The organism is Pseudomonas sp. G3-39, from assembly GCF_054790485.1.
Genome location: NZ_CP186497.1, coordinates 2,813,729 through 2,870,434, shown reverse-complemented (window position 1 = coordinate 2,870,434; position 56,706 = coordinate 2,813,729). Strand labels below are relative to the sequence as shown.

Below are 56,706 nucleotides of genomic sequence, written 5' to 3'. Positions count from 1 at the left end.
TTCCAGTGCGCGGCTGTAGGCCTTTTGCGAATCCTTCACGCGGAACGCCATGCCACACACCGACGGGCCGTGTTCGGCCGCGAAGTACGAAGCGACGCTATTGGGTTCGTTGTTGAGGATCAGGTTGATCGCGCCCTGACGGTACAGGTGCACGTTCTTGGAGCGGTGGGTCGCGACTTTGGTGAAGCCCATGATCTCGAAGATCGGCTCCAGGGTGCCAGGAGTCGGCGATGCGAACTCGATGAACTCAAAGCCCATCAGGCCCATTGGGTTTTCGTATAAATCTGCCATGGTGACGCCTCATCATTCTTATCAATTAACCAGAGTTATTTGTCAGTAATGCTGAGACCGGCGGGCGGTGCGCAGGAGATGCCTCGCACACTGCGGGCGAGGAAGTCACCATAGATCAGTTGAAACCCGAATATCTTCATTGTCGACCCAAGGCTCTTGCGGGCGAGGCTTCTGCTGCCAGAAGACGTTTATTATTGTATGCGTAACCCGATTCTACACAGCGTAAATAGGGTTGTCTGCCCTCTCTATAAAATCCGCCTTTTTCGCATCGGTGCAAGGGGTTTGTTGCACAGGTAAATCCCCACCAGCACCAACCCGCCGCCCAGGCACATGCTCAACGTCAGTTGCTCGCCGAGCAGCAACGCGCCGAGCACCACCGCGGTCAGCGGATTCAGGGCAATGAACACGCCGGATCGGGTCGCGCCGATTTTGCGGATGCCATCGTAGTAGCCGATGTAAGCCAGCGCCGAGCCGAACACGCCGAGGTAAATCAGGCTCAGCCATTGTGCTGTGCCGAGGTTGATCAAGGCTGCTCCGCTGACCTCGCCACGCAACATTGCCAGCGCCCACAGCATCGCGCTGCCGATCAACACGGAAAAGGTCACGGTCTGCAGCGGGCCGATGGATTGGTTCAGCCCCCGGGAAAACAGCGAGTAAACACCCCAGCTCAACACGCAGCCAAAAATCAACAGATCACCGATCCACGCATCGGGTGTCACGGCAAGTAATTGCGGGTCACGGCTGACAATCACCAGGCCGGCGCCCGTGATGCAGATCGCGATACCGGCGACTTTCGCCCGACCCAGGCGCTCCTTGAACAACAACCACGAGGCCAGACCGATCACGGCCGGGTTCAACGCGACAATCAACGAAGCCCGTGAAGCGTTGATGTACTGCAGGCCATAAAAGAAGCACAGGTTGTAGAAGAAAATGCCGAAGAGCCCCAGCAAACTCAGTTGCAGCCATTGCCGGGGCGTCGGTCGCGCCAGCGGGATACGCGCTATCCACAGAAATCCGAGCAACGCGACGCTGGCGAGCAGGATGCGCAGGCTGGCGGTGAACAACGGGCTGAGGCTGCCCGACAGAAAACGCCCGGCGACAAAGGTCCCGCCCCAAATCATGGTTACCGCTGCCAGCGTCAGGTATACCGGCCGGTCGGAGGCCGTTAGGTGGGTTTGCTCAAGGTTGCGCATGATGCTCCAAACGAAAGAAGTTGAAGGATGGCGTATCATTCCCCTCATGCCCTCTCATCGTAAAATGAGCAAAAACTCATGACCCTCACGCAACTGGAGATCTTCTCGCTGGTCGCCGAACTGCGCGGATTTACCCTCGCCGCCCATCGTCTGGGGATTTCGCAGTCGGCGATATCCCACGCGATGAAATCGCTGGAACAGGAGTTGGGCGTGGAGTTGTTGCGGCGGCACCAGTCGCAGGTGGAGCTCACCGATATCGGCGAGCAACTGCTGCAGCGCGCACGGGCCATGCTCGGTCTGGCCAACACCCTGCGCCAGGAAGCGGCCGATGCGCGGGGCATGAAAACCGGCACGTTGCGTATTGGCTCATTCGGCCCGACGTCATCGATCAAGTTGCTGCCGAAGATTCTGCAGCGCTATCGCGAAGTGCATCCGGGCATTGAAGTGCACATTGATGAGGGACCGGACCGGCAGGTGCTGCAGTGGCTGGAGGAGCGGCGAATTGACGTCGGTTTTGTGGTGCTGCCCGAGGAGCGCTTCGACACTTTTGCTCTGGTCGAAGACCAGATGGTTGCCCTGCTCCCGCTCGATCACCCATTGGCGGCACGTGCGGCGCTGAGCCTCCAGGATCTGTGTGCCGACCCATTTGTGCTGACCGAGGCCGGCTCATCGGAACTGGTTTCGCGTCTGTTCAGCGCCGCGCGCCTGCAACCGAACATTCGCTATCGTTGCTCGCAATTGCTCAGTACGCTGGACGTCGTCAGCCGGGGCGATGCCATCACCGTTGTCGCCGAAGGCTCATTGCCGGACGATCCAGCGCCGCGTTACCTGAAGAAGCCGCTGTTGCCGGCGGTACAACGCTTGATCGGCCTCGCTGTCCTCGATCAGCGTCAGGCTTCGCCCGCCACTCGGGCATTTATCGAACTCGCCACGCAGATCAACCAGCCGTGAGCGGCACAAGCGCCAACGGCCATCTATCATCCCTTCTGACTTCGCTGTTTTTCACCGGTGCGCCGTTGCCAGGCCTGCATTCGAGAGTTCCACCCCATCGCGACAGGATGCGCCAATGCCCTTGACCGTCAGACCCCGCCGCAAACGCAGCGTACGCATTTTTGTGAGCCTGCTTTGTGGTGTTTTGCCCGTCCTGCTAGGCGGCGGGATTCTGTATCTGCAAGCCGAACGCACCTTGCAACAGAGCACGCAAAATACCGCCGAGGAGGCGTTGCGCCAGTTTGAACTGATGCTCGACAACACCGCCCAGGCCGCCAGTGAATTGTTGCCATTGGCCGGCCAGCCCTGCGATAGCGTGAAACTGGCCTTGCGTGAGCAGGTGACCCGTCGACCTTTTGTGCGCTCGACCAATCTGGTGTGGGACAACAACCTCTATTGCAGCTCGCTGTTCGGGGAGTTCAAGGAGGCCGTGAATCCGGGCGACTATACGCAGGGCAAACTGTGGTTGATGAATGGCAACCCCGTCACGCCCAACACCGCGCTGTTGGTGTATCGCCTCAGCGAAGGTCGCGGTGGCGCGCTGACCACCCTCGATGGTTATCACCTGAGCAACATCCTGCGCCTGATCGGCCGGCAGACGCTGCTGTTGTTGCAGGTCGGCGATAACTGGCTGTCCGTCGATGGCAAGGTGCATCAAGGCGCCCTGCCGCCGTTACCGGTGGCGCAGAGTATGCTCGCGTCTTCGCGCTATGCCTTCAGTGTCAGTGCAGGCTTTCCGCAGGGGCAAACGTGGCGCTACATGGCCGGCGAATACCCGCCGCTGTTCAGTCTGCTGATATTTTTCGGGGTGATCGCGGGCGCTATCGCCCATGTCCTGCAACGGCGCGCCACTTCGCCCAGCCATGAGATGCTGCGCGCGCTGGAGGCTGGCGAATTCATTCCCTACTTCCAGCCGGTGGTGCATGGCGACAGCCGGAAGTGGTCCGGCGCTGAAGTGCTGATGCGCTGGAATCACCCCAAGGAGGGTCTGGTGCGTCCGGATCTGTTCATTCCGTTTGCCGAACATTCAGGCCTGATCGTGCCCATGACTCGTTCGCTGATGCAGCAGACAGCCGCCCTGCTCGGCCCGTTGTCGGCGGAGTTCGACAAACCGTTCCACATCGGCATCAACATCACCGCCAGCCATTGCCAGGATCTGCAACTGGTCGAAGACTGTCGCGGGTTTCTCGCTGCTTTTGCCCCCGGCAGTATCAACCTGGTGCTGGAGCTGACCGAGCGCGAGCTGATTGAGCCAACCGATGTCACGCACCTATTGTTCGAGCAGTTGCACGCGCTGGGGGTGATGATCGCCATCGACGATTTCGGTACCGGTCATTCAAGTCTGGGCTACCTGCGAACATTCAATGTCGATTTTCTCAAGATCGACCAGAGTTTCGTCGCGATGATCGGCATTGATGCGCTGTCGCGGCATATTCTGGACACGATTATCGAACTGTCGGCCAAGCTCGATTTGGGTATTGTTGCCGAAGGTGTAGAAACTCAGGCTCAGGCTGACTATCTGACCGCACACCACGTCAACTTCCTGCAGGGCTATCTGTTCGGAAAACCCATGCCTGGCGCCGACTTCATCGATGCATTAAGTCACCATTAACTAAAAATAAATTAAGCCCGGCGCTGCGACCGGGCGCACCAAATTGATACAAAACACCACTGTTGTTACATGACGACAAGATCAGGATTTACTCTTGGCGCATTAACTACTACAATTTTTTCAGCCTGTGCAAGATTGGCAGGTGAGCCATTATCACCGAGTCGCTTCAAGGCTCTTGGCTTATAGCTTTGTTTGCGGTTGGTATCAGCCAAACACACTATTGGAGTAAAGATATTGTCCAGACTCGCTGAATTTCGTGCAGCTGAAAAGGCCCTTCAGGAACAGCTCAAGCAGTTGGAATCGCTGAAGAACGATGCCGGGCTCAAGAAAGAAATCGAATTCGAAGAAAAGCTCCAGGGGCTGATGAAAACCTACGGCAAAGGCCTGAAAGACATCATCGCCATCCTCGATCCGAACCCGTCCAAGTCCGGCCTGCAAGTGTCTGCCGCACCGAAAACCCGCCGCGCTCGCGTGGTCAAGGTCTATCAGAACCCGCACACCGGTGAACTGATCGAAACCAAGGGCGGCAATCACCGCGGCCTGAAAGCCTGGAAAGAACAGTACGGTGCTGCCACCGTTGATTCCTGGTTACGCGGTTAATCTTGCGTCAACAAACAAGCCCTGCTCTATGCAGGGCTTTTTTTCGACAATATCTAACAAAAGCAACGATTTCCGCCACGCTAGTTATCAATCTGCTTTAACACCCACAAGCCGTGAGGCTAAACATTTTGCGCCGGGATGTTGCAACCGCAACGACCGCTAAACTTTGTGCTTAATTCCTTCGGGTATCTAAACCCGTAGCGGTGCAAACAGACGCTTAAAGTTTCAAGCTGTTTCTCACTGCGACTATTTCCTCGGCGCTCGCCTTATAAACCTCAGCCTGACCCGCGTAAGAAAGTACATAAGCCTTATCCGTCGCGACCGCAGCAACCAATGTTTGCGACAACACATGACGGCCGTTTTCGGTGATCGTGCAGGTGGTCTCCAGTGCATCCAGAACGGCGAGTTTTGCCGGATGTATCTTGTTGCAAACGCTTTGATAGCCACCCTGGAAGAAGTCTTTCTGAATAGATTTGCGCATTTCCAGCAGGACACCCTGCACATTGACCTGATGGCCTGCCTCAACCTGGCTCATGGTCAACTCCATCACCATCACCTGATTGCCGTCAGCATCGTTTTTCACCGCGCGCTGGCGCGAAACCTGAGGGGCTTGATCAGGCAGCGCCTCTACTTCCCAGCCTGCAGGCCAGGTGATACTGGGCTGATCCGCCAGCGCCGGACCGGCAAGCAGCGATGAGAAAAGGCAAACGAACAGCGCTTTGAACGGTCGGATCATTACCAGAGGCACTCGCAGATTGAGCTGCAAAGTCTGAGGCCCGGCCGCCCACAGAGCAAGCCGCGCATTCGGTTTGGCGATGCCGCCCCGCATGCGTATCATTGCGCCCATTCACTCGCCCCATTGTTACGGAGGGCCTATGAGCCTGCACGAACTGAACACTTTCCCCGGCGTCACCGCCACTCCAGACAGCGCAACCCGCAACTTCGTCTTCAACCACACCATGCTGCGTGTGAAGGACATCACCAAGTCGCTGGACTTCTACACCCGCGTACTGGGCTTCTCGCTGGTTGAAAAGCGTGATTTCCCGGAAGCCGAATTCAGCCTGTACTTCCTCGCGCTGGTCGACAAGGCGCAGATCCCGGCCGACGCCGCCGCCCGCACCGAATGGATGAAGTCGATCCCCGGCATTCTGGAACTGACCCACAACCACGGCACCGAAAACGACGCCGACTTCGCCTATCACAATGGCAACACCGACCCACGCGGTTTCGGCCACATCTGCATCTCGGTGCCGGACATCGTTGCCGCGTGCGCACGTTTTGAAGAGCTGGGCTGTGATTTCCAGAAGCGCCTGACTGATGGCCGTATGAAAAGCCTGGCGTTCATCAAGGACCCGGATGGCTACTGGGTTGAAATCATCCAGCCTGCGCCGCTGTAACTGACCACATAAAAGCCTTTGTGGGAGCGGGCTTGCTCGCGAAAGCGGTGAGTCATTCAGCGAAAATGTTGGCTGACAGGACGCTTTCGCGAGCAAGCCCGCTCCCACATTAATTTGTGTCAGGCATAAAAAAACCCATGATCGCTCATGGGTTTTTTCGTTTCAGCGACTGCCGTTTTACGCCGGCGCCGAAGTACGGATCAAGTGATCGAACGCGCTGAGGGAAGCCTTGGCGCCCTCGCCCACTGCAATCACGATCTGCTTGTACGGCACAGTGGTCACGTCGCCGGCCGCGAAGATCCCCGGGATCGACGTCTCGCCACGGTTGTCGACGATGATTTCACCACGCGGCGACAGCTCGATGGTGCCTTTGAGCCAGTCGGTGTTCGGCAGCAGACCGATCTGTACGAAAATCCCTTCCAGCTCGACGCTGCGCAGTTCGTCAGTATTGCGATCCTTGTAACGCAGGCCGTTGACCTTCTCGCCATTACCGGTGACTTCAGTGGTTTGCGCACTGGTGATCACGGTGACGTTTGGCAGGCTGTGCAGTTTGCGTTGCAGTACCGCGTCGGCACGCAGTTGCACGTCGAACTCCAGCAGTGTCACGTGGGCAACGATACCGGCCAGGTCGATGGCCGCTTCAACGCCGGAGTTACCGCCGCCGATCACCGCCACGCGCTTGCCTTTGAACAGCGGGCCGTCGCAGTGCGGGCAGTACGCCACGCCCTTGTTACGGTATTCCTGCTCGCCCGGCACGTTCATTTCACGCCAGCGCGCACCGGTCGCCAGGATCACGCTCTTGGCTTTCAGGGTCGCACCGCTGGCGAAATGGACTTCGTGCAACTCGCCATTCTTGCCGGGAATCAGCTTGTCGGCGCGCTGCAGGTTCATGATATCGACGTCGTACTGCTTGACGTGTTCTTCCAGCGCCGTCGCCAGTTTCGGGCCTTCGGTTTCCTGCACGGAAATGAAGTTCTCGATGGCCATGGTGTCGAGCACCTGACCGCCGAAGCGCTCAGCCGCAACACCGGTGCGGATACCTTTACGGGCGGCATAGATCGCGGCCGACGCACCGGCCGGGCCACCGCCAACTACGAGCATATCAAAGGCTTGTTTGGCGCTGATTTTCTCGGCCTGACGCTCGATGGCGCCGGTGTCGAGTTTGGCGAGGATTTCTTCCAGGCCCATGCGGCCCTGGCCAAAGTTCTCACCGTTGAGGTAGATGCTCGGCACGGCCATGATCTTGCGATCGTTGACTTCGTCCTGGAACAACGCGCCGTCGATGGCGACGTGACGGATGTTCGGGTTCAACACAGCCATCAGGTTCAGCGCCTGGACTACGTCCGGGCAGTTCTGGCACGACAGCGAAAAGTAGGTTTCGAAGTTGAACTCACCTTTGAGCGAGCGGATCTGTTCGATCACTTCGGCACTGGCTTTCGATGGGTGGCCGCCGACTTGCAACAGGGCCAGCACCAGCGAGGTGAATTCATGGCCCATCGGGATGCCGGCGAAACGCAGACTGATGTCGGCACCCGGACGGTTGATCGAGAACGACGGCTTGCGGGCATCGGTGCCGCTGTCGATCAGAGTAATTTGGCTCGAAAGACTGGCAACGTCTTTTAGCAGGTCAAGCATTTCCCGGGATTTCGCACCGTCGTCGAGGGAAGCAACGATCTCGATCGGCTGGGTAACCCGTTCCAGGTACGATTTCAACTGGGCTTTAAGATTGGCGTCCAACATACGGGCGATCTCCTGTGTCTTTATTCGAGGCGAAAAAAAGCCCGAGCGAATCTCGCCCGGGCTTTTTCAATGGGCGGTGCAGCTTACTGAAGTAGGTGCGGAGTCCCGCCCTGTGTTGCGTGTCTCACAGACTCAGATCTTGCCGACCAGGTCCAGGGACGGAGCCAGAGTGGCCTCGCCTTCTTTCCATTTGGCCGGGCAAACTTCGCCTGGGTGAGCAGCAACGTACTGAGCAGCCTTGATCTTGCGCAGCAGCTCGGAAGCGTCACGGCCAACGCCGCCATCGTTCAGTTCAACGATTTTGATCTGGCCTTCAGGGTTGATCACGAAGGTGCCACGGTCAGCCAGGCCAGCTTCTTCGATCAGCACGTCGAAGTTGCGGGAGATGACGTGGGTCGGGTCGCCGATCATGGTGTATTCGATTTTGCCGATGGCTGGCGAGGTGTTGTGCCAGGCAGCGTGAGCAAAGTGGGTGTCGGTCGAAACGCTGTAGATTTCCACGCCCAGTTTCTGGAACGCAGCGTAGTTGTCGGCCAGGTCTTCCAGCTCGGTTGGGCACACGAAGGTGAAGTCGGCTGGGTAGAAGAACACTACGGACCATTTGCCTTTCAGGTCAGCGTCCGAGACTTGTACGAAGTCGCCGTTTTTGAATGCGGTAGCTTTGAACGGTTTTACTTGGCTGTTGATGATAGGCATTGATGACTCTCCGTCAGGGTTGTGAATTCGATGGGTGAATCCTACCCACTCACTCGACGGATGGCTCATTGGCAAACCTGATGCTGCTGATTTGTTTTCGCTATTAGCAGACTGTATTAATAGAAGAAAACCATATCTACGACGAAGCCGGTTTGTCCGTAATCCGGGCCATCCCGTGAAAGGGGCTGGCTTCAACATAGCGCATGGCTGACTTCATATCCTTCCAGCCGACGTAACTCATGAGCGATTTCAGATCCCAGCCGCTTTGATGCGCCCACGTGGCAAAGCCGCGGCGCAGGGAATGGCTGGTGTAACGCTCGGCCGGGATGCCGGCGCGCTCGAGCGCCTGACGCAACAGCGGAATGATGCTGTTGGCGTGCAAGCCCTCCTCGCTCAGATGCCCCCAGCGGTCAACGCCGCGAAACACCGGGCCGCGTACCAGCGCTGCCTCGGTGATCCAGTCGATATAAGCCTGCACCGGGCACAGCTTGAGCAGCGCCGGCGCCTGATACGTCTGCCCGAGGTTGTCGCGGTCGCCCTTGCTGCGCGGCAGGTAGAGGGTGATGCCGCTGCCGGCGTGCGCCTGCACGTGCTCGATCTGCAGACGGCACAACTCGTCACTGCGGAAGCCCCGCCAGAAGCCCAGCAGAATCAGCGCCCGATCGCGATAGGCCTTGAGCAACTGCGGACGATCCTGATTCTGCCTGGCGCTACTGGCTTCCTGCTCCAGCCAGTCGACCACTTGCTGCAGATCGTGCAATTGCAACGGTTCGGCCTGTTTTTCCTGCGCCGGATGCAGTGCGCGAATGCCTTTGAACACTTTGCGCACCACCGGCGCCTTGGTCGGATCGGCAAAACCCTGACTGTTGTGCCACTGCGCCAGCGCTGACAGCCGCAGTTTCAGTGTGTTGATCGACAGCACCCCGGCATGCTCGACCAGATACCGCGCCACGCTGTCGGCGGTCGCTGGCAGGAAGCCGCCCCACTTCACTTCGAAATGCTCGATCGCCGAACGATAGCTGCGGCGGGTGTTGTCACGGGTGGCGGCTTGCAGATAGCGATCGATCTCGCTCATGGGCAGTGTTCTCGCAGGCGTACTGATTGCTGGATGAAAAAACCGATTCAGGGGTCTGACATTGGGTAATACCAGTATATCCCGCCTGTGATTAATCAAGCATTTAACTTTATTTTCAGCGTGGTACACTTCGTACTTTGGTGGCATGTACCACAGTACGTAATGGTAGGAGTTAAAATGGCCCGTGGTGGCGTTAACAAAGCAGTGGTGCAGATCGCGCGCTCAGCGATTCTGGCCCGAGGCGAACACCCCAGCATCGATGCAGTACGCATCGAACTGGGCAACACCGGTTCGAAAACCACGATCCATCGCTATCTGAAAGAGCTGGATGACGGCAGCCAACCGGTCGAAGCGTCCGCGGAACCGATCAATGACGAACTGACCGCACTGGTCTCGCGTCTCGCCCAGCGCCTGAAAGAACAGGCGCAAGAGCCGATCGAACTAGCGCGCGAGCAGTTCGAAGAGCAGCGCGAAACCCTGGAAGCGGAACTCAAGCAGGTGCGCCAGGCACTTGAGCAACTGGAACAACAGCACGACATTCAAGGCGCGGCGCTGGCCAAGGAATCCGAAGCGCTAAAAGAAACCCGCTCGATGCTGCAGACCGAGCAAACCCGCAACGCCGGACTCAATCAGGCGCTGGCTGATTTCGAATTGCGCCTGCAGGACAAGGACGAGCAGATCCGCTCGCTGGAAGAGAAACACCTGCACGCCCGCGATGCTCTCGAGCATTACCGCAACGCCACTAAAGAGCAGCGCGAGCAGGAGCAGGCCCGTCACGAAGGACAGCTGCAGCAGTTGCAGATGGAATTGCGCCAGGCGCAACAAAGTGCACTGGTGCGTCAGGACGAGATCACTCAGTTGCATCGCGATAACGAACGCCTGCTCACGGAAAACCGTGGCACCCAGCGCGAACTGAGCCTGATGCAGGATCAGCTCAAGCACAGCAACCAGCGTCAGGATCAGTTGCTGGAGCAAGCCACTCGCGTCGACAACGAACGCACCCTCCTCCAGGAACGCCTGCGCGTGGCCCTGCTGGAAAGTCAGACGCTGAAACAGGATGCCGACGAACAGCGGCAGCTCAATCAGTCACTGGAAAAGGAACTGACCAAAACTCAGGCCAGCCTCGAAGACAGCCTGCGTCTGGCGGCTACCGTTGCGGCAGCGCCAGACACAGCCAAAGCGAAGGACGCTTAAGCGCCGACCGGCGTACGCATGGTGACGAACTCTTCGGCGGCCGTCGGGTGCACCCCGATCGTGTCGTCGAAGTCACGCTTGGTCGCGCCAGCCTTCAGCGCGATCGCCAAGCCTTGGACGATCTCCCCCGCGTCCGGGCCGACCATGTGGCAACCGAGCACCTTGTCGGTCTTGCCGTCGACCACCAGTTTCATCAGGGTTTTCTCCTGACACTCGGTCAGCGTCAGCTTCATCGGGCGGAAGCGGCTCTCGTAAATCACCACTTCATGCCCCGCTTCCCGCGCCTCTTCTTCGGTCAGGCCGACAGTGCCGATGTTCGGCAGACTGAACACGGCGGTCGGGATCATCTTGTAATCCACGGGACGGTATTGCTCAGGCTTGAACAAGCGCCGCGCCACCGCCATGCCTTCGGCCAGTGCCACTGGCGTCAGTTGCACCCGACCGATCACATCACCCAGCGCCAGAATCGACGGCTCGCTGGTCTGGTATTGCTCGTCAACCTTGATGAAACCTTTGTCGGTGAGCTGCACATCGGTGTTTTCCAGCCCAAGGTTGTCCAGCATCGGACGCCGGCCCGTGGCGTAGAACACGCAATCGGCTTCGAGCACGCGGCCATCCTTGAGGGTCGCTTTCAGGCTGCCGTCAGGCTGTTTGTCGATGCGCGCGATGTCGGCGTTGAATTGCAGATCCATGCCGCGTTTGGTCAGCTCTTCCTGCAGATGCCTGCGCACCGAGCCATCGAAACCACGCAGGAACAGATCACCGCGATACAGCAGCGTAGTGTTCGCGCCCAGACCGTGGAAAATCCCGGCGAACTCGACCGCGATGTAACCACCACCGACCACCAGTACCCGCTTCGGCAGCTCTTTGAGGAAAAACGCCTGATTGGAACTGATCGCGTGTTCGTGCCCCGGGATTTCCGGAATCTGCGGCCAGCCACCCGTGGCAATCAGAATGTTTTTCGCGGTGAAGCGCTCACCGTTGACCTCGACCTCGTGCGGGCCGACGATCTTCGCGTGGGCTTCGTGCAGGGTCACGCCGCTGTTGACCAGCAGGTTGCGATAAATGCCGTTGAGGCGATTGATCTCGCGGTCCTTGTTGGCGATCAGGGTCGTCCAGTCGAAATTTGCTTCACCCAGACTCCAGCCGAAACCGGACGACTGTTCGAAGTCTTCGGCGAAATGCGCGCCGTACACCAGCAGTTTCTTCGGCACGCAGCCGACGTTGACGCAGGTGCCGCCCAGGTAACGGCTCTCGGCCACCGCCACTTTCGCGCCGAAACCGGCGGCGAAGCGCGCTGCACGTACACCGCCGGAACCGGCACCAATCACATAAAGGTCAAAATCGTAGGCCATTGCTATCTCCTCGGCAGGCCAACAGCATACCCGCCGCCGTCTATTGGGCAAGCGCCGTGAGCAGCTTTTCGCCCGTCTCGGCGAAGTCGGGAAATATCTCCAAATAATAATATTTCTTGTTTGTTACTAAATCGCCGGCCTGCACCTCGTCTTTGAACCAACGGATTTTTTCCCTCGAAGACAAGGAGTCGGCTGCGATGTTCGCGCCCATTACCCGTTCCATGACCCTGACTGTCGGCTTGTTCAGCATGGCGTTGAGTCCCGATCTGCTGGCTGAAACCGATCCTGAAACAGCGCCACAATCCGCCGCCCAGGCGCTGGAACTGGACGCCACCAGCGTCAGCGCCGAAGGCCTCGGCGTTAACACTGAAAACACTGATTCCTACACCACTGGCGCGATGAGCACCGCGACGCGAATGAACCTGTCGATCAAGGAAACCCCGCAATCGGTGTCCGTAGTCACGCGCCAGCAGATGGATGATTTCAAGCTCGGTACCTTATCCGAAGCCATGCGCCAGACCACCGGCATCGTCGTGCAACACAACGACTCGGATCGGGTCAGCTATTCGGCGCGGGGTTACCCGATCAACAATTTCCAGATCGACGGAATGCTCAACACCTTCGGGCGCATGAAGTCAGACTCGGACACCATCATCTACGACCGCATCGAAGTGGTACGCGGCGCCACCGGCCTGACCACCGGCGCGGGTGATCCTTCAGCGACGATCAACATGGTGCGCAAGCGCCCGACTGCCCAGTGGCAGGCACTGGCCGGGGTCAGTGGCGGCAGCTACGACAACTACTACAGCTATGTCGATGTCGGCGGGCCGCTGGCCTTCGATGGTCGGCTGCGCGGGCGTACGGTGCTGGCCTATCGCGACAGCCAGTCGTTCCGCAACAAATACGCGCTGCAGCGCGAGGTCGGCTACGGCATTCTCGAAGCTGATTTGACCGACTCCACGGTGCTTGCCGTCGGTTACGACTATCAGGACAAGCAGGTGCAAGGCACGTCCTGGGGGACGGTGCCGTACTGGAACGCCGACGGCAGCAAGGCCGGCCTCGGCCGTTCAACGAACATGGCGACGTCCTGGAGTTCCTGGCCGCTGAAGGACAAGACCGCGTTCGTCACCCTGGACCAGCAATTGGGTAATGGCTGGAAGCTGAAGGCTGCCTACACCCACCGCGAAAGTGATACCGACGGCAAGGTCTATTACGGCGGCTCCGGTTTTCCCGAGGCCGACCGCAGCGGCATGACGGCCTACATGGGGCACATGCTCGGCACGCAGAAAATGAGCGTGTACGACTTCAACCTGTCAGGGCCGTACCAGCTGTTCGGCCGCGAACACGAGATGATGTTCGGCTACGGCGAGGCGGAAAACCGCTCGACTTCGCCCTACGCCTTCAACAGCCCCCAAGCCGCCGACTACGGCAAGATCCGCGACTGGAAATACATGGGTGACATCGGCAAATTCGCCGACACCGTTACCGGCCTGCCGGGCGCGCGAGGCATCACTCGGCAAAAGGCCGGTTACCTCGCGACCCGCCTGAGCCTGACCGATGAGCTGCATGCCGTCATCGGCAGCCGCTATGGCAGCTGGGACGAATCCAGCACCGATTACTACTATGATGCGCAGCAAAAACTGACCAGCACCGATGCCACCCATCAACGCCAGAATGATATCTGGACACCCTACGCCGGCCTGCTTTACGACCTGACGCCGGAGTACACGGTTTACGCCAGCTACACCGACATTTTCAAACCGCAGAGTAAGCGCGACAGCAACCGCAATTACCTCGACCCGGTGATCGGCAGCAACTACGAAGTCGGGCTCAAAGGCAGCCTGCTAGACGAACGCCTGAACCTGGCGACGGCAGTGTTCTGGAGCAAACAGGACAACGTCGCCGAGCGTGACAACTCGGTACCCCCGGACCCGGTGAGCGGCGAGGAGTTTTTCAAGTCCGGCGGCAAGGGTAACAAGGTCAATGGCTTCGAGGCCGAAGTGTCCGGGGAAATTCTCAGCGGCTGGAACATGACCGCCGGCTACACCTACACCCACTCCGTCGACGGCGAAAAACAGCGCAGCAACACCGCTCAACCACTGAACATGCTGCGGCTGTCCACGGCCTATCGCCTGCCGGGCAACTGGCACGCATTGACCGTGGGTGGCGCGGTGAACTGGCAGAGCGACGTCTATGGCGCGGCTAACCGCCCGGTCGGGCGCGGCGCCAACGGCCGGATCATCACCGAACCGGCGCGGATCAACCAGGAGGCCTACACCGTGGTCAAGCTGATGTCGCGCTATGAGTTCGACAGGCATCTGTCGGCGTCGCTGAACGTCGATAACCTGTTCGACAAGAAGTATTACGACAACGTCGGCTTCTACAACGGCGTGTACTGGGGCGACCCGCGCACGGTGACCCTGAGCCTGGACTGGAAGCTCTGAGCGCACCGGTTCAAACACCCCCCTGTGGTGAGGGGATTCATCCCCGACGGGTCGCAAAGCGGCCCCACTCTTCCAAGGGCATACCGTCAGAGCCCCTCACCACAGCTGTTAACCCCGAGTTAATTCCCCGCCGGGACACTGTGCCCCGAGATCTGCTTCATGGACGAACGGCTCCCACGTTTTTCAGTAGGAGGCACCATGAAAACCACCACCGCCATTCTTGCCGGGCTACTCGCCCTCGGTTCCGCCAGCGCCTTTGCCGAGGGCGGCGCCGAACGCATGCGGCATTACTACGACAACTTCCCGGTCCACCACTCGCCAAGCGAACAGCCGACCGATAGCAAAGCAGCGGAACTGAAGGTTCCGAACGATCAGACCGCGCAAGTCACCGAGTCTTATCGCGACTGATTCACCGAGCAACCGATGGACCTCCGATGGCTCCGCTCTGGCCTCGGAGACGACAGTTGGGCGCCCTGTCCGGGGCGCCTTTTTTTATGCCTGCAGATCCTTGATCCAGAACAGCATGCGGCCATGCTCCGGGTCGAACATGCCGGGGGCGAAGCCGAATTTGCGGTAGGAGTTCTGTGCCACCTCGTTGCCTTCGAGCACTTCCAGGGTGATCTTGCAGCAACCGCGCTGACGGCAGATTTCCTCGACCTTGCGCAGCATTTTCTGACTCAAGCCGAGGCCGCGAAATTTGCTCACGACCGCCACGTCATGGACATTGACCAGCGGCTTGCAGGCGAACGTCGAGAAACCTTCAAAGCAGTTCACCAGGCCTGCCGGCTCGCCACCGACGAACGCCAGCACACTGAACGCATGAGGCCTGCGCGCAAGTTCTTCCGGCACGCGACGCAACAGTTCCGGGTCAAGCGAATGGCCGCCGCCCATGGGATCTTCTGCGTAATGATTGAGCACGATGCCGATGGCTTCGGCGTGCAGTGGATTGGTGTAACTGGCTTGCAGCACAAGAATTTCTGCGGAATCCATTTCCATCCCCGATCATGGCCCCGGCGTGCAAAGTGCGCACCTGAAAGGCTGTTCGACCTTACCGCGAGGATGTTGCGGGCCACAACCGGATCTTTTGATTTCCAGGCTTCAGCGCCCCCAGATCAGCTCTTCGGTCCAGCCCAACTCGGCAAAATCCTGAGCACGCAACCCGCTCTCGCCGACGCAGAAAAACTCGTCCAGCTGTGGCGGTTTCACCGAGGTCGCGCTGAGCATCGCATGCACCTGCCCCCGGTGATGGATCTGATGCTCGAACAGGTGCGACAGCATACGCAAGCGACTGTCATGCTGCGGCGTTTCCCGGGCGATGGTGACGATCCGCCCCAGATCGGCATCGCGCAGTTGTTCGCAATAAGCGATCAGTCGACGATCGACGTGCGCCTGCTCTTCACGCAGCGCTGCGGCCTCGGTAAACGGCTCGTCATGGTTGAAAAACACATAGCAATCAGGATGCGGTTCGTCACCGCGCAACTCGCGTTCCAGTGCATCGACGTAGAACCAGTCGCACGTCAGGATGTGATTGAGGGTGAGGCGGATACTCGGAAAGAAGCTCGTTCGCGGCGCCGCCAGCTCAGTGGCGTAGAGCTGATTCCAGGCTTTGCCGAGGCGATGATTGGCCCACGCGTTCTGGTAGGCCATGGTCAGTAAATGATGCGACAGCGGTTGGCTCATACTCGCGCCCTCTTCGCTCAGGATTCGGCAAAACGCTGCAACTGCATCTCCTGCAACCGGCTGAGGGTGCGCCGGAACGGGAATTCCAGATAACCCTCGGTGTACAGCGCCTCCATCGGTACTTGGGCCTCAATGTACAGCGGCACCTTACGGTCGTAACACTCGTCGACCAAGGCAATGAAGCGACGCACGCCGTCGTCGTGCACCGACAGTTGCGGCAACTCACGGTCACCGGCCACCACCTGCGCCGAGCCGTCCTCGGTGCCGCGAGCGATGCGCCCTTCGCGTTTCTGCGCGCTGAGGTTCGGCACGTCGCTCAACAGAATAGACCGATAGTTGTCGCACAGTGCGATGAAATCCATCGCGGCAAATGGTTGCTCGCAGAGATCGGCATAGCGGCACCAGAGCACCGTCGCACTGGCTTGCACCACGTTCAGCACACGATGGCCGACGGGCACCGGCTCGGCGCTGGCGGGCTGCCCGGCGTTGAGTGACTGGAAGACCTGCTCCAGAGCACTGCCCTGTCCCGGCGCAGCGACGAAATAACGCTGCAGGCCCGCGCCCGGATGCAGACGATGATCCTCGGCGCCGTTCACCGCCACCACCTGCATGTGCGCCTTGATCGCGGCAATCGCCGGGACAAAACGATCACGGTTGAAGCCGTCGGCGTACAGCTCATCCGGCGGCAGGTTGGAGGTGCAGACCACCACCACGCCTTCGTCGAACATCACCTGAAACAGCCGCCCGAGAATGATCGCATCGCCGATGTCGTTGACGAACAGTTCGTCGAAGCACAACACCCGTACTTCCGCCGCCAACTCTTTGGCCAACGCCCGCAACGGATCGGCGATGCCAGTGAGCTGGAACGAGCGCTGGTGCACCCAGCCCATGAAATGATGAAAGTGCTGTCGTCGCGCCGGCACCCGCAGGCTTTGATAGAACTGATCCATCAACCAGGTCTTGCCGCGCCCGACCGGGCCCCACAAGTACACGCCGGTGACCGAACGGGCACCGGCATGCAAGGCTTCATGGCATTTTTGCAAGGCCCAGACCGCATGCTCCTGGGCTTCATCCTGGATGAAACCCTTGTGCTCGATCGCGTGTTGCCAGGCGCTTAAAGGAGAGTCGAAAGTCATGCGCGGCAGTATGCCACGATGTCCCTGAAAAACAGGTGCCCTTTTGTGGGAGCGGGCTTGCTCGCGAAGGCGTCAGGCCAGCCAGCAGCATCGTTGAATGACACACCGCTTTCGTGAGCAAGCCCACTCCCGCATTGGCTTTGCGGTGTTTTAAAGGTCGACTTTGTGTCGCGCGGCGTACAGGCAGAGCATTTCCATCGCCAAGGTGGCCGCTGCCAGCGACGTCACGTCCGCATGGTCATAGGCCGGCGCCACTTCCACCACGTCCATGCCCACCAGATTGATCCCGCGCAACCCGCCGAGGATTTCCAGCGCCTGCACCGTGCTCAGCCCGCCACACACGGGAGTGCCGGTGCCCGGGGCAAAGGCCGGATCCAGGCAATCGATATCAAACGTCAGGTATACCGGGTGATCGCCGACCCGCGCGCGAATCGCCTCGACAATCGCCTCGCAGCCACGCCGATGCACCTGGCGGGCGTCGAGCACGGCAAAGCCCTGATGATCGTCATTGGTGGTGCGCAAACCGATCTGCACCGAGCGCGCCGGATCTACCAGCCCTTCCCTGGCCGCGTGCCAGAACATGGTGCCGTGATCGACGCGTTTGCCGCCCTCGTCCGGCCAGGTGTCGCTGTGCGCATCGAAGTGGATCAGCGACAGCGCGCCGTGTTTGCGCGCATGAGCCTTGAGCAGCGGATAGGTAATGAAGTGGTCGCCACCAAACGTCAGCATGGCGCTGCCGGCATGAAGAATGCGCTCGGCGTGGGCCTCGATGCTTTCCGGGATGGTCTGCGGCGAGCCGTAATCGAAGTCGCAATCGCCGTAGTCAATCACCGCCAGATGATCGAACGGATCGAACGCCCACGGCCAGTGGCGTTCCCAGGCGATCCCGGTGGAGGCGGCGCGAATCCCCCGTGGGCCGAAGCGTGCGCCCGGGCGGTTGCTGGTGGCGGTGTCGAACGGAACCCCGCTGACCGCCACGTCGACGCCGCGCAAATCACGGCTGTAGCGACGACGCATGAAACTGGTGATCCCGGCGTAGGTGCTTTCGGCACTCGTGCCGTACAGGCTGTCGCGGGTCATGGCTTGGTCATTGAGCATCGGCACGTCCATCGGTGTGCTCCTTTTGTTATTGATGGCTACGGAAAGTGGTCCACAGACGCGTGCGCTGACGCATGTCCTTGAGGCTCATGCTGCGGTCGGCGTACAGGCGTTCGCGCATTTCGGCGGGCGGATAGATGTCCGGATCGTTGCGCACCGCCTCATCCACCAGCGGCGTCGCGGCCTGGTTGGCGGTGGCGAAAAACAGCGTATTGGTCAGCTCGGCCACCGACTCGGGGCGCAGCATGAATTCGATGAACGCCCGCGCCGCTTGCGGGTTTGGCGCGTCCTTGGGAATGGCCAGATTGTCCTGCCAGATCAACGTGCCTTCGCGCGGAATCCGGTAGGCGACTTCGTAGGCTTTGTTGGCCTTGTGCGCCTGATCGGCAGCCATGCTCACGTCGCCGTTGTAGGTCAGCGCCAGACAGACACTGCCATTGGCCAGATCGTTGATCTGCCGGCCGGTGGCGACATACAGCACCGACGGCTGGAGTTTCTGCAACAAGGCTTCGGCAGCGGCCAGATCATGCTGGTCGGTGCTGTAGGGATCCTTGCCCAGGTAGTGCAGCGCCAGACCAATGACTTCCTGCGGCGAATCGAGCACGGCAATCCCGCAGTCCTTGAGCTTGCTGGCGTACTCGGGTTTGAACAGCAGATCGAGGCTGTTCAGCGGCACTTCCGGCAAGCGTTTTTTCACCGCCTCGACGTTCAGCCCCAAACCGAGTGTGCCCCAGGTATAGGGCACGGCGTAGCGATTGCCGGGATCGACGGCGGCGAGTTTTTCCAGCAGATCGGGATCAACATTGGCGTAACCCTCGAGGCCTTCATGCGGGATTTCCTTCAGCGCGCCTGCTGCCAAGCCACGGGCCAGTACGCTGGACGACGGCACTACCACGTCATAACCGCTGCCACCGGTCAGCAGTTTGGTTTCCAGCACCTCGGAAGTATCGAAGGTGTCGTAGCGCACATGAATGCCGGTTTCCTGCTCGAAACGCTGCAGCGTCTGCGCCGGCACGTAATCGGCCCAGCTGTAGAGATTGAGGGTTTTGTCCTCCGCCTGTGCATTGAGGGCCACGGACAGCAACAGCGCGGGAAAACACAGCTTGGACACGGGAACCATGACGAACACCTGACCGGAGGAAGTGGTGGCAGGATGCGCCGTCGGATACATTGCAGAAATATCAAGTTTGTTAACCTGACTTTATCCCGGAGTAATGTAATGCTCGGTCAGCTTCACGACGTCGATTTGCAGTTGCTGCGCCTGTTTGTGCGAGTCGTGGAATGTGGCGGCTTCAGCGCGGCGCAAGGTGAGCTGGGCCTGAGCCAGTCGAGCATCAGCCAGCAAATGGCCAAACTGGAAACCCGTCTCGGCTATCGCCTGTGCAGCCGGGGCAAGGGCGGTTTCGGCGTCACGCCGAAGGGTGAGCAACTGCTTATCGCGATTCGTGCACTGTTCCAATCCATCGAGACGTTCCGGCATCAATCCAACGGCGTCGCTGGACGGCTGATCGGTGAGGTGCGGCTGGGCCTGTCCGAGGCGCTTGATCAGTCGGTGCTGCTGCGGGTGGCAGATGCGATCCGGCGCTTTCGCGAGCGCGATGAGTCGGTGCGCATCGAGTTGATCAGCGCGATGCCTGGGGAGATGGAGCGCTTGCTGCTGCAACAGCGACTGGATCTGGCCATCGGTTATTTCTCTCAAGTGCAGAGCGCGTTCGATTACCGCGAGCTGTTCCGGGAAACCCAGCATTTGTATTGCGCGCAGGGGCATCCGCTGTTCAGCGTCGATGCGCCGGATGACGCGGCGTTGCGGGCCTGCGACCGGGTGGATCATCCGTATCGGTTCATGCGCACGGGCGAGCCGTTCCCGGACAAACGCTTTTCTGCGCGTTCGGAACAGGTCGAGGGCACCCTCGCCTTCATTCTCTCCGGCAAGCATGTCGACTATCTGCCGGATCACTATGCGCGGGTCTGGGAGGACAAAGGCTTGTTGCGTGCTTTGCGACCCGGTGAGTTGAGTTTCGAGGTGGCGTTTCATCTGGCCCGGCATCGCGCTCAGGTGCCGGGGGATGCGCAGAAGGCGTTTGAGGAGGATTTGCTCGCAGCCTTCACCTGAATGCCAGCAAATAACTTTGTGGCGAGGGGATTTATCCCCGATGGACTGCGTAGCAGTCCCAGCCCAAAAAGCCGGGACGCTTCGCGTCCATCGGGGATAAATCCCCTCACCACAGAAACGGCAACCAGTTCAAACCCCGTTTTTCTTGACCTTTCAGGCAATTTTTGCTCGTTGCCCTCGCCGTCCTCTTCCGGCATCCTGCGCCTCCATTTTCTGACCCGGCCCCGCCTCGCGGCGCGCAAAACACCATGACCGCCTCTGAAAAAGTCCCGCGCAACAACGATCTGCTCTACGGCCTCAACGACCGTCCACACCTGACTGCAACGGTCTTCGCCGCGCTGCAACACGTGCTGGCGAGCTTCGTCGGCATCATCACCCCGACCCTGATCATGGGCGGCGCCCTCGGTCTGCAAAGTGAAATTCCGTACCTGATCAGCATGGCGCTGTTCGTTTCAGGCCTCGGCACGTTCGTTCAAGCCAAGCGTTTCGGCCCGGTCGGTTCCGGTCTGCTGTGCCTGCAAGGCACCAGTTTTTCCTTTATCAGCGTGATTCTCAGCGCCGGGTTCATGGTCAAGGCCCGGGGCGGCGGCACCGATGAAATCCTCTCGACGATTTTCGGCGTGTGCTTTTTCGCCGCGTTCATCGAAGTGGTGCTGAGCCAGTTCATCGGCAAACTGCGGATGCTGATCACTCCGGTGGTCACCGGCACCATCATCACCCTGATGGGCCTGTCGCTGATCAAAGTGGCGATGACCGACATTGCCGGCGGTTTCGGCGCGCCCGATCTGGGCGCCGCCAGCCATGTGTTTCTGGCCGCGTTGGTGATCGGCACTATCGTTGTGCTGAACCGCGTCGACGTGCCGTTTCTGCGCTTGGGTGCGATCGTCATCGGCCTGACCCTCGGCTACGTGGTCGCCTGGCTGATGGGCACCGTGGATTTCGCCTCGATGCCCGAAGTGCCGCTGGTCAGCGTGCCGGTGCCGTTCAAGTACGGCTTCAATTTCGACTGGGTGGCGTTCGTGCCGGTGGCGGTGATCTTCCTGGTTTCGCCGCTGGAAGCAGCCGGTGACCTGACCGCCAACTCGATGATCTCGCGGCAACCGGTCAAGGGTCCGCTGTACATCCGCCGAATCAAATCCGGTCTGCTCGCCGATGGCCTCAACTCGGCGATGGCAGCGGTGTTCAACAGCATGCCGATGGTCACGTTCGCGCAGAATAACGGCGTGATCCAGTTGACTGGCGTGGCCAGCCGCTACGTGGCGTTCTTCATCGCCGGCCTGCTGGTGCTGCTGGGGCTGTTCCCGATGATCGGCGCGGTGCTGCAACTGATGCCTAAACCGGTGCTCGGCGGCGCTGAACTGGTGATGTTCGGCACCGTGGCCGTGGCCGGGATCAAAATCCTCGCCGAGGCCGGCCTGCATCGGCGCAATATGCTGATCGTGGCGATCTCCCTGGGCATGGGCCTGGGCATCGCCGCCGTGCCGGAAGTGCTGCGCGAGTTGCCGCAAGCGCTGCGTAACATCTTCGAATCGCCGATCACCGTCGGTGCGTTGTGCGCTATCGTGCTGAATATCTTCCTGCCGGAAGAATTCATTGAGCTGGAAGAAGACGATTTCGATCCGGAAGCGTCGATTCTGCAGGTCATGGAAAACCCCGATCTGCCGGCCAAAGCTGAACCTGCAACGGCAGCGGCGGTCGCACAGTTGAACCGCTGACGCTGCGCCATGAAAAAAGGGCTGAGCCGGCAACGGTTCAGCCCTTTTTCGTTGAGAGACTGTTTATGCGCCGCGTCCACGCCATCATCCTGTCCCTGCTGCTGTTGTCCCTGAGCGCCTGCGCGCTGTTTCCCAACCGCGATCCGGTGAACATCAACGTGGTCGGCCTCGAACCGTTGCCGAGCCAGGATCTGGAAGTGCGCTTCGCGATCAAGCTGCGGGTGCAGAACCCCAATGAGACGGCCATCGATTACAACGGCATTGCCCTGGATCTGGAGGTCAATGGCCGTCCCTTGGCCTCGGGCGTCAGTGATCAGACCGGCTCGATCCCGCGCTTCTCGGAAACCGTGGTCAGCGTGCCGGTCAGCGTTTCCGCGTTCTCGGTACTGCGCCAGACTCTGGGTTTGAGCCAGACACAAACCCTCGACAACCTGCCCTACGTGCTGCGCGGCAAACTCGCGGGCGGCGTGTTCGGCACCATGCGATTTGTCGACAGCGGCAAGCTGAGTTTGCCGAAGGCCACTGCTGCGACGTGGTAACCGACTGCACATACTCTCCCCTGTGGGAGCGGGCTTGCTCGCGAAAGCGTCAGATCAGCCAACATCATCGCTGAATGTGACACCGCATTCGCGAGCAAGCCCGCTCCCACAGGGTATGTGTCAGTCCCGAAGTTATGCGGTGAAGCGCACCCCCGGTTTGGCCCGCTCATCGACACTCAGCTCAAACACATCCGGCCGCGCATAGTGGCCAACCACGTCATAGTCGTACCGCGCCCGCACCAGCTCATCAGTATCGATCTCAGCCGTCAGCAACCCGGCCTCCCCGCGCAACGGCCCGGCCAGCACATCGCCCATCGGCCCGACAATCACACTGCCGCCGGCAATCAGCGGCCGATCCGCCGGCCAGTTGGCAATCTCCACGCCCAGCTCGTTCGGCGAAGCCTGCACCTGACAGGCGCTGACCACAAAGCAACGGCCCTCGTGGGCGATGTGACGCATGCTGACCTGCCACATCTCGCGCTCGTCCACGGTCGGCGCGCACCAGACTTCAATGCCTTTGGCGTACATCGCCGTGCGCAGCAGCGGCATCATGTTTTCCCAGCACACCACCGCACCAAGTTTGCCGACCTGTGTGTCGAGCACCGGCAGCGTCGAGCCATCACCCTTGCCCCAGATCAGCCGTTCGGTGCCGGTCGGCATCAGCTTGCGATGCTTGGCCACCAGCCCCGCCTGCGGATCGAAATACAGCGCCGTGCAATACAACGTGCTGCCGGCACGCTCGATTACGCCGATCACCAGATTGGCCCCGGTGCGCGCCGACAAACCGGCCAGTGCCTCGGTTTCTGCCCCCGGCACATCAATGGCGTTGGCGAAGTAGCGGGCGTAGGCCTCACGCCCCTCGGGCAAGCGATAGCCCAACTGCGTGCCGAAGCCCTCACCTTTCGGATAGCCACCGAGCAACGCTTCAGGCATCACCACCAGTGCCGCGCCGGACTCGCTGATCGCGTCTTCCCAACTGAGGATCTGTTCCAGGGTTTCACCCTTGCCACCGGGCAAGGCGCCGATCTGCAGGGCGGCGACGATTGATTTGGGCATTGCGGTCACTCCATCGGGTTCAAGTGTTGCCGATTCTGCGGCGGCGCGGGATCATGAATAAACACCGATTCACTGCTGAATGATATGAGCCAAATGAATATCGCAACCGTCGACCTCAACCTGCTGAAAGTCTTCGAAGCCCTGCATGAGGAGTCCAGCGCCAGCCGTGCGGCGCTGCGTCTGGGCGTGACGCAATCGGCGGTCAGCGCGGCGTTGCGCCGGTTACGCGAGGTGTATGGCGATCAATTGTTCGTGCGCACCGGGCGCGGATTGGCGCCGACGCTCAAGGCCAATCAACTGAAACCGGTGGTCAGCGAGGCGCTGAACAAATGTCGGCAGAGCCTGGCGATGGTCGATCCGGCGGCCCACCACTATGACGGCCGATCAGTCACCGTGGGCCTGTCGGATGATTTCGAAATCGCTTATGGCCGGCGCCTGATCGAAGCCATCGCTCGCAGCGCTCCCAAGCTACGGCTGATCTTCCGCCAGACCCACAGCCAGATCGTCGCCCGCGCCCTGATGGAACGCAGCATCGACCTGGCGATCACCGCCGGTGGGTTCGCCGAGCGTCTGCTCAGTCGTCAGGTGCTGGGTGAAGGGGATTATGCGTGTCTGGTCGATCCGGGCAGTCTGGCGCCCGGCCAGCAGAACATCGATTTGCCGGAGTTCGTCGCCCGCGAGCACATTCTGGTGTCCTCGGGCGGTTTTATCGGCATCACCGATGAAGGCCTGGCGGCGCTGGGTCTGAGCCGGCGGGTCTGCGCCTCGACCACGCACTTTGCCGCGCTGCCGCATCTGCTCAAGGGCAGCGGCGCGGTGGCAACCATCCCCCGCCATGCCGCGCAGGCCATTGCCGAGCTCAGCGGACTGGTGCTGCTGCCCTGCCCGCTGGCGTTGCCGCGTTACCCGATCGAACTGGGCTGGCGCACCAGCACGCAGATCGATCCGGTAGTGATCAAGGTGCGTGAGGCGATTGTCGGGTGTTTCAACGCGGACTGAGGCGCGTGTTACTTGTTGGCTGCCATCAGTCGATTGACTTCACTGCGCACCATGTTGGCGAATTCCGGCGGGGACATGCCATCCAGCTCGGCGCGCACCCACTCGGCCCATTTGCCCTTGCGCTTGGAGCGTTCGCCGAACAACCGCGCGGCTTCGCCTTTGGCTTTGCCCAGATTGTTCTGCCAGAGTTCGAACAGACGGGATTTCTCGTCTTCCAGCGCTGCGCGCTCGGCGAGGGATTTGTCGGCCAGATTGAAACTCATGGGGAAATACCTGCTGCGTAAAATGGCGACATCTTACACGCTCGAGGGAAATCTCCCGCGCAGGTTTTTCTTTCGCACCTAAAATCAGTGCAACTTTTCAGTCAGCGCCACACTCCATTGATCACTGTTCATCCATCTGCAAGGAGTCACCCAATGGCCCGCAAATCCCGCGTGCAAGCCGTCGAAGACCAAATCAAGGATCAGGCATTCAGCGAACTTCAGGCGTTGATCGAAGAGTCCGACAAACTGCTCAAGAGCAGCGCCTCACTGGTGGGCGAAGAAGCCGAGACCCTGCGCGGACAAATCGCCCTGAAACTGCAACAGGCGCTGGATTCTGTTTCGAGCGTGCGTGAGCGCACCAAACCGGCGGTCGAGGCCACCGAGAGCTACATTGGCGGCCATCCATGGCAGACCGTAGCGATTTCCGCCGGTTTCGGTCTGGTGGTGGGCTTGTTGCTCGGTCGTCGTTGATCGACGTCTGACAAAAAACCTGTGGCGAGGGAGCTTGCTCCCTCGCCACATGGGTTATCTGACAATTATTCCCCGGCCAATTCGCGCAACTGCGCCAGCGTCTGCTCCTCCAGCACAATCCCCTCGGCCAGCGACCGCGCGCGCTGCAAATGCCGACGATCACCCGGCAAGCGCTTCAACCCCACCCCATGCATCTGCCGCACCAGTTCTTCGCTGCGCTCGGCAAAACTTTGCCCGGCGGATTTGCTTGGGTCGATGAGGATCAGCAACTGCCCGGTCCACGGGGTCTTGGCCCCGGGATGGTTCGTCCAGTCGAACTCGAAGGAAAAATTGCCACCCGTCAACGCCGCCGCCAGCAACTCGACCATCATCGACAATGCCGAACCTTTATGGCCGCCGAATGGCAACAGTGCGCCGCCCTCAAGAATGGCCTTCGGATCCTGCGTCGCCTGACCGAGACCGTCCACGCCCATTCCGGCGGGCAGACGTTCGCCCTTGCGCGCCGCGATCTGCACATCACCGTGAGCAATGGCGCTGGTCGCCAGATCGAAGACAATCGGCGCACCACCGGCCCGCGGCGCGGCAAAGGCAATCGGGTTGGTGCCGAACAGCGGCCGATCGGCGCCATGCGGCACCACGCAGGTCATGCTGTTGACCACGCTGAGCGCCACCAGCCCTTCTTCGGCAAACGGCTCGACGTCCGGCCACAGCGCCGCAAAGTGATGCGAGTTGCGAATCGCCAACACCGCGATCCCGGCATTGCGCGCCTTCTCCACCAGCAACGAACGAGCAGCGGCCAGCGCCGGCTGGGCGAAACCGTTGCCGGCATCGACTCGCACGAAACCCGAGGCTACGTCCTCGACTTGCGGCACAGCCTGTCCATTGACCCAACCGCTATTGAGGGTCGAAACATATCCGGGGATACGGAACACGCCATGACTGTGCGCACCGTCGCGTTCGGCACCGGCGCAGTTGGCAGCCAGAGTGCGGGCGACGGACGCCGACGTACCGTGGCGCAGGAAAACCTTTTCAAGCAATTGCGTCAGCGCTTCGAGCGAGAGTGTGGACGCAACGGGGGAAGACACGGAATCGTGTGGCGCAGACATCTGAAGCTCCAGACTAATTATTGGAGGGAACAACAGCGTACGAACAGCTTGCCCAGCGATTAACCACGCCCGGTACGGGTGCTGTCAACCGTTGTGGTGCCGGCTTGTCGCGGCTAGCACATTGCGCTGCCGCTGGTGCGGTAACTATGTACCACCTCTGTAATCGATCCGGTCTTTAGTCTCGTGTCTCAATTTACCGGTGCACCGGACGGTGCCCTGAACGAGACCCGATGATGCCTGCTCCCATTCCTCCCCTGCTGTTCCAGCCCATCCTCAACTCCCCCGGATCGTGGCGCGAACTCGGCAATCTCCATCACTTGTCGACTGCTGACTTTCAATGGCTGAGTCACGTGCAACTGGCGACCCACGCACTGCGCAGTCAGCAGACCCCGCCCATGCTTGCCCAGCGCATCCTGCTCAATACCGCTGGTGCGCCAGCGGTGCCTCTAGCCGGCAGTTTCATACTCAGTGCCACCCCGGATGATCACGGGATCCTGTTGTACACACCTTTCGCCGGGCTGAAAAAACATGCCAGCCTCACCGCCCTGACCGCGCACCTGGAACAGCAGCTGAACAGCGCCAGCGAGGACGACCGACTGCTGGCGTTCCTCGCCTTTTCCCAACGCAAACGACTGGCAGAACAGCACGGCATCAGCGTGACCTACCAGCTCGTCGAAGGCGATATCTTCGAAGATCAACGCGCCGTCATCGAGCATTGCCAGCAGCTCAACACGCAAGCGATGCTTGATGAATTGATGCAACTGCCCGAACTTGGCAGTCTGCTCCAGACCATAGTCGACGCACTGCTGACGCCAACGATGCGCGGCGTCGATCAGACACGCACGCGCGTGAACCTGTACGCGACCACGACTGCCACCGGCCCGGCATCGACCGACCTCGCTTCGCGGCATGGGCTTGAAGCGCTGTCGCTTGGCGATGCGCTGCTGTTGCACTATCGCCACACCGGATGGCCGGTTGGCCAGACCCATGAGTTTTCGCACCCCGACCGGACTTTCCAGGCCAGTGATCAGCAACACTGGGAGACAGCCGTCACCACGGCATCAGGCAAACTGCTGGTGTTGCTGTACCAGCAAATGGAGCGCTACTGGAATGGGCCCAGTGCTGACGGGGCCTCGCGGCGCGACGTATTGGCGCAGATCATTCGGCAGCAGGCGCTGGCGGACTTTTTGCTCAAACGCGAGGCTGGCATCATCGATCAGCGCCAATTCGACAGCCTGCTGACGTCGCTGGGTTTCAGTGAAAGTCTGGCACCTCGCGCGGCCGTGGAAACCGTGCGGTTATGGGAGCACCAGGCAAACTTCGTGGAGCTGGCCGGCGCGCTGATGATCGGCCATTCCGAAAGCTGCCTGTATACCCCGACGCACGGCTTGCAGGTGCTCAAGGACTACGCAGATCTAAAATCCATGCTGCTCGGCAAGTTCGCCAGCCCCGGGCACGAAGACGAACTCTATGGTCTGCTGAGTCTCGACGAGCGCCAGCGCTTCCTCGGTTTCGACCGGCCGCAGGTTTCCGGCAAATCGATCGCCGGAGACGTGTTCAGCGTACTGCTCGAATTGATCATCACCAAGCAACGACAGAACATCGACTATGCCTTGCAGTTGTCCCGGCACAGCGACGGCGTCGTGGATATCCGCGCACTGTTCGATAAGGCCCTGGACATCCGCTCGATGCTCCACGAGCGCCTTGTCACCCTGGATGCTCGCGGGCGCTGGAGCACCCGGCCGATGCTCACCGGCAACCCATTGCCTTCAAGGGTGCTGGCGGACACCGCCGCAGCCGAAGTGCGCAAGTTCGCCAGCATCATGCCAACCATCGCCGCAGACTTCGCCGCCCAGCCGTTGACCGTCACAGCGCTGCAGCGTACCTACCTGCAAGGTATCGCAGCGAAGCTGGCGCACGCCCTGTCTGTCGGCATCAATGGCGAAGCACGGTTGAGAGTCCTGGACGGAACGCTAAGCCGTCATGCACAAACCCTGGTCGACACCGTGTTCAATCCGGATCACCCGGATCGCAGCCGCCGCAAGGCACTCAACGGGATTCGGCCGGATGCCTGGTCATTGACGTTACAGGTCGCCGGTGAGAGCGAAGTGCTGCCGCTGGCCAACTGCGTCCTGCTCACGGAACGCGGTGGCCTCGATACGCAGCACTCCGGACGCGCGATCTTGTGGACCCCGGCTCTGGGCCTGGAAGTCTTCCGCTCGATCGAGCACGCCAGACAGGTTTTGAGCCAGCGGCTGCTGGATCCGCAAAAACGCCTGGTGCTGCTGGAAAACCTTTCACCACAGCACCAGAGGTTCCATCAACGCTACACGCTGGGACGGTTACAGCTGATCAGCGGCAATGTCCTGCAGGATCGCACCGAATCAGCGATCGAACACTTTCTCCAGCGCTGTGAACAGGTACGGGGCCGCCATTGGCCAAAGCCACGGGAACATCAGATCCTCAAGACGTTGAGTGAGCAAGTCGTTGAGACCAACCTGCAACGCGCCACCGCTCTGGCGATGGCACTCGGCAAGCAGCATTCACTGCCTGCCTGGCTGGGGATGGCCAGGCTTGAAGATCAGCAGTTGCACCTGGAACTGCTGGAACAGTGGCGGCACAGCGTCATCGACGACGAGGATTATCTCCATGCGCTGCCAACCTTGCGTGATTACATCAGGCAGACGCTTGAAACGCTGCTGAGCACCCGCTTGCACAGGCAGGATCTCGACCCCGAACAGATCACCGTCACCCCGGCGCTACCCCTGATCGGGTCCGCGATGAGCCTGACCGATTTCGCCTTGAACCATGCGCATATTGCCCAGGACACTGCATTCACCCTCAGCTCGAGCACCGACCGGGAGCTACCGACGGGACTCGACCAGCAAGCGGTCAGAAGCCTGCTGTTGTCCTTGAACGTTGCGACAACATTTGCCAATAAGATCACCACGGTGTTGTCCGCGAATGACGTCGACGCCGAACAACGCAAGCTGCGTTTCATCCAGCAACTACCCTGGCAACTGCTGCAACATGCCCATCAGTTACAACTGCAACAACGCTTGTCGACAAAAGCCTTCGACTTGATTACACAGGTGCTCGACATGCCCGATGCCGTCGCTCGTGCGACCGTGCAAGGGGCCGATGCGATTGTCCGGCCGTTGGCGCTGATCAAGACCGCCGAGGCATCCGCGATCAAGGCGCTGGGGCTGTACTTGATCGGCCCTGCGGAAAAACCCGGCCCTCAGGTGCTTTATGCGCCCTACCATGGAGAACACGCATTCAGTGAGTTCGAGGACGAGGCGGCAGTGATCGCCGCGCTGAATACGCCGGGCTCACTGCAGGACCTGCTGCTGCGCCGCTTGCCGGAAGGTCAGCGTTCGATCTTCAGCGCGTTGTTCAAGGCGAGCAGCGGCCAGACGAGCGAGATGACCCTGGCCACCACCCCGATCAACGGCAACTTGCTGCTGCAGTTGTTCGACGACAATCTGGCCTTGTTGCCGCACTTGCTGAGCAGCCATTCGCTGCCATCGGCGCAGGCGGATTGGGACGCCGCGAAGCACCTGTTCAGTTCCGGCATCCAGCAGATCCGGGGCCTGCTGCCGGGTAAACTCGCCTATGTGCAGTTTCTCTGGCAAAGCTACAAGGACTTCATGGGGTCGGCCGAAGCGTTGCAGGATCACCACTGGAAACGTGCGCTGGAAACCTTTGTCGCCGGCGCAGCGCAGATGATCAGTCTCGGGCGACTGGCGCTGGAGTCACGTCTGGAATCTCAAGCCGTGGCAGCGCCGCAACCACCGCAGCCAACCACGCTGAGCGCCCCCGTCCTTGCGCAGACAAAGCCGACCGATCCGCTGCGCACCTCGCTGCAGACATTCGAAGCTCCGCCTATCGCCCTGAAGGATCTGACTCACGATGCTGCCGAGGGCACGTATCAGGATCTGACAACCAAAGCGACTTACGCCCCTATCGCCGGCAAAGTCTATCCCGTGGAGCGGCCGGGAGCCGTCTGGCAGATCAAGGGCGCCGAGCAGCCAGGCCCGGTATTGCAACACACCGCTTCCCGGCAACTGGTGCTGGACCCGGATCGCCATACCGTGCATTTCGGCAAGGCCATGTCGACGATGTTCAACCATTACGCCACCCATCGCCAGGCGCGGTACATGCTGAATATCGAAGCGCAAGGCATGGAAGAAATCCGCGCCCGCCATCCGGAAAAAGCCCGCATGTTGATCGAGGCAATTGATCTGGCCAGGCATTACGCGTTCAACAGCCTGCACAATCTTGCGCAGCTGAGAAACTATGTGCCGGGCACCCGCCTCGATACTTTTCTCAAGTCTTTTTTTGACGTGCAACGGATTGATGCCGACATTCTCGACAAGCTGAAGCAGGCCATCGTGCCGATCTGTGATGCCTTGGTCGATCCAACAGAAGACCTGTTGAACACCAGTCGCTTTGTGGTCGGCTCGAACAGACACAGCAGCTCGGGTGTAATAGCCTTTGTACTGGGTGGCGATTTACTCAAGAAAGTCCATTTCACCGAAAAGTTCTTCAATCAAGGGCTGGATTGGTACAACACAGGCCTGACCGAACCGTTCAATGTTGACGGGCATGCACGGGCAGCGACGCTGATCCACGAGTTTTCCCATCAGTTCAGCAAGACCGTCGACATTGCCTCCCTGGAAGCGCGGCGCCCGTTTGCTGATCTGATTGCTACGGTGACCGGTTATGGAGCTGCCCGCAAACAGGTACAGACACGATTTCAGCGCGAAGCACTGTCACTGTCCACGCGCCGTGAAGAGCTGTTTTCGCGCTGGAGCGACAACCTTCAGGAGTGGCTCGATATCGACGAGTTTGAGGGCATGGAACATGTGCGCAGGGAAGTTCTCAAGACCACGGGGACGAGGAATCTCGAGGACGCGCGAACGGCGTTTCTCAGCCCGACCAACCCGCATCCACGCATCGACACCATATTGCGTAATGCCGATTCGATCGCCTTCCTGATTTGCGAAATGGGCCGCCAGCTGGATCCGGTAACCCAACCTCACGGAGGGCTCAACTGAGGTAAAAAAAATGCGCAGGCGGTTGGCCTGCGCATGGTTTATCGCTGGGTGAACTCAGTCTTTCTGGTCACGCAATACATTGCCCGAGGCGCCATCGATGCGGAACTCATATACCGAACCGTCGGCCTTGCGCCCCTCGCCTTTCCAGTAGCCGTCATTGTCGGCCTCGATTTCATAGACTTCGACGTAACCGGCCTTGGTTTTCACGATCTCGATAGCCTTTTCAATGGTGACCCAGCCCGCACCGGGACGATCAGCCATGGCGGCACCGGCGCTGAACAAAGCGGCGGTGGCGATTGCAGCGGCTAAGGTTTTTTTGATCATTTTTTCACTCCATTTGTGGATGATGTACGTCAGACGTCCTGAATTTTGGCGTCACACGGAAAAATAAGTTCCACTTTGATGGGCAATTGCCATGACGGATGTTCTCGGCACCCGGCTCGCAAGGTTAGAATGCAGCAAATCAGGACGAGTCAATGACCCAAGAATCCCTCTCGGAAGCCGAATACGATGCGATCACCGATGCCGCCGCGCACTGGTGCATGCGTCTGCACGCCGTAGACTGCTCCGCCGAGGAGCGTCTGGCTTTCGAGCAATGGCGCGATGCGCATCCGCTGCATGCATTCGAATACGAAGCGATGCTGGAGATCTGGGACGTTGCCGAACACTTGCCACGTCCGCAGACGCCGCCGAGTGTGCCGCTGAATAAACCACTGCCCGCCTGGCGGCGCTACGCAATTGCCGCGAGCGTCTGCGCCCTGGCCTTGCCACTGGCGGCGTACGGTGGCTGGAATCTGGGCTGGTTGCCCAACAGCTATCAGCATTTCGCAGCCACCGACAATGTCCATCAGGTCACCTTGAAGGATGGCAGTCAGGTCGAGCTCAACCTCAATACTGAGTTGACCTTCAGCAATTACAAGGACGAGCGGCGGGTCACCCTGAAAAAGGGTGAAGCGTTTTTCGAAGTCAGCCATGACCTCTCCCACCCGTTCGTGGTCAGGGCTGGCGAAGGCAAGATCCGCGTGACCGGCACCCGCTTCAATGTCTGGCTCTACGAAGATCAGGTGCGGGTCAACCTGATCGAAGGCTCGGTGCTGGTAACCAGCAACGCCGCCCTGCCCGGCGACGGCCTGCGCCTTGGACCGGCCATGCAGGCGCAGTACCGGCATGGCGACTACACGCCACAGATCAGCCAGACCTACGCCAACGATAACGCCCTGGCCTGGCGCAGCGGCAAACTGGTACTCGACAACCTGGCACTCAACGAAGCCTTGCCGCTGATCAATCGCTACCTGAGCAAACCGCTGAAACTGGCCGACGCCAGTACCGGCGCAATCCGTGTCGGCGGCGTCTACAACATCAAAGAGCTCGGCGGCCTCGTCAACACCCTGCCCAAGGTGTTGCCGGTCTACCTTACGCGCAATACCGAGGGTGATCCGGTGATCAACTCGATGCCGCGGCAGCCACCAAAAACCTGAAACCGGGCACCACCTGCCACGGTTAACTCAGGGCAACAAAAAAGCCGCTGTTCCTGTCAAGGAGCAGCGGCTTTTTCGTTCAGCCTGACTTACTGCGCAACCACCTCGGTGCCCTTGCCCGCCACCTCGCGAACCGTTTGCACCTGATACTGCGGATCGGCAGCGATCTGCTGCTCAGTGAACGGCAACACACTCCACTGCTTTTTCGAAAACGCCTCGGTCTGATCCCGGGAGTATTTCGACTCAGGGTCACTGGACAGCGAGAACGCCAGCAACCCTTGAGCGTGCGGGCCTTTGTCGTCGAAGGTCACCACTTGCAGGTAGCTGGTGCCGCTGACCACTTCGAGTTTGCCGTCTTCACGCGGCACGCTCTGGATCGCGTTGTAGATCCCCAGCGTTCCCGGCCCGCCGTGAATTGCGGTTTGTTGAGCGCCGCTGCTCGCCACCTGAATATCGCCCCAGCGGGTTTCAGGTTTGAGACCCATTTTCTGCGCAGTGGCAGCCGACGCCAGCAGCGCTTCACGCAGTGCCTTGCTCACCGCCGGTTGCTCGATCGCCAACCCGCGTGGCGTGTGTTGCGGGTCTTTTGGATCGAACGGCACACGCCAGACATCCGGCGACGCTTGCAGCGCCTGCATGATGTTCTGGAAATGCACCAGACCAATGCCCGAATCCAGATTCGCCCGGCCATCCCAACCCTTGAGACTGGCGCAAACCAGCTTCAACGCGGCCGCGTCCGCACCCAGATCCGCAGCGCAGAACTTCAGCAGATCGGGCAGCACCTGAGTCGCCAGATAGACGTTGTCGTCCATCACCATCTGTTGCAGATCCTTCACCGCCAGCGGCCCTTTTTTGCCGAGTGTGTTCAGGCGCTCCAGCGCAAATCTTGATCGCAGGCCCAGCGGCTGGCCGTCCTGACTGATCAGCGGCGAGAACCCGGTCAGCGGTTGTGCCGGGTTCGCCAGCCACGCCGAATCGTTGGAATGCTGGACGAAGTCCTTGCGCAACAGTTGCGGCAGCTGGCTGGCGGCATAGGTACCCTTCTGCGCAGCTTGCGGATCGATATCCCAGGCGCAAGCGCTGTTGGAACCGTCGAGCACGATCATCTGCAAGCCAATACGCGGGTCGCTGCACTTGGCCAGTTTGTCGGCGCTGACGTTCGGCACCACCGACAGGTTCATGTACAGCGTCTGCCCTTTGTCATCCACGGCCAGGGTGTTGACCCAGGGGATGCCCTGAAGCTTGTGCACCGAATCCTGCAGAGCCTTGAGGCTCGACGCCTGGTTCATCGCGTACCACTGCGTCAGCACGCGATCATTGTCGAGGTTGGCGTCGCGCAGGCTGTAGGCGTACTGATGATCCCAGTCGAGTTTGCCCGGCCATTGCACGATCGGGCCGAACTGCGAGCTGTAGACATCGCGCGAGACCGGCACCACCTGACCGTCCGCCTGTTTGACCTGCACAGTGACCGTCTGCTTGTTCAACGGCAGCGACTTGCCGTCGAGCAGGTAGCGGGTCGGGTCTTTCGGGTCGAGTTGCAGACGATACAGGGTGAAATGTTTGGATGAATCCACCGTGTGGGTCCAGGCCAGGTGCTGGTTGAAACCGATGTTGATCATCGGCAACCCCGGCAAGGCTGCGCCCATGACGTCGAGTTTGCCCGGAATGGTCAGGTGCATCTGGTAAAAGCGCATGCCGCCAACCCATGGAAAATGCGGGTTGGCCAGCAGCATGCCGCGTCCGTTGAACGAGCGTTCGCTGCCGACCGCCACGGCATTGCTGCCGCGATCCAGAGCGAAGCGCTGCAGGCGCGCGTCCGCCAACTGATAGGCCCGGGCATCGCTGCCGAGCTGCGCCGTGGCCTGCGGCGGCGTCGCGCCAGCCAGGGCTTCGGCGAACTGCCCGACACCGCCCTCGACCAACAGGCGCCGAGTGAGTTTGACCAGATCTTCGGCGCGGATATCACGCACCCACTCACCCTGGCACTGTTGCGGCAGACCCTGCTGGCGGCGTTCGGCGAGATAACGGTTATAGCCCGCGGCATAACCTTCCACCAGGTCGTGCACCTGCGCCGGTTGCGCGTCCCAGAAGGTTTTCACCGCTGCGGGAGTGTTGAGCCAGGTGAAGAACAGGTCGCTGACGCGATTCTCGCGTTGTTCGACGGTGAACTGCTCCGGCCCGAAATAACGCGAGCGCTGGCCATTGACCGTGACGATCTCGTTGGCCAGCAGGCACAGGTTGTCCTGCGCGTAGGCGTAACCGATGCCGAAACCCAGTCCGCGTTCATTTTCCGCGCGGATGTGCGGCACACCAAAGGAGGTGCGGCGGATATCGGCACTGGCTTGTGCAGCGGGACTGAACGCATGGGCAGACAGACTGAGTCCGAGAAACGCACCGGCGAGGGCCAGTCCGGTTAACTGTCGGGAAATAATCACACTCGCTCCTGAACGACAAGACAAGGATCGGCGCTTGCGCCGGATCCACTCTGAAATTGATTCATGCGCCTGGGCGCAAGACGGCTGTTCAGGAAACGAATGCGAGAAAAAAAATTTAGCCCGATTGAGGAAGGTGAAATTCACTGATTACGGGAAAACAACGAATAACCGACAAAATTTCTACATATTTCCTTTCATGATTTGTCGTGCTGAAACGTCTTGTTTACTGAGAGCAGTCAAAACGTTTCCTGATCGGGCTCTGAAAAGGAGTAACCCCATGTACAACTCGCAACTACCAATGGACGGTAGCCAGGCGTCACAAGGAGCTTCCATGAGTTCCCGCGCGAGCAGCTTCGCCCCCAGCCCCGAGCGTCAGGGCAATGAGCGTATTCGTCTGTTGCTGAAAAGCTTCGGCCTGCGCACCAGTCTGATTCGTCTGAAAGTCATCGACGCCCTGCTGGTCGCCGCACAAAGCGATCGACGCCTGGGCGTGCGCGGCGTGCACAGTCAACTGCTGGACCTGGATATTCCGTTGTCCTTTCTCAGCGTGCGCGAAGTGTTGAAGCGTCTATGCGCCGAAGGTGTGGTCACTTTCAACCCGGACAAGAGTTACAGCCTGCATCCACAGGCTGCTGCCGTGCTCAATCACGATTGAAGCGTCCCGCGATCGCCGTCAGGGCTTGACCTTGCGGCGCATCACCCCGTTGATCACCACCACGACCACCGCCACACCCATGGCGATGTACTGGAACATCTTCTGACTGATCATTCCGGCATTTTGCAGCCAGGACAGGCCGAGCATGATCGCCAGCACCGACAGGGCGATCAGGATCGAGTATTTCAAACGTTGCTTCTGGGTCATTGCGGGTTCCTGAAACTTTCAAATGTATCCGGTTTGTATCCGGTTGCATGCCATGCACATACCGTGTTGCGGGGATGGGCCCGGCCGAACGCGGTCTCATGTTACAGCCGATGAAGAGTTTTGGCTTCATGCCGGCGTAACCATGAGGACCTTTGAAATGTTCCGTCGAATCACCTGGCTGATTCCACTCCTTGCCGTACTGACCTTGAGCGGCTGCATCATTTTCCCCCACGGCGGTTGGCATGATGGCCACCATCGTTATCAGGAAGGCCCCGGTTATTACCATCGATAGAACAGGATCGTTCGCCCGCCGGTGCGCCTGAAATACCGGTCGGGATACCTCACCAGCCTTTTCAATGCCAACCATGCCCGCCCGCCAGCGGGCATTTTTGTTGGCGCGCCAGTGCCTAGCCAATGCCTTTTCGATCAGCCTGCGGGGGTCAGTAAATACGCTGTAAGTATTTGAAATTTCATGTCGCAGCAAAGGATTGGCTGCCGCGACAACTCTGCCTCTAGTCTCTGCGAACTTTTCTCGCTTACTGAAACAGGGATGTTTATGCAGAGAACCTTGATCGTAATGGCGCCCGTGCAGATTATCGGATTCTGCCTGGCCATTACCGCTTTTGAACTGCTCACCTATATGGCCAGCGACATGATCATGCCGGCCATGTTGACGGTGACCGGCGAGTTCAACGCCGATACCCGGCATGTAGCCAACGCCTTCAACCTGTATCTGATTGGTGGCGTGTGCCTGCAATGGCTGATCGGCCCCCTTTCCGACCGTTACGGCCGGCGTCGCTTGCTGTTGTTCGGTTGTGCGCTGTTCGGCCTGGCGTGCATCGCCGCAGTCATAACGCAGCGCATTGAAGCCTTTAATGCGTTGCGCCTGATCCAGGGCATGGGCCTGGGCTTTGTGGTCGCCGTCAGCTACCCGACCCTGCAGGAAGTGTTCTGCGAGGCCGATGCCGTGCGCCTCATGGCATTACTGGGCAACTTGGCGCTGCTGTCGCCGCTGCTCGGCCCTTTACTCGGCAGCCTGCTGCTGGAATGGCTGAGCTGGCGACAGATGTTTCTGGGGCTGGCGGCAACGAGTGTGGTTGTCTGGCTCGCTCTGTTTGTCTGGATGCCGGAAACGATCGACGTCGTGCGCCGTGACGGCCAGCGACAGGCTCCAGTGGCGTTTTCGCTCAGGCAGATCGGCCTGGGTTACCTCGCGCTGCTGCGCAACCGACGATTCATCGGCGCCAGTCTGACACTGGGCCTGATGAGCCTGCCGCTGATTGCCTGGATCGGACTGGCGCCGGTGCTGCTCATGCAACGCCTGGAGCTGTCTGCGCTGGAATATGGCCTGTGGCAAATCCCGGTGTTTGCGGCGGTGATCCTCGGTAATTTACTACTGGATCGATTGCTCGTCGGGCACACGCTCGCCCAGGTGATCGGTCTGGCTCTGTGGCCGTTTTGCCTCGGACTGCTGGGGCTGATCGCTGCTGCCCTGAGTTCGGCTGCGCTGCCATTGGCCGTTTGCGCACTGGCCGTGTATGCACTGGGGCTTGGTATGAGCAACGCCGCGCTGTACCGCCTCGCGCTGTTCTCCAGCGATGCGGGCAAGGGGCTGGTCTCGGCCATGATCGGCATGCTGTCGATTGCCGTGATGGGCAGCGGCGGCTCGCTCATCGCCATCATTGGCGGTGGCTCGAACCTGCAATCCTTTTCCCTGCTCGCCGGCCTCGGCGGCCTGCTGTGCCTGCCCCTGCTCTACCGCCTTCTGCGGCACCCGCCGCGCCCACCACACATCAATAAGGATATTCGATGACTCTGTTCCCCCACAGCGATGCGCTTTGCGCATTGCCGCAGCCCTATTGCCAGGAGGCCGTCCCCAAAGGGCTGTTCAATCTGGCCATGAGCGAAATCACCCGGTTTCACGCTCACCATACGCCCGGTTATGGCCACTGGTTGAACGCCCATGCAATCGCTGTCGATGACCTGGACGAGCTCGACGACTGGTCGCAATTGCCACCGATTTTCGCCAGTTTCTTCAAGCAACAGATGCTGCTCAGTCCGACGGGCGAAGACGCCCTGGAACTGACTTCCTCCGGCACCAGCGGGCAGAAGAGCCGCATGCGCTACGACGCGCGCAGCCTCGGCGCCGCGCAGTACATGGTCGAACGGATTTTCGCCCAATATGGCTGGATTGCCCCGCATGCCCCGTGCAACTACCTGTTGCTCGGCTATGAGCCGGAGCAGAAAAACACCTTGGGCACATCCTTCACCGATCAATTCCTGTGCGGTTTTGCTCCCGCCCATCGGGTGGTTTACGCCCTGCGTCGCAATTGTGACGGCCACCAGTTTGATCTGTTCGGCGTGATCAGCGCCTTGCAGGCCTTTGCCGAAGAAGGTCTGCCGGTGCGCATCTTCGGCTTCCCCGCCTTTCTCTGGGAAACCCTGCAACGCATGCGCGCCACCGGCGTGGCGGACCTGCAACTGCCGGCCGGATCATTGGCATTTTTCGGCGGCGGCTGGAAAACCCGCGCCGCCGAAGAAGTCCCCAGACAAGCCTTATATGCACGGATCCAGCAACAACTGGGCATCGCGACCCAAGACTGTCGCGACGGTTACGGCGCCGTCGAACACGCGGTGCCTTACGTCGAATGCGCCCACCATCACTTTCACGTACCGGTCTACGCGAAAGTGTACATACGCTGTCCGGTGGATTTTTCGGTCTTGCCCTATGGCCAGCGCGGCCTGCTGAATCTGGTCTCGCCCTACATTTCCTCAAGCCCGGCCCATGCCGTGGTCATGAGCGATCTGGCCACGCTGCATCCCGGCACCACTTGTGCCTGCGGTCTGGCCAGCGACTGGTTCCAGTTGCACGGCCGCGCCGGTACCACAGCCGCGAGGAGCTGTGCCATGGCCGCGTCCGAACTGCTGGGGAGGCACTGATATGTACTTGATCAACGGTCAGTTGCACACCGAGTGCAGCCTCGACAGCGCCTTGCACCAACTTCAGCGGGAGTTGCCACGAAGGCTGCAGATTCCACTGCAAACCAGCACGCTACTCGCCACTGCCAAGGCCTTCGCCGAACGTCTGCAACAAGAAGAAACGGAACTGCCACTGGCTCCCGGTCAGCGCGAGGCACTCATCGATTTCTGCCAGCCTGCCGCACTGCAAGCCAAGCTGGATCGTGAGTTGGGCTTGCGCCCCGATTCGCTGCGTCGCATCGACTATCGACAGTCACGCTTCGAGCGCTGGAGTCCGCTGGGCCTGGTGGTGCATATCACTCCAGCCAACGCGCCGCTGCTGGCGTTCTGTGCGGTGATCGAGAGTCTGCTGAGCGGCAACGTCAACTGGCTGCGTCCCAGCAGCAGTGACGCTGGCTTCACCGCGCGCCTGCTTCAGGCGTTGGTTGCCTGTGATACAAGCGGACAACTCAATGGTTACGTGGCGGTGCTGCCGACCCGCACCGAACAGATCGGTCAGTTGTGCAAGCACGCCAACGGTGTCGCGGCGTGGGGTGGCGAAACCGCGCTGCAAGCCATCCGCCAGCAGATCCCGCCAGGCTGTCGCTGGATCGACTGGGGGCACCGCATCAGCTTCGCCTACCTGACCCCGGACGCGGCATCGCCCGCCGTCCTCGATGCGATTGTCGATGAAGTCTGCCGCCTCGATCAACAAGCCTGCTCCAGCCCGCAGTGGTTGCTGGTGGACAGCGACGACGCGAGCGTACTGAACGATATCGGGGAGCAACTGGCCGCCGCGTTCGAACGCCGTGCCGGACAATGGCCGGCCCTTGCGCCGACGCTTGAAGAGGCTTCGCAAATCACCACCTGCACGGCGATGGCCCGGCTGGCCCAAAGTTTTGCCGGGCAGACCGGTCGGGTCTGGAGTGCGTCGGGCTGGCGGGTGATCTGGAGTCATGATCGCCAGCTCGAACCTTCTGCGCTGTTTCGCAGCCTGTTGCTCAAACCCCTGCCCCGCGAGCGGCTCAGCGCCACGTTGCTGCCCTGGCGCAACGTGCTGCAGAGCTGCGCCTTGCTGTGCCCCGAGGCGCAGATCGCCGAACTGGCACAAACGCTGATTGCCGCCGGTGTGACGCGCATTACCCCGATCGAGACTATTCACGATGGCTACGACGGCGAACCCCACGACGGTGTTTATGCGCTGCAGCGCCTGAGTCGACGCGTGTCGGTCAGTCTGCCGGCGAACGTGCTGACCCGCCACTCCACGCTCGACCAGCCGCCAGCCCCACCACCACTGACCGGGCTGCCAATCATGGACAAGGCACAATTCGTCCGCCAGCCGCCGACTTCAGCGGCGCAGCTGTTCTTTCGCTCCGGCGGCAGCAGTGGCGCACCCGTGCTTTCCGGCTTCAGTTACCACGACTTCCAGCGCCAGATGCAGGCGGCCGCCGATGGCTTGCTCGCAGCCGGACTGGACCCGGCGCAGGACAGGGTCATGAACCTGTTTTTCAGCGGCGGACTGTACGGCGGCTTTTCCAGTTTTGCCAAAGTACTGGAACAACTGCAGGCCCGACACTGGCCGATGGGCGCCCCGGCGGACGACGATTACCACGAGATCGCGCAGATGATCGAGGCTCAACGGATCACCGTGCTGATCGGCATGCCCGGCACCCTGCACCGGTTGTTTATCAACGAACAACAAATACTGCGGCGCTATGGTGGCGTCGCCAAGGTCTTTCTCGGTGGCGAACACCTGAGTGAGCAAACCCGCGAGCTCTTGCAAAGTTGCGGCGTCAGCCTGATCCGCTCGGCGATTTACGGCAGCGTCGATGCCGGCCCCCTGGGCCATGCCTGCCGGGCCACGGCAGATGGCGTTTTCCATCTGATGAGCGATATCCAGCACCTGGAAATTGTCGATTTCGAGCATGACGTGCCGGTCGGTGACGGCGAATCCGGTCGTCTGCTGGTGACCTCCCGCGAGCGTCAGGGTCAGTCCGTGCAGCGCTATGACATTGGCGACAGCGGACGCTGGTTACCCGGCCCGTGTGCCTGCGGTCTGACTTCGCCGCGCTTCGAACTGCTGCAACGCCACGGCAACCTGCTGCGCATCGGCACCGATTTCATTTCGCTGGCGATCCTGGAGCAGCACCTTCAGATGCCGTTTCAACTGACCCTCGATCACGGCCCTGACGGCCTGGAACGCATGCGCCTGCGCTGCCCTCTGGAACCGGCCGAGGCCCATCGACAGCTGCAGAATTATTCGACGCTGACCACGCTGGTGCAGACCGGTTTGCTCACGCTGGACGTCGAGCAATGTGCCGTCGAGCAGTTCGCCCGAAACCGGCACAGCGGCAAGACTCCCCTACTGATTGATACGCGCCGCTGACAGCAGCTATCTGCACGCGGCCCATCGCCACTTCATACAAGAAAAAATCATGAACACGATCGTTGAATTGAACAATTTGCTCGGTTACACCCGCCAACATTCGGCCTATTGCCGCGAACACTTCAAAGATGTCGCGGCACCCATCAGCGCTTTGACTGAACTGCCCCTGATCGACCCTGAACAATACTGGCGTGACAGTCAGCATCCGCACCAATGGCCAGTGTTGTCAGGCCCGCTGGAAGACGGGATGGTCTTCAAGACCGGGGGCACCACCGGCTCAGGAAAACTCTCGCTGTTTGCCCGCGCAGAATGGCAAACCCTGGTGCGCGATTTCGGCAGCCACCTCACGGCGCAACTGAACCCCGGCGACCGGGTCGCCAATCTGTTCTTCGTCGGCGACCTGTATGCCAGCTTCATTTTTCTTCACGACGCGCTGGCACATGTCCAGACTCCCGTCAGCGAATTTCCCTTCACCGGGGCCGTCGACAGCGCCGTACTGGCCGAGTCGATCGTTGCGTACCGGATCAATGTGTTGGCCGGTCTGCCGGCGCAAATGCTCAAATTCGCCGCCTGGCTTGAGCGCCAGTCACGGATCCTGGAGGGCGTCGAAACCCTGCTCTACGGCGGCGAGAGCCTGTTCGCCGCCCAGCTGCAAACGCTCCAGCGGGTGTTCCCGAACGCACGCATTGCCTCTATCGGCTACGCCAGTGTCGATGCCGGACTGATCGGCGTCAGCACCCGCGATTGCAGCCTGGGCGAACACCGGATGCTGGAGCGGCACAGCGTGCTGGAGATCATCGATGAGGTGAGCGGTGCCGTCATCGAAGAGTGCAACCGTAACGGCAGGCTGGTCCTGACCAATCTCACCCGGCGCCTGATGCCGGTGATCCGCTATCCGGTCGGCGACCTCGCCTGCTGGCGTGAACCGGCGGGGACGCCGATGCGCAAGTTCGCCCTGATGGGCCGCAGCATGAACAGCCAGCGCGTGCGGGTGAGCGTGTTGAGTCTGGATACCGGTGATATCGGCGAGCTGGTGCGCAAGATCGCCGCCAGCGATGACTGGCAACTGCTCATCGAACAGCGAGCAAGCAAAGATCTGCTGAGCCTCAAGTGGGTACCCTGCAAGCGAACGGCTGACATCAGCCAGGCAAGCTCAACCCTGCACCGTGCGCTGATCGACCAATACCCGTTGATCGAGAAGCTGCAGTTCGATCAATTGCTGGAGCTGGACGTGATCGCCTGTGCGAACGATGAACTGACCTGTCATCCACGCTCCGGCAAACATCAGCGGGTCGTGGATCGACGGGTTTACGAGCATCCGCAGCAGGGGCAAGCGTGATGGACACGACAATCATCCGCCGCTATCGCGTCGCCGATGCGCCGGCAGTAAGCCGCCTGTTCGAAGAAATCTACGGCGTTCATTATCCTCAACCCCACGTGTATCTGCCCTGGATGATCAGCCAGAACCACAGTGTCGGTCGCTGGCACTCGCTGGTGGCGGTGGTAAACGAGCATATCTGCGGGCATGCCACGTTGTTTCGCCAATCTGGCCGAACCGCACTGGCGGAGCTGGCACTGACCGTGGTGCACCCGGACACTCGCGGGCAAAACATCGCCACCCAGTTGGGTCAGCAACTGCTGATTCATGCCCAGGCGCTGGATTGCCGAGGCGTGACGATCAAACAGGTCACGCATCACCCGTATACGCAGCGCATGGCCGCCGGCCTGGGGTTTCACAGCTGTGGTCTGTTGCCCGATTACGCGCCTTCGCCGTTCGGTGGAACCGGGCGGGAGACGATTGTTGTGGGCCACTGCAGCATCGACGGTTATCGGCGCCCGCTGCCGGCACTCGCCTGGCCGCAGGATTGCCGCGAGCTGATGTCGCGTCTGGAGGCGGTGTTTGGTACCACCGACCATACCGTGCCATGGAAAGGCCCGAAGATCCGCTTCGATCACGTATCCGGGCGCTACGACCTGCTGCTCAAGGCCCTCGATGACAACCTGCTCGAGCAATTGGGACAACTGCCGGCGCACTGGCTGATTTCGATCAGACTCAGACTCGCCCAAGGGTTTTCCAGCGCGCTGCGCAAACTGGCCGATGCCGGTTTCGCTTTCACCGGGATTGTCCCCGATGACCACAGTGACGGCTGGCTGGCACTGTTTCATCGTGGCTACCAGGCCTCCACGCTGAGTCTGCACTGTCCACACATGCAGCACCTGCAGGATCAGGCGCAGCAGGCCGGCGAAAGGTATCAGGACTAAAAACGAAAACGGCCCACCCAATCAATGGGTGGGCCGTGGGTGACCGGCTCAGGCCTTGGACTTGACGCCTTGATCCACCGGTTTCGCCGCGTTGCCTTCACCGTAGGTTTTCAGGTTCTGCAGCACATAGATCGCCTTTTTGTATTCAGGGATCAGGTTCTTGCCGTAGGCATTGCCATTGAGGCCATTGTTCTGAATGGCGTCGAGCTGGGTGGCGAAATACTCCAGCGCATTGAATTTTGCATCAGGGTCTTTGGTCACGCCGAAACGGTCGAACTTGTCGCCGGCATTGAGCAATGTAAAGGAGGTGATGTCGGAAATCAGCCCGCGCTCACGCAGGAAAACACTCAGATTGCTCAGTTGCTTGACCGAGACATTCGCCGGATCGAACCCCTTGATATTTTTGCGCAGGCCTTGCTTATCCATTTCGGCAGTGTTCAGCGCGGTCGGATTGGTGCCGACCTTGGCGAGCATCTGCTGCACCTTGAGGCTTTGCTTGACCTCCTTCTTCGCGCCTGTATTGCGAACCAGCACCCCTGCCTTGCTCTCCCAGCCGCCGACAATGCCGATCGTCATGAGAAGACTCCCTGTGAAATAACCATGAAATGTCCTTGCTGGACTACTTGAATGCCGGGAAGTATCTACCGGCGAACTGGTGGCACCAACCCTTTTAGTGCGGTCGCTTACAATTTTTGTACATTCTCGATACAAATTGCCAGAAGCTCACGGTGCCGCGGTTTCATGGCAGTTTGACGATTGCTCGCGAAGCTTTTTTTGCGCTGGCTGACAAGAGGGTCAAGCCATTTGTATCGGAGTCGACACGCACCTTCCGTCAGCCCGACACTTTCTTGCACCAAAGTACTTAAAGCTTCCCCGTTCGCCGACGATACGCTGGTGTGACCCCGCCGTTTTTCCCTCGACCCCACAATAAGAATCGCAGCTCAAGGACCGGTATCCATGCCCGCATTCCGCACCATTCAGGCTCGCTACACGTTATTTCTGGTTCTGTTCATCCTGCTGCTGTCGGTGCTGACCGTGGTCGGTATCAGCCAATTGGTTGCCCCCAAGCTGCGGCATACCGAAGAACAGGTGGTGCTCAACCGGATTGCCGAAGTCGCCGAACAGATTCAGGGCGAACTGAACAAAGTCCAGGCGCAACAGCGCAGCATCACCCAGACCATTCCCCTGCTCGACAGCGCGGCCATCGACACAGTGTTGCCGGGCCTGGTGGATCAATACGGCGAGCTGAAAGTCTTCGGCGGCGGGATCTGGCCACTGCCGGGTCAGCGTGAGGCCGGGCGCAACAAGTTCAGCACGTTCTGGCACCGCGACGCCTCGGGTAAACTGGCGGTGAATACCTTCTGGAACAGCGACGCGGCGCCCAACTACTACGACCAGAGCTGGTACAAGGGCGGCATGCAGACTCCGCGCGGCCAATGTGCCTGGGCTGCGGCCTATAAAGATGACGCGAGTGCCGAGCCGCGCACCAACTGCGCCATGGCGATCCAGAAAAACGGTGCAGCGTGGGGCGTGTCGACCATCGACGTGACGCTGGGCTTCTTCAACGATCTGGTGGCGCGCAAGGAAAAAGACCTCAACGCCGAAATGCTGATCGTCGAGGCCGACGGCAAGATCATCAGCAACAGCTCGCGCATCAGCGGCCCGATCGTGCTGAAGAACATCAGCGAACTGGCCGCCGGTTCGACCTTCGCCAGTCAGGTCAAGGCCGGCCTGCAAAACCGCGATCAGGCGCAACGCGTCGAGTTCGACAACAACGGCGAAGCCAGCACCTTCTTCATGCGCCCGATCGAAGGCACGCCGTGGTTCCTCGCCACCGCCCTGCCAACGAAAATGCTCACCGCCCAGCGTGACGACGTGCTCAGCAGCCTGAGCCTGTTGCAGATTCCGCTGGTGATCCTGCTGGTGTTGTTGCAGGTGTATGCGATCCGCCAACTGGTGTCGCGGATGAAAGCGCTGAAGGCCAACATCGACTTGCTGTCCAGCGGCGATGCCGACCTGACCCGGCGCATCACCATCCGTGCCGAAGACGAACTGGGCGCCATCGGCCACTCGGTCAACACCTTTATTGCCTACCTGCAGAACATGATCGGTGAAGTCACCCAGGCCACCGGCGCCATGGCTTCGAGCCTGGACGACCTGCAGCGTACGTCGGCCAACACCAGCCAGATTCTGCTGCGCCACGCTTCGGAAACCGATCAGACCGTTACCGCCATCACCGAAATGAGTTCGACGGCCGAAAGCGTTGCGCAGAATGCCGCTGAAACCGCTGCGTTCACCCAGCGCGCCAACGAAAACGCCGATCGCTCACGGGTGGTGGTCGGTGAAGCGACCAACAGCGTGGTGGCCTTGATCGACGAAGTGGCCAGCGCCACCCAGAAAGTCGAGAACATGCAGCAGGACGCGCAGCGCATCACCGAGATTCTCGGGGTGATCGGCGCAATCGCCGGGCAGACCAACCTGCTGGCGCTCAACGCCGCCATCGAAGCCGCCCGGGCCGGTGAACAGGGTCGCGGCTTTGCCGTGGTCGCCGACGAAGTCCGCGCCCTCGCCGCTCGCACCCAGGCCAGCACCTCGGAAATCAACGAGATGTTGACCCGCCTGACCCAAGGCGTGAGCTCGTCGGTCAGCGCCATGGAAAACACCCAGGCCAGCTGCCAGTCCGCCGCCGACGCCACGGCGCGGGTCAACACCGGTCTGGATGAAATGGCCGGCTCGGTCAGCCACATCAACAGCCTCAGCACGCAGATCGCTACCGCTGCCGAACAGCAGAGTGCGGTCACCGAAGAGATCAACCGCAGCATGGTGCAGATCCGGCACATGGTCGAAGAACTGGTGCACAGCGGCCAGGCCAGCGAACTCAACACCCGCCAGTTGCTGGAAGCCAACAACCGGGTGAGCGCGATCATGGGGCGGTTCAAGGTTCGTTGAGCCTGACAGATTTGTAATCTCCCGCTCAGCAGGCTGTCAGGCTTGATCCAGGATCATCCTGCCAGCCTGCCTTGTATCAACTTGAAACACTCCGTTGATGCCCGGCAGGATAATCCGGTCAAAATACTTTCCTTTTTGACCGTCATCCTTGTCGAGAGCCCACCATGCGAACCTCCCTGCGACTGGCCGCCCTCAGCGCCCTGCTCCTGTCCTCCCTGGCCCAGGCCGCCGAGCTGATCCCGATCGAAGTGCACCGCGACGCCAATTGCGGCTGCTGCAAGAAATGGATCAGCCACCTCGAAGCCAACGGCTTCAAAGTCGAAGACCATGTCGAACGCGACATGAGCAGCTTCAAGCAGCAACACGGCGTGCCACCCCGCCTGGGCTCGTGCCATACCGCGCTGATCAACGGCAAGTTCGTCGAAGGCCACGTGCCGGCGGAACAAGTGCTGGCCCTGAGCAAGCGCGACGATCTGCTGGGTATCGCCGCACCGGGCATGCCCATGGGTTCGCCAGGCATGGAAATGGACGGTATGAGCGATGCCTATCAAGTGATCGGCCTGAAAAAGGACGGCACGGATGTGGTGGTGGCAGACTACCCGGCGCATTGATGGCTGCCGGTTATGTCGGGCTGTTCGCGGCGGCGTTCGGCGCTGCGACGCTGTTGCCGCTGCAATCCGAAGCGCTGCTGGTCGGGCTGATCGCCAGCGACCGTTACTGGCTCTGGGGCCTGCTGGGCGTGGCGACGCTGGGCAATGTCCTCGGTTCGCTGGTCAACTGGTGGCTGGGGCGCGGCCTCGAACGCTTTCAGGATCGACGCTGGTTCCCCGTCAGCCCGAACCACATGGCCACCGCGCGCAAACACTACGAGCGCTATGGTCACTGGTCGCTGCTACTGAGTTGGCTGCCGGTGATCGGCGATCCCCTGACCCTGATCGCCGGCGTCATGCGCGAGCCGCTCGGGCGCTTTCTGCTGATCGTCACGCTGGCCAAAGCTGCGCGTTACGCCGTGGTGGCGATGCTGACCCTGGGCTGGCTGGGTTGAACATTCCGGCCATCGCGTTGCCTGTGGTTAACGTCGCCCTAATCCGGGCGTTCCAGCATCGGCCGATTTCCATGGAGTTTGCCCTTATGTCCGTCACGCTATCCCGCTGGCTGCCCGGCCTGGTCCTGACTGCTGCGCTGCCGCTGTTCGCCCACGCTGCCGCGCCCACTGAAACTGCACCCGCCGATGGCCAGACCTATGGCCCGGAGCTGCAAGGTTTCCAATACCCCTACACGCTCAAACACTTTGCCTTTCAGTCCCAGGGTAAATCCCTGCAAATGGGTTACATGGACGTCGCCGCCCACGGCAAGGCCAACGGGCGCACCGTGGTGCTGATGCACGGCAAGAATTTTTGCGCCGCCACCTGGGACAGTTCGATCAAGGCCTTGAGCGAGGCCGGTTATCGGGTCGTCGCGCCTGATCAGATCGGCTTCTGCACCTCCAGCAAACCCGATCACTACCAGTACAGCTTCCAGCAACTGGCGACCAACACCCAACAGCTGCTCAAGGCCCTCGGCATTCAGAAAGCCACCCTGCTCGGCCATTCCACCGGCGGCATGCTCGCCACTCGCTTCGCGCTGCTGTTCCCGGATCAGGTCGAACAACTGGCGCTGGTCAATCCGATCGGCCTGGAAGACTGGAAAGCCCTCGGCGTGCCGTATCGCACCGTTGATCAGTGGTATCAGCGCGAACTCAAAGTCACCGCCCAAGGCATTCGCGACTACGAGCGCAACACCTATTATGACGGGCGCTGGAAACCCGAATTCGACCGCTGGGTCGACATGCTCGCCGGCCTGAGCAATGGCCCGGGCAAAACCCAGGTGGCGTGGAACTCCGCGCTGATCTACGACATGATCTTCACCCAACCGGTGTACTACGAGTTCAAGGACCTGAAGATGCCGACCCTGCTGTTGATCGGCACGTCCGACACCACGGCCATCGGCAAGGACCTCGCGTCCCCCGAGGTCAAGGCGAAAATCGGCCACTATGAGGTGCTCGGCAAGCAGGTCGCCAAGCTGATTCCACAATCGACACTGGTGGAATTCCCCGGCCTCGGCCACGCGCCGCAGATGGAAGAACCGGCGAAGTTTCACCAGGCCTTGCTCGGCTGGCTGAACAACACCAATCCCGTTCGTTGATGAGGTAAGGCTGATGGCGGTGCAGATTGCAGTGATCGATGACTGGCAGGACGTGGCACGGGACGTGGTCGACTGGTCGGTGCTCGACAGCATTGGCGAAGTGACGTTTGTGCATGACTACCCGGCAGACAACGCCACACTGGCCGAGCGACTGGGCCAGTACCAGGTGATCTGCGTGATGCGCGAGCGCACGCGTTTCGACCAGGACCTGCTGCAGCGCCTGCCCAACCTCAAGCTGCTGGTCACCGGCGGCATGCGTAACGCAGCGCTGGACATGCCGGCGGCCGCCAGCCTCGGGATCAAGGTCTGCGGCACCGACAGCTACAAACACGCGGCGCCGGAACTGACCTGGGCCTTGATCATGGCGGCCACGCGCAATCTGCTGAACGAAGCCAATTCCCTGCGCGCCGGTGGCTGGCAGCAAGGGCTGGGCGGTGACCTGCACGGCAAGACGTTGGGCATCCTCGGTCTGGGCAGCATCGGCCAGAAGGTCGCGCAATTCGGCCAGGTGTTCGGCATGCGCGTGATTGCCTGGAGCGAAAACCTCACCGCCGAACGCGCACAGCAGGCCGGCGTGACCTACGTCAGCAAGCAGGAATTGTTCGAACAGGCCGACGTGCTCTCGGTGCATCTGGTACTCAGCGAGCGCAGCCGCGGGCTGGTCGACGCACAGGCGCTGGACTGGATGAAACCCACCGCGCTGCTGGTCAACACCGCCCGTGGGCCGATCGTCGATGAAGCGGCGCTGATCAAGGCGTTGCAGAAACAGAAGATCGCCGGCGCGGCGCTGGATGTATTCGATCAGGAGCCGCTGCCTGAACTGCACCCGTTTCGCACATTGGACAATGTGCTGGCCACGCCACATGTGGGGTATGTCAGCCGGCAGAACTATGCGCAGTTCTTTGCGCAGATGATCGAGGATATTCAGGGGTGGGCCGCCGGGCATCCGCTGCGCCTGTTGAATTGATCGCAACATTTCGATTGCGGTGAATTGACTGACGCCTTCGCGAGCAAGCCCGCTCCCACATTGGAAATGCGTCGTACACAAATCAACTGTGGGAGCGGGCTTGCTCGCGAAGGGGCCTTAATAGACAACACATCAACAAATTGACCGCACCACAACAGTGCACCCTGCCATTCCACCAGCACAAAATCGTGACCAACCAGTCACCGTTTTAGCCCTCTCCCTCAAAAAAACCTGCCCTTCGTCGGTGCGTTCCTGCCTGCACACCACGGATTTCGCTGCCTGCCAACCGATTGTCGAACAATTTATCCGTTTGCTCTCGCCCGCTCTAGGATCTGGCCTAGACTGACTTTCGCGGATTAAAACCGGCCAGTCACAAACCCGAAAAATTGTCGAAACTTTTGCAGATGGCGGCGGGTCATCTGAAAGGCAGGGTCAACGCGACTGGTGCAATCCTTGCAACGGCCCCTTCACCCATTCTGCTTGCACGTGTTGGGTAACGTTTGCTCACCGATGCGTGGCGCGTTTGCGCCCGGCCACAGGATTTGGCCACAGCTTGTTCGATACAAGAATCAGATCAACGACACGGGAGATTCATATGATCAGTGCGGCATTGGATATTCAGGGAGAGCGTGCTCAGCAGGCGGTTGGTGAATCGAGCACGGTGAGTCTTCCCGGCAGCCGGTCGATCAACGTCCCGGGCACCAAAACGCTGACGCCGGTCGCCAGCCAGAATCCCAACAAGAAGAAAGTGTTGTTCGTGACCTCGGAAATCGCCGATCTGGTGAAGACCGGCGGTCTGGGCGACGTCTCCGCCGCCCTGCCCCGCGCCATGGCGCACCTGCACGATGTGCGCGTGTTGATCCCCGGTTACCCGCAGGTGATGCACAGCGAGAACCCGATCCACATCATCGGTGAGCTCGGCGGCCATGCCGCATTGCCTCCGTGCAAGATCGGGCGCATGGACATGCCGGACGGCTTGGTGATCTACGTGCTGATCTGCCCCGAGCTGTATGAGCGTGAAGGCTCGCCGTACGGTGCCAACAACGGTCGCGACTGGCCGGACAACCACATTCGTTTCGCCCGCCTGGGCCTGGCCGCTGCCGACATCGCCGCCAACCTCGCACAAATTCACTGGTGCCCGGATCTGGTGCACGCCCACGACTGGCCCGCCGGTCTGGCCCCTGCGTATATGCACTGGCGCGGGCAGCGCACGCCCACTCTGTTCACCATTCACAACCTCGCCTATCAAGGCGTGACCAGCCTCGGCTCGTGCCCGGAGCTGGGTATTCCGACCCATGCCCTGCAACAGGAAGGCATGGAGTTCTACGGCAAGATGTCGTTCCTCAAGGCCGGCATGGCCTATTCGAGCCACATCACCACCGTCAGCGCCACCTACGCGCAGGAAATCACCACCCCGGATTTCGGCTGCGGTCTCGACGGTTTTCTCGCCGCCAAGACCCAGCAAGGCTTGCTCAGCGGCATCCCCAACGGCATCGATGAGAGCTGGGACGCCGCGACTGATCCACACCTGTTCGCGCCGTTCGCCATCGGCGACTGGGAAGGCAAAGCGATCAATGCCGCCCATGTACGTGAACTGTTTGGCTTGAAAGATTCCAGCGGCCCGCTGTTCGCCGTGGTTTCGCGTCTGGTTTATCAGAAAGGCCTGGACCTGACTGAAGCAGTGTCCGAATACATCGTGCAGAACGGCGGCCAGATCGCAATCATCGGCCGTGGCGAGCCGGAAGAAGAACAGGCCATGCGTGAACTGGCGCTGCGCTTCCCCGGGCAGATCGGCGTGCGCATCGGCTTCAATGAGACCGACGCCCGGCGCATGTTCGCCGGCAGCGATTTCCTGCTGATGCCGTCGCGTTATGAACCCTGCGGCCTGAGCCAGATGTACGCCCAGCGCTTCGGCTCGTTGCCCGTGGCGCGCAATACCGGCGGCCTGGCCGACACCATCGAAAACGGTGTCACCGGTTTCCTCTTCGACGAATCCACTGTCGAGAGCTACCGCGAAGCGCTGAGCCGCGCATTCAAGGTCTTTGCCTTTCCCGAACTGCTCAATGCCATGCGCTGCCGAGCGATGGCCGCGCCGTTCAACTGGTGCAAAGCGGTCGAACCCTACGCCGAACTCTACGAACAACTGGTCGCCAAGGCGCTGGGTAAAGCCGGCCACAAATAACTCAGGGAGCTTTTCACCATGCCGTTACGGACCCAAGAAAACTGGCCCCACGGCGCGATCATGCAGGACGCCGAACACACTCAGTTTGCGCTGTGGGCACCGGATGCGTTTTACGTCAGTGTCGAACTTGAAGACGGCCAGTCCTTGCCGATGTTACCGCAGGCCGATGGCTGGTTCGTGATCAAGACCCGGTGCCCGGCGGGCACCCGCTACCGCTTCAACATCGATGGTGAACTGGAGGTGCCCGACCCGGCCTCCCGCGCCCAGGACGGCGACCTTGACCGCCACAGTGTGGTGGTCGATCCGCTGGCCTATGACTGGCGCCACACCACCTGGCACGGCCGGCCGTGGAGCGAAGCGGTGATCTACGAGCTGCATGTCGGCGCGCTCGGCGGCTTTGCCGAAGTCGAGCAGCATCTGGCGCGTCTGGTCGAGCTGGGCATTACCGCCATCGAACTGATGCCCCTGGCGCAGTTTCCCGGCACACGCAACTGGGGCTACGACGGCGTGCTGCCATTCGCACCGCAAGCCTCCTATGGCACTCCGGAACAACTCAAACACCTGATCGACACCGCCCACGGCCATGGTCTGGCGGTGATTCTCGACGTGGTCTACAACCACTTCGGCCCCGACGGCAACTACCTCGGGCGCTACGCCAAAGGTTTTTTCCGCGAAGACAAGCACACGCCATGGGGCGCGGCGATCGATTTCCGCCGCCGTGAAGTGCGGGACTTCTTCATTGAAAACGCGCTGATGTGGGTGCTCGAATACCGCTTCGACGGGCTGCGTCTGGACGCGGTGCACGCCATCGAAAGCCCGGATTTCCTGCCCGAACTGGCGCAGCGTATTCGTCAGCAGATCGATCCGAGCCGCCACGTCTGGCTGACCGTGGAAAACGAGCTAAACCAGTCGAGCCTGCTCGAAGAGGATTACGACGCGCAGTGGAACGACGACGGCCACAACGCCCTGCACGTGCTGCTGACCGGCGAAACCGACGCCTACTACGCTGACTATGCGCTGCAACCCACCGAACAACTGGTGCGCTGCCTAAGCCAGGGCTTCGTGTTTCAGGGCCACATCACCCGCCACGGCGAACCGCGCGGCGAGCCCAGCGAACACCTGCCCTCCACCGCTTTCATCCTGTTCCTGCAGAACCACGACCAGATCGGCAACCGCGCCTTCGGCGAACGTCTGCATCACCTGGCCGATCCGCGCGCGGTGCAGGCCGCCACCGTGCTGTTACTGCTGTCACCGATGATTCCGCTGATGTTCATGGGCGACGAATTCGCCGCCGAGCAACCGTTCCTGTTCTTCACCAGCCACCACGGTGAACTGGCGGATCTGGTGCGCGAAGGCCGGCGCAATGAATTCGCCGGGTTCAGCGCCTTCGCCGACCCGCACAAACGCGAAAAAATTCCCGATCCGAATGCCGAGCAGACCTTCCACGCCTCGCAGCCTCGCCTGATCGGCAGCGGCAGCGCAAAACAGCAGGAAACCCTCGCGCTGTACCGGCAACTGCTGCAATTGCGCCACCGCTACATCATTCCCAATCTGTCCGGCACCCAGGCGCTTGGGGCGCACATGCTCGGCTTCGGTGCGGTCAGTGCACGCTGGCGCCTGGGCGATGGCAGTGAGCTGCGAATTGACCTGAACCTCAGCGATACGCCAGTGGTCAACCCTGCACAGACCGACGCCGTGTGGCTGTTTCAACAGCCGCCCGCCGTTGCCCTGTCGGAACCGGGCGTACTGCCCGCGTATTGCGCGCTTGTCAGCCTCACGGCCGCAACCCCCTTGCAACCTCTGGATGGAGAGCGCCTATGAGCGATGCGCAACTGGAAATACTCGCAAGCCGCGCCGGCCTCGCCGTCGACTGGATCGACGCCAACGGCCGCCCGCAGAAAGTCGCCCCGGCGGTGCTGCGCAATGTTCTCACCGGCCTGGGTCATCCGGCCAATACCGCGCAGGAAATCGACGCCAGCCTGCTGCAACTGCAACAGGTGCAACAGGATCGCCACCTGCCGCCGCTGTTGACCGCAGATGTCGGGGTCAGCGTTGATCTGGCCCGCTATTTCGAGCCTGAAACGCCTTGCGAAATCCACCTTGAAGACGGTTCACGTCTTAACCTCAAGCTCGATACCGAAGCCAGGCTGCCAGGGTTGATCCCGGTCGGCTATCAACAGGTGCACATCGCCGATCAATATTTCACCCTGGCCGTGGCCCCCGAACGCTGCTTCAGCGTCGGCGATGCGGTAGACAACCCGATCCCTCGCGTCTGGGGATTAAGCGCGCAACTGTACAGTCTGCGCCGCCCCGGCGATGGCGGTTTTGGTGACACTCAGGCGCTGGAAGAACTGGTGCGGGTGGCTGGCGAGCGCGGTGCCGATGCGCTGGCAATCAGTCCGCTGCATGCGATGTTCAGCGCCGACACCGGGCGCTACAGCCCGTATTCGCCGTCCAGCCGCCTGTTTCTCAACGCCTTGTATGCCGCACCGGGCGCCATCCTTGGCGAACGCGCCCTGCGTGATGCGATCGACGCCAGCGGTCTGGCCGAGCAATTTCGGCAACTGGAGGACTTGAAGCTGATCGACTGGCCGGCGGCCGCCGACGCCAAACAGAAATTGCTGCAAGCCTTGTACGACGGCTTCGTCGCGGGCGAGCACCCGTTGTATCCGGACTTCGCCAGTTTCCGCCATGCCGGTGGCGAAGCCCTGGAAAACCACTGCCGTTTCGAAGCCATTCAGGAAATGCGCGCCGCCCGTGGCGAAAGCCTCGACTGGCGCGAATGGCCGGCACACTGGCATGAACCGCGCGGCGCCGCCCTCGAAGCCTTTGCCGAGGAATACGCCGAACGCATCAGTTACTTCGCCTTTTGCCAGTGGTTGATCCACCGCTGCCTGGAGCGCGCGCAAACGGCTGCGCGCAGCGCCGGCATGGGCATCGGCCTGATCGCTGACCTTGCGGTCGGTGCCGACGGCGCCGGCAGCCAGGCCTGGAGCTTTCAGGACGAACTGCTCGCCTCGCTCACCGTGGGTGCGCCGCCAGACATTCTCAATCGCTCCGGTCAAGGCTGGGGGATTTCCGCGTTTTCCCCCGAAGGTCTGATCCGCAACGGCTTTCGTGCGTTCATCGACATGCTGCGCGCCAACTTCGCCCACGCTGGCGGGCTGCGCATCGACCATGTGATGGGCCTGCAACGCCTGTGGGTGATCCCCAACGGCGCGGCCCCGGCCGATGGCGCTTATCTGTATTACCCGTTTGACGATCTGCTGCGCCTGTTGACCCTTGAGTCCCATCGGCATCAGGCGATCGTCCTCGGCGAAGACCTCGGCACCGTGCCCGACGGTCTGCGGGAAAAACTCAGTGCGCGGGCGATTCTTGGCATGCGCGTGCTGCTGTTCGAACAGGACAACACGTATTTCAAACCGATCCTCGACTGGCCGGACAACGCGCTGGCGACCACCAGCACCCACGATCTGCCGACGCTCAACGGTTGGTGGCATGGCCGCGATATCGACTGGAATGCGCGTCTGGAATTTGTCGACGCCAACGGTGAAATCGAATGGCGCCGCCATCGCCAGCGCGAGCGCGAAGGCCTGCGCGGGGCCTTGAGCCAAGACCCGCAAAACTTCCGCGAAGAATCCCACGAAGCCGATCAAGTGGTCGATGCCAGCGTGCGTTTCCTCGGTCATACCCGCGCACCGCTGGTGTTGCTGCCGCTGGAAGATGCGCTGGGCATCGACGAGCAGGCCAACCTGCCGGGCACCATCGACAGCCACCCGAACTGGTCGCGACGCCTGCCCGGCAACAGCGAAGCCTTGCTTGATGGCGCCGATGCCGCGCGCCGTCTGGAACTGCTGGCCTGCGCCCGCCTGCAAGCTGCCGAGCGCGACCAATGAACCAGACCCTCATCCAACCCCTGCGCGCCACCCTGCGCCTGCAATTTCACAAGGGTTTCACTCTGGAACAGGCGGTGCCGCTGGTGCCGTACTTTGCCCGCCTCGGCATCAGCCACATCTATGCCTCACCGCTGCTCGCGGCCCGCGCCGGTTCGATGCACGGCTACGACGTGGTCGACCCGACCCAGGTCAATCCGGAACTCGGCGGCGAACCGGCGCTGCGGCGTCTGGTCAGCACCCTGCGCGAACACGGCATGGGCCTGATCCTCGACATCGTCTCCAATCACATGGCGGTCGGCGGCGGTGACAACCCGTGGTGGCTCG

The 56,706-nt window shown here is 60.7% G+C and carries 50 protein-coding genes (2 of these 50 only partly in view); 30 read left to right on the top strand and 20 right to left on the bottom strand.

The annotated features are described in order from the left end of the window. Positions 1-291 carry the 5' portion of a 4-hydroxyphenylpyruvate dioxygenase gene (gene hppD / locus ACOYXG_RS12685; protein WP_115989844.1) on the bottom strand. The gene continues 786 nt to the left of window position 1, outside the view, so only the first 291 of its 1,077 coding nucleotides appear in the window; it begins with the start codon at positions 289-291; its stop codon lies off the left edge, out of view. A 245-nt stretch (positions 292-536) separates the two neighbouring features. After that, positions 537-1,484 (bottom strand): DMT family transporter, encoded by a 948-nt coding sequence (locus tag ACOYXG_RS12680; RefSeq protein ID WP_460358141.1) that lies wholly within the window; start codon positions 1,482-1,484, stop codon positions 537-539. Between the two features lie 78 nt (positions 1,485-1,562). Here ACOYXG_RS12680 and ACOYXG_RS12675 point away from each other — a divergent pair, with 78 nt between their 5' ends. The 3 genes from ACOYXG_RS12675 to ACOYXG_RS12665 all read left to right on the top strand — a co-directional run bounded on the left by ACOYXG_RS12675 (position 1,563) and on the right by ACOYXG_RS12665 (position 4,686). After that, the gene (locus tag ACOYXG_RS12675; protein ID WP_460358139.1) at positions 1,563-2,435 is read left to right on the top strand and encodes a LysR family transcriptional regulator; all 873 of its coding nucleotides are present in this window, start codon (positions 1,563-1,565) and stop codon (positions 2,433-2,435) included. A gap of 115 nt (positions 2,436-2,550) precedes the next feature. Further along, a complete protein-coding gene (locus ACOYXG_RS12670) occupies positions 2,551-4,086 on the top strand; it encodes an EAL domain-containing protein (RefSeq protein WP_027612003.1) in 1,536 nt (511 codons plus the stop codon). A gap of 234 nt (positions 4,087-4,320) precedes the next feature. Further along, on the top strand, positions 4,321-4,686 hold the full coding sequence (locus tag ACOYXG_RS12665; protein WP_003224630.1) for a histone-like nucleoid-structuring protein, MvaT/MvaU family: 366 nt from the start codon (positions 4,321-4,323) through the stop codon (positions 4,684-4,686). A gap of 217 nt (positions 4,687-4,903) precedes the next feature. Here the strand turns inward: ACOYXG_RS12665 and ACOYXG_RS12660 are convergent, their stop codons facing one another. Then, the gene (locus ACOYXG_RS12660) at positions 4,904-5,422 is read right to left on the bottom strand and encodes a DUF4946 domain-containing protein (RefSeq protein WP_097089854.1); all 519 of its coding nucleotides are present in this window, start codon (positions 5,420-5,422) and stop codon (positions 4,904-4,906) included. 139 nt (positions 5,423-5,561) lie between these two features. On the opposite strand from ACOYXG_RS12660, the gene gloA reads away from it, so the two are divergent. Then, complete coding sequence (gene gloA / locus ACOYXG_RS12655; RefSeq protein WP_007963339.1) at positions 5,562-6,083, top strand: lactoylglutathione lyase; 522 nt, start codon at positions 5,562-5,564, stop codon at positions 6,081-6,083. A gap of 177 nt (positions 6,084-6,260) precedes the next feature. On the opposite strand, the gene ahpF is transcribed toward gloA, so the two are convergent. The 3 genes from ahpF to ACOYXG_RS12640 form a co-directional block, all read right to left on the bottom strand. After that, complete coding sequence (gene ahpF / locus ACOYXG_RS12650; RefSeq protein ID WP_285374120.1) at positions 6,261-7,823, bottom strand: alkyl hydroperoxide reductase subunit F; 1,563 nt, start codon at positions 7,821-7,823, stop codon at positions 6,261-6,263. Between the two features lie 132 nt (positions 7,824-7,955). Further along, positions 7,956-8,519, bottom strand: coding sequence for an alkyl hydroperoxide reductase subunit C (gene ahpC / locus ACOYXG_RS12645; RefSeq protein WP_003224621.1), 564 nt, complete (start codon positions 8,517-8,519; stop codon positions 7,956-7,958). Between the two features lie 136 nt (positions 8,520-8,655). Then, positions 8,656-9,594 carry a site-specific integrase gene (locus ACOYXG_RS12640; protein ID WP_007963337.1) on the bottom strand — a complete coding sequence of 313 codons (939 nt, stop codon included), beginning with the start codon at positions 9,592-9,594 and terminating at the stop codon, positions 8,656-8,658. 177 nt (positions 9,595-9,771) lie between these two features. On the opposite strand from ACOYXG_RS12640, the gene ACOYXG_RS12635 reads away from it, so the two are divergent. Further along, on the top strand, positions 9,772-10,788 hold the full coding sequence (locus ACOYXG_RS12635; RefSeq protein WP_027612008.1) for a DNA-binding protein: 1,017 nt from the start codon (positions 9,772-9,774) through the stop codon (positions 10,786-10,788). Here ACOYXG_RS12635 and gorA read toward each other — a convergent pair. Together gorA and ACOYXG_RS12625 are read right to left on the bottom strand one after the other, a co-directional pair. Next, positions 10,785-12,143 (bottom strand): glutathione-disulfide reductase, encoded by a 1,359-nt coding sequence (gene gorA / locus ACOYXG_RS12630; protein WP_346650178.1) that lies wholly within the window; start codon positions 12,141-12,143, stop codon positions 10,785-10,787. The genes ACOYXG_RS12635 and gorA overlap by 4 nt on opposite strands. 40 nt (positions 12,144-12,183) lie before the next feature. Continuing rightward, complete coding sequence (locus ACOYXG_RS12625; RefSeq protein WP_155953488.1) at positions 12,184-12,354, bottom strand: hypothetical protein; 171 nt, start codon at positions 12,352-12,354, stop codon at positions 12,184-12,186. Here ACOYXG_RS12625 and ACOYXG_RS12620 point away from each other — a divergent pair. Both ACOYXG_RS12620 and ACOYXG_RS12615 read left to right on the top strand, forming a co-directional pair. Further along, positions 12,341-14,587, top strand: a complete 2,247-nt coding sequence (locus tag ACOYXG_RS12620) for a TonB-dependent siderophore receptor (RefSeq protein ID WP_460358132.1) — start codon at positions 12,341-12,343, stop codon at positions 14,585-14,587. The two genes, ACOYXG_RS12625 and ACOYXG_RS12620, sit on opposite strands and share 14 nt — an antisense overlap. Positions 14,588-14,785: 198 nt before the next feature. Further along, positions 14,786-14,995, top strand: a complete 210-nt coding sequence (locus tag ACOYXG_RS12615; RefSeq protein ID WP_460358129.1) for a hypothetical protein — start codon at positions 14,786-14,788, stop codon at positions 14,993-14,995. 84 nt (positions 14,996-15,079) lie between these two features. Here ACOYXG_RS12615 and ACOYXG_RS12610 read toward each other — a convergent pair whose 3' ends face one another. From ACOYXG_RS12610 to ACOYXG_RS12590, 5 genes are all read right to left on the bottom strand, one after another. Next, positions 15,080-15,577: a GNAT family N-acetyltransferase gene (locus ACOYXG_RS12610; RefSeq protein WP_098968408.1), complete on the bottom strand. Its 498-nt coding sequence runs from the start codon at positions 15,575-15,577 to the stop codon at positions 15,080-15,082. A gap of 108 nt (positions 15,578-15,685) precedes the next feature. After that, positions 15,686-16,267, bottom strand: coding sequence for a DinB family protein (locus tag ACOYXG_RS12605; protein ID WP_460358126.1), 582 nt, complete (start codon positions 16,265-16,267; stop codon positions 15,686-15,688). 17 nt (positions 16,268-16,284) lie between these two features. Then, positions 16,285-17,403 carry a cell division protein ZapE gene (gene zapE, locus ACOYXG_RS12600; protein ID WP_336836059.1) on the bottom strand — a complete coding sequence of 373 codons (1,119 nt, stop codon included), beginning with the start codon at positions 17,401-17,403 and terminating at the stop codon, positions 16,285-16,287. A 150-nt stretch (positions 17,404-17,553) separates the two neighbouring features. Beyond that, positions 17,554-18,513, bottom strand: a complete 960-nt coding sequence (speB, locus tag ACOYXG_RS12595) for an agmatinase (protein ID WP_460358123.1) — start codon at positions 18,511-18,513, stop codon at positions 17,554-17,556. 16 nt (positions 18,514-18,529) lie between these two features. After that, positions 18,530-19,621, bottom strand: coding sequence for a polyamine ABC transporter substrate-binding protein (locus tag ACOYXG_RS12590; protein ID WP_460358121.1), 1,092 nt, complete (start codon positions 19,619-19,621; stop codon positions 18,530-18,532). Between the two features lie 99 nt (positions 19,622-19,720). On the opposite strand from ACOYXG_RS12590, the gene ACOYXG_RS12585 reads away from it, so the two are divergent. From ACOYXG_RS12585 to ACOYXG_RS12575, 3 genes are all read left to right on the top strand, one after another. Continuing rightward, positions 19,721-20,614 (top strand): LysR family transcriptional regulator, encoded by an 894-nt coding sequence (locus ACOYXG_RS12585; RefSeq protein ID WP_460358118.1) that lies wholly within the window; start codon positions 19,721-19,723, stop codon positions 20,612-20,614. Positions 20,615-20,862: 248 nt separating this feature from the next. Continuing rightward, positions 20,863-22,329 carry a nucleobase:cation symporter-2 family protein gene (locus ACOYXG_RS12580; protein ID WP_210557030.1) on the top strand — a complete coding sequence of 489 codons (1,467 nt, stop codon included), beginning with the start codon at positions 20,863-20,865 and terminating at the stop codon, positions 22,327-22,329. A 65-nt stretch (positions 22,330-22,394) separates the two neighbouring features. Further along, complete coding sequence (locus tag ACOYXG_RS12575; RefSeq protein WP_027612019.1) at positions 22,395-22,868, top strand: LEA/WHy family protein; 474 nt, start codon at positions 22,395-22,397, stop codon at positions 22,866-22,868. A gap of 132 nt (positions 22,869-23,000) precedes the next feature. Here the strand turns inward: ACOYXG_RS12575 and ACOYXG_RS12570 are convergent, their stop codons facing one another. Beyond that, positions 23,001-23,924 carry a carbon-nitrogen hydrolase family protein gene (locus tag ACOYXG_RS12570; RefSeq protein ID WP_097089638.1) on the bottom strand — a complete coding sequence of 308 codons (924 nt, stop codon included), beginning with the start codon at positions 23,922-23,924 and terminating at the stop codon, positions 23,001-23,003. An 84-nt stretch (positions 23,925-24,008) separates the two neighbouring features. Between ACOYXG_RS12570 and ACOYXG_RS12565 the strand changes: the two genes are divergently transcribed. Next, complete coding sequence (locus tag ACOYXG_RS12565; RefSeq protein ID WP_225138874.1) at positions 24,009-24,923, top strand: LysR family transcriptional regulator; 915 nt, start codon at positions 24,009-24,011, stop codon at positions 24,921-24,923. An 8-nt stretch (positions 24,924-24,931) separates the two neighbouring features. On the opposite strand, the gene ACOYXG_RS12560 is transcribed toward ACOYXG_RS12565, so the two are convergent. Next, positions 24,932-25,186 carry a hypothetical protein gene (locus ACOYXG_RS12560; RefSeq protein ID WP_003224595.1) on the bottom strand — a complete coding sequence of 85 codons (255 nt, stop codon included), beginning with the start codon at positions 25,184-25,186 and terminating at the stop codon, positions 24,932-24,934. A gap of 153 nt (positions 25,187-25,339) precedes the next feature. On the opposite strand from ACOYXG_RS12560, the gene ACOYXG_RS12555 reads away from it, so the two are divergent. After that, the gene (locus tag ACOYXG_RS12555; RefSeq protein WP_007961870.1) at positions 25,340-25,657 is read left to right on the top strand and encodes an ElaB/YgaM/YqjD family protein; all 318 of its coding nucleotides are present in this window, start codon (positions 25,340-25,342) and stop codon (positions 25,655-25,657) included. Between the two features lie 65 nt (positions 25,658-25,722). Here ACOYXG_RS12555 and ACOYXG_RS12550 read toward each other — a convergent pair whose 3' ends face one another. After that, a complete protein-coding gene (locus ACOYXG_RS12550) occupies positions 25,723-26,763 on the bottom strand; it encodes an Ldh family oxidoreductase (RefSeq protein WP_103368973.1) in 1,041 nt (346 codons plus the stop codon). 233 nt (positions 26,764-26,996) lie between these two features. Here ACOYXG_RS12550 and ACOYXG_RS12545 point away from each other — a divergent pair, with 233 nt between their 5' ends. Next, a complete protein-coding gene (locus tag ACOYXG_RS12545) occupies positions 26,997-31,823 on the top strand; it encodes a hypothetical protein (RefSeq protein WP_460358439.1) in 4,827 nt (1,608 codons plus the stop codon). Positions 31,824-31,877: 54 nt separating this feature from the next. On the opposite strand, the gene ACOYXG_RS12540 is transcribed toward ACOYXG_RS12545, so the two are convergent. Next, on the bottom strand, positions 31,878-32,147 hold the full coding sequence (locus tag ACOYXG_RS12540; protein ID WP_007961867.1) for a PepSY domain-containing protein: 270 nt from the start codon (positions 32,145-32,147) through the stop codon (positions 31,878-31,880). Between the two features lie 152 nt (positions 32,148-32,299). Here ACOYXG_RS12540 and ACOYXG_RS12535 point away from each other — a divergent pair, with 152 nt between their 5' ends. Beyond that, a complete protein-coding gene (locus tag ACOYXG_RS12535; protein ID WP_460358110.1) occupies positions 32,300-33,301 on the top strand; it encodes a FecR family protein in 1,002 nt (333 codons plus the stop codon). 89 nt (positions 33,302-33,390) lie between these two features. Here the strand turns inward: ACOYXG_RS12535 and pvdQ are convergent, their stop codons facing one another. Then, positions 33,391-35,736: a bifunctional acylase PvdQ gene (gene pvdQ / locus ACOYXG_RS12530; RefSeq protein ID WP_460358107.1), complete on the bottom strand. Its 2,346-nt coding sequence runs from the start codon at positions 35,734-35,736 to the stop codon at positions 33,391-33,393. 277 nt (positions 35,737-36,013) lie between these two features. On the opposite strand from pvdQ, the gene ACOYXG_RS12525 reads away from it, so the two are divergent. After that, complete coding sequence (locus ACOYXG_RS12525; RefSeq protein WP_027612026.1) at positions 36,014-36,391, top strand: fe2+ zn2+ uptake regulation protein; 378 nt, start codon at positions 36,014-36,016, stop codon at positions 36,389-36,391. 18 nt (positions 36,392-36,409) lie between these two features. On the opposite strand, the gene ACOYXG_RS12520 is transcribed toward ACOYXG_RS12525, so the two are convergent. Next, the gene (locus ACOYXG_RS12520; protein WP_007961862.1) at positions 36,410-36,598 is read right to left on the bottom strand and encodes a hypothetical protein; all 189 of its coding nucleotides are present in this window, start codon (positions 36,596-36,598) and stop codon (positions 36,410-36,412) included. Between the two features lie 157 nt (positions 36,599-36,755). On the opposite strand from ACOYXG_RS12520, the gene ACOYXG_RS12515 reads away from it, so the two are divergent. From ACOYXG_RS12515 to ACOYXG_RS12490, 6 genes are all read left to right on the top strand, one after another. Then, positions 36,756-36,890 carry a hypothetical protein gene (locus tag ACOYXG_RS12515; protein WP_256214187.1) on the top strand — a complete coding sequence of 45 codons (135 nt, stop codon included), beginning with the start codon at positions 36,756-36,758 and terminating at the stop codon, positions 36,888-36,890. A gap of 264 nt (positions 36,891-37,154) precedes the next feature. Next, entirely contained in the window at positions 37,155-38,411 is a 1,257-nt protein-coding gene (locus ACOYXG_RS12510; RefSeq protein ID WP_460358103.1) for an MFS transporter, read from the top strand. Next, positions 38,408-39,538 carry a LuxE/PaaK family acyltransferase gene (locus ACOYXG_RS12505; protein WP_460358100.1) on the top strand — a complete coding sequence of 377 codons (1,131 nt, stop codon included), beginning with the start codon at positions 38,408-38,410 and terminating at the stop codon, positions 39,536-39,538. Before ACOYXG_RS12510 ends, ACOYXG_RS12505 begins: the two co-directional genes overlap by 4 nt. A gap of 1 nt (position 39,539) precedes the next feature. Further along, positions 39,540-41,942, top strand: a complete 2,403-nt coding sequence (locus ACOYXG_RS12500; RefSeq protein WP_460358097.1) for an aldehyde dehydrogenase family protein — start codon at positions 39,540-39,542, stop codon at positions 41,940-41,942. A gap of 49 nt (positions 41,943-41,991) precedes the next feature. After that, positions 41,992-43,281 carry a phenylacetate--CoA ligase family protein gene (locus tag ACOYXG_RS12495; protein WP_460358094.1) on the top strand — a complete coding sequence of 430 codons (1,290 nt, stop codon included), beginning with the start codon at positions 41,992-41,994 and terminating at the stop codon, positions 43,279-43,281. Beyond that, positions 43,281-44,204, top strand: a complete 924-nt coding sequence (locus ACOYXG_RS12490; protein WP_115989866.1) for a GNAT family N-acetyltransferase — start codon at positions 43,281-43,283, stop codon at positions 44,202-44,204. The genes ACOYXG_RS12495 and ACOYXG_RS12490 overlap by 1 nt, the downstream gene beginning before the upstream one ends. A gap of 48 nt (positions 44,205-44,252) precedes the next feature. On the opposite strand, the gene ACOYXG_RS12485 is transcribed toward ACOYXG_RS12490, so the two are convergent. Continuing rightward, on the bottom strand, positions 44,253-44,780 hold the full coding sequence (locus ACOYXG_RS12485; RefSeq protein ID WP_027612032.1) for a hypothetical protein: 528 nt from the start codon (positions 44,778-44,780) through the stop codon (positions 44,253-44,255). Between the two features lie 381 nt (positions 44,781-45,161). On the opposite strand from ACOYXG_RS12485, the gene ACOYXG_RS12480 reads away from it, so the two are divergent. The 9 genes from ACOYXG_RS12480 to ACOYXG_RS12440 form a co-directional block, all read left to right on the top strand. Next, the gene (locus ACOYXG_RS12480) at positions 45,162-47,153 is read left to right on the top strand and encodes a methyl-accepting chemotaxis protein (protein WP_414889200.1); all 1,992 of its coding nucleotides are present in this window, start codon (positions 45,162-45,164) and stop codon (positions 47,151-47,153) included. A gap of 164 nt (positions 47,154-47,317) precedes the next feature. Next, positions 47,318-47,764 carry a DUF411 domain-containing protein gene (locus ACOYXG_RS12475; RefSeq protein ID WP_115989867.1) on the top strand — a complete coding sequence of 149 codons (447 nt, stop codon included), beginning with the start codon at positions 47,318-47,320 and terminating at the stop codon, positions 47,762-47,764. Further along, complete coding sequence (locus tag ACOYXG_RS12470; RefSeq protein WP_097089622.1) at positions 47,764-48,198, top strand: YqaA family protein; 435 nt, start codon at positions 47,764-47,766, stop codon at positions 48,196-48,198. Before ACOYXG_RS12475 ends, ACOYXG_RS12470 begins: the two co-directional genes overlap by 1 nt. A gap of 86 nt (positions 48,199-48,284) precedes the next feature. After that, positions 48,285-49,337 carry an alpha/beta fold hydrolase gene (locus tag ACOYXG_RS12465; RefSeq protein WP_330207250.1) on the top strand — a complete coding sequence of 351 codons (1,053 nt, stop codon included), beginning with the start codon at positions 48,285-48,287 and terminating at the stop codon, positions 49,335-49,337. A gap of 13 nt (positions 49,338-49,350) precedes the next feature. Next, entirely contained in the window at positions 49,351-50,304 is a 954-nt protein-coding gene (locus tag ACOYXG_RS12460) for a D-2-hydroxyacid dehydrogenase family protein (protein WP_460358088.1), read from the top strand. Between the two features lie 595 nt (positions 50,305-50,899). Next, entirely contained in the window at positions 50,900-52,486 is a 1,587-nt protein-coding gene (gene glgA / locus ACOYXG_RS12455) for a glycogen synthase GlgA (RefSeq protein ID WP_095135607.1), read from the top strand. 18 nt (positions 52,487-52,504) lie between these two features. After that, on the top strand, positions 52,505-54,307 hold the full coding sequence (gene treZ / locus ACOYXG_RS12450) for a malto-oligosyltrehalose trehalohydrolase (RefSeq protein WP_460358085.1): 1,803 nt from the start codon (positions 52,505-52,507) through the stop codon (positions 54,305-54,307). After that, on the top strand, positions 54,304-56,382 hold the full coding sequence (gene malQ / locus ACOYXG_RS12445; protein WP_460358083.1) for a 4-alpha-glucanotransferase: 2,079 nt from the start codon (positions 54,304-54,306) through the stop codon (positions 56,380-56,382). The genes treZ and malQ overlap by 4 nt, the downstream gene beginning before the upstream one ends. Next, positions 56,379-56,706, top strand: partial view of a malto-oligosyltrehalose synthase gene (locus tag ACOYXG_RS12440; protein WP_460358080.1) — the start only. The gene runs 2,441 nt beyond the window's last position; 328 of the gene's 2,769 nt are visible here — the first part of the coding sequence; the start codon lies at positions 56,379-56,381; the stop codon falls past the right edge of the window. Before malQ ends, ACOYXG_RS12440 begins: the two co-directional genes overlap by 4 nt.

Excerpts from the sequence above, each read along its gene's own strand:
- ACOYXG_RS12605 (WP_460358126.1), bottom strand. The coding sequence starts at position 16,267 with ATGAGCCAACCGCTGTCGCATCATTTACTGACCATGGCCTACCAGAAC.
- ACOYXG_RS12505 (WP_460358100.1), top strand. The coding sequence starts at position 38,408 with ATGACTCTGTTCCCCCACAGCGATGCGCTTTGCGCATTGCCGCAGCCC.
- ACOYXG_RS12675 (WP_460358139.1), top strand. The coding sequence starts at position 1,563 with ATGACCCTCACGCAACTGGAGATCTTCTCGCTGGTCGCCGAACTGCGC.
- ACOYXG_RS12465 (WP_330207250.1), top strand. The coding sequence starts at position 48,285 with ATGTCCGTCACGCTATCCCGCTGGCTGCCCGGCCTGGTCCTGACTGCT.
- ACOYXG_RS12585 (WP_460358118.1), top strand. The coding sequence starts at position 19,721 with ATGCTCGGTCAGCTTCACGACGTCGATTTGCAGTTGCTGCGCCTGTTT.
- ACOYXG_RS12575 (WP_027612019.1), top strand. The coding sequence starts at position 22,395 with ATGCGCCGCGTCCACGCCATCATCCTGTCCCTGCTGCTGTTGTCCCTG.
- ACOYXG_RS12540 (WP_007961867.1), bottom strand. The coding sequence starts at position 32,147 with ATGATCAAAAAAACCTTAGCCGCTGCAATCGCCACCGCCGCTTTGTTC.
- ACOYXG_RS12480 (WP_414889200.1), top strand. The coding sequence starts at position 45,162 with ATGCCCGCATTCCGCACCATTCAGGCTCGCTACACGTTATTTCTGGTT.
- ACOYXG_RS12615 (WP_460358129.1), top strand. The coding sequence starts at position 14,786 with ATGAAAACCACCACCGCCATTCTTGCCGGGCTACTCGCCCTCGGTTCC.
- ACOYXG_RS12500 (WP_460358097.1), top strand. The coding sequence starts at position 39,540 with ATGTACTTGATCAACGGTCAGTTGCACACCGAGTGCAGCCTCGACAGC.
- ACOYXG_RS12680 (WP_460358141.1), bottom strand. The coding sequence starts at position 1,484 with ATGCGCAACCTTGAGCAAACCCACCTAACGGCCTCCGACCGGCCGGTA.
- ACOYXG_RS12520 (WP_007961862.1), bottom strand. The coding sequence starts at position 36,598 with ATGACCCAGAAGCAACGTTTGAAATACTCGATCCTGATCGCCCTGTCG.
- ACOYXG_RS12555 (WP_007961870.1), top strand. The coding sequence starts at position 25,340 with ATGGCCCGCAAATCCCGCGTGCAAGCCGTCGAAGACCAAATCAAGGAT.
- ahpC (WP_003224621.1), bottom strand. The coding sequence starts at position 8,519 with ATGCCTATCATCAACAGCCAAGTAAAACCGTTCAAAGCTACCGCATTC.
- ACOYXG_RS12565 (WP_225138874.1), top strand. The coding sequence starts at position 24,009 with ATGAGCCAAATGAATATCGCAACCGTCGACCTCAACCTGCTGAAAGTC.
- ACOYXG_RS12625 (WP_155953488.1), bottom strand. The coding sequence starts at position 12,354 with ATGGGCGCGAACATCGCAGCCGACTCCTTGTCTTCGAGGGAAAAAATC.
- ACOYXG_RS12550 (WP_103368973.1), bottom strand. The coding sequence starts at position 26,763 with ATGTCTGCGCCACACGATTCCGTGTCTTCCCCCGTTGCGTCCACACTC.
- ACOYXG_RS12515 (WP_256214187.1), top strand. The coding sequence starts at position 36,756 with ATGTTCCGTCGAATCACCTGGCTGATTCCACTCCTTGCCGTACTGACC.
- ACOYXG_RS12470 (WP_097089622.1), top strand. The coding sequence starts at position 47,764 with ATGGCTGCCGGTTATGTCGGGCTGTTCGCGGCGGCGTTCGGCGCTGCG.
- gloA (WP_007963339.1), top strand. The coding sequence starts at position 5,562 with ATGAGCCTGCACGAACTGAACACTTTCCCCGGCGTCACCGCCACTCCA.
- glgA (WP_095135607.1), top strand. The coding sequence starts at position 50,900 with ATGATCAGTGCGGCATTGGATATTCAGGGAGAGCGTGCTCAGCAGGCG.
- ACOYXG_RS12460 (WP_460358088.1), top strand. The coding sequence starts at position 49,351 with ATGGCGGTGCAGATTGCAGTGATCGATGACTGGCAGGACGTGGCACGG.
- ACOYXG_RS12610 (WP_098968408.1), bottom strand. The coding sequence starts at position 15,577 with ATGGATTCCGCAGAAATTCTTGTGCTGCAAGCCAGTTACACCAATCCA.
- speB (WP_460358123.1), bottom strand. The coding sequence starts at position 18,513 with ATGGACGTGCCGATGCTCAATGACCAAGCCATGACCCGCGACAGCCTG.
- ACOYXG_RS12570 (WP_097089638.1), bottom strand. The coding sequence starts at position 23,924 with ATGCCCAAATCAATCGTCGCCGCCCTGCAGATCGGCGCCTTGCCCGGT.
- ACOYXG_RS12580 (WP_210557030.1), top strand. The coding sequence starts at position 20,863 with ATGACCGCCTCTGAAAAAGTCCCGCGCAACAACGATCTGCTCTACGGC.
- ACOYXG_RS12485 (WP_027612032.1), bottom strand. The coding sequence starts at position 44,780 with ATGACGATCGGCATTGTCGGCGGCTGGGAGAGCAAGGCAGGGGTGCTG.
- ACOYXG_RS12660 (WP_097089854.1), bottom strand. The coding sequence starts at position 5,422 with ATGATCCGACCGTTCAAAGCGCTGTTCGTTTGCCTTTTCTCATCGCTG.
- ACOYXG_RS12670 (WP_027612003.1), top strand. The coding sequence starts at position 2,551 with ATGCCCTTGACCGTCAGACCCCGCCGCAAACGCAGCGTACGCATTTTT.
- treZ (WP_460358085.1), top strand. The coding sequence starts at position 52,505 with ATGCCGTTACGGACCCAAGAAAACTGGCCCCACGGCGCGATCATGCAG.
- ACOYXG_RS12510 (WP_460358103.1), top strand. The coding sequence starts at position 37,155 with ATGCAGAGAACCTTGATCGTAATGGCGCCCGTGCAGATTATCGGATTC.
- ACOYXG_RS12525 (WP_027612026.1), top strand. The coding sequence starts at position 36,014 with ATGTACAACTCGCAACTACCAATGGACGGTAGCCAGGCGTCACAAGGA.
- ACOYXG_RS12640 (WP_007963337.1), bottom strand. The coding sequence starts at position 9,594 with ATGAGCGAGATCGATCGCTATCTGCAAGCCGCCACCCGTGACAACACC.
- malQ (WP_460358083.1), top strand. The coding sequence starts at position 54,304 with ATGAGCGATGCGCAACTGGAAATACTCGCAAGCCGCGCCGGCCTCGCC.
- ACOYXG_RS12620 (WP_460358132.1), top strand. The coding sequence starts at position 12,341 with ATGTTCGCGCCCATTACCCGTTCCATGACCCTGACTGTCGGCTTGTTC.
- ACOYXG_RS12560 (WP_003224595.1), bottom strand. The coding sequence starts at position 25,186 with ATGAGTTTCAATCTGGCCGACAAATCCCTCGCCGAGCGCGCAGCGCTG.
- ACOYXG_RS12490 (WP_115989866.1), top strand. The coding sequence starts at position 43,281 with ATGGACACGACAATCATCCGCCGCTATCGCGTCGCCGATGCGCCGGCA.
- ACOYXG_RS12590 (WP_460358121.1), bottom strand. The coding sequence starts at position 19,621 with ATGGTTCCCGTGTCCAAGCTGTGTTTTCCCGCGCTGTTGCTGTCCGTG.
- ACOYXG_RS12545 (WP_460358439.1), top strand. The coding sequence starts at position 26,997 with ATGCCTGCTCCCATTCCTCCCCTGCTGTTCCAGCCCATCCTCAACTCC.
- ACOYXG_RS12475 (WP_115989867.1), top strand. The coding sequence starts at position 47,318 with ATGCGAACCTCCCTGCGACTGGCCGCCCTCAGCGCCCTGCTCCTGTCC.
- ahpF (WP_285374120.1), bottom strand. The coding sequence starts at position 7,823 with ATGTTGGACGCCAATCTTAAAGCCCAGTTGAAATCGTACCTGGAACGG.
- ACOYXG_RS12495 (WP_460358094.1), top strand. The coding sequence starts at position 41,992 with ATGAACACGATCGTTGAATTGAACAATTTGCTCGGTTACACCCGCCAA.
- gorA (WP_346650178.1), bottom strand. The coding sequence starts at position 12,143 with ATGGCCTACGATTTTGACCTTTATGTGATTGGTGCCGGTTCCGGCGGT.
- ACOYXG_RS12635 (WP_027612008.1), top strand. The coding sequence starts at position 9,772 with ATGGCCCGTGGTGGCGTTAACAAAGCAGTGGTGCAGATCGCGCGCTCA.
- zapE (WP_336836059.1), bottom strand. The coding sequence starts at position 17,403 with ATGACTTTCGACTCTCCTTTAAGCGCCTGGCAACACGCGATCGAGCAC.
- ACOYXG_RS12535 (WP_460358110.1), top strand. The coding sequence starts at position 32,300 with ATGACCCAAGAATCCCTCTCGGAAGCCGAATACGATGCGATCACCGAT.